The sequence below is a fragment of the Microbacterium sp. 4NA327F11 genome (assembly GCF_005503465.1).
GTDB classification, from domain to species: Bacteria; Actinomycetota; Actinomycetes; order Actinomycetales; family Microbacteriaceae; genus Microbacterium; species Microbacterium ginsengisoli.
Map to the genome: position 1 here is coordinate 1 of NZ_SCOB01000001.1, position 55,772 is coordinate 55,772.

The following is a 55,772-nucleotide window of genomic DNA, read 5'->3' on the forward strand; positions in this document are numbered from 1 at the left end:
TCCAGGGGGTCAGTGGGCGGTGAGTCCGCCGTCGATGGCGTAGACCGCACCGGTCACGAACGAGGCGTCGTCCGAGAGCAGGTAGTCCACGAGGGGGGAGATCTCCTCCGGGCGCGCGCGACGGCCGAGCGGGGTCGCGTCGCTCGTGCCGCCGGCAGGTTCGTCGTCGTTCATCGCGGTGGCGACGCCGCCGGGGCAGATGACGTTGACGCGCACCTCGGGGGCGAGCTCGATCGCGGTGGCCCGAGTGAGTCCGATGAGCGCGGACTTCGTGGTCGCGTAGCCGGCGTAGCCCGCCGAGCCGACGAGCGCGGCCGTCGACGACACATTGACGATCGCGCCGCGGGACTCGCGCAGCAGCGGCGCGAACGCGCGCGTGCCGAGCAGGGGGCCGAGCACGTTGACCCGCTGCTGCAGATCCCAGTCGGCGACGGTGACGTCGGCGAGCGCCGCGTACCGCAGCACGCCCGCGTTGTTGACGAGACCGACGACGGATGCCGCGGCCCCCAGCTCGTCTGCGAGTTGCTGCCAGGACGTCTCGCTGGTGACATCCAGATTGCGGTACTCGGCGTCGAGGCCGTCGGCGCGCAGCTCGGCGGCGGCCGCCTCGCCGGCCTCATCGAGCACGTCGGCGAGGATGACCCGCACCCCGCGCCGCGCAAGGCGGGCCGCGTGGGCGGCGCCCTGGCCGCGCGCGGCGCCGGTGATCACGACCGTCCCGGCGGAGCTCATCGGATCACGTCTCCACCCGAGAGCACCACGGTCTCGCCGGTCATGAACGCGACCGATGCCGGGTCGACGAGGATGCGCACCCACGCGGAGATCTCCTCCGGGCGGGCGACGCGACCCAGCGGGATCGACGCGGCCGCGGCATCCATTCGTCCGGTTGCGGCGTTGCCGGGGGTGGCCACCCAGCCGGGGGCGATGCCGTTGACCCGAATGCCGGCGCCGGCGAGCTCGAGGGCGAGCGACTTGGTGAGCATCGTGACGGCCGCCTTCGAGGCCCCGTACAGCAGCTGGCCGCGGGAGACCTCGTAGGCATCGACCGAGGCGAAGTTCACGATCGCCGAGCCGTCACCGAGGTAGGGCCGAGCGGCGGCGATCACGTTGAGCACACCGAGCACGTTGATGTCGAAGATGCGACGGTAGGTCGCCTCATCGTAGGTGTCGAGGGTCGTGGGCGGGTAGATGCCGGCGATGTTCGCGATCGCGTCGATGCGGGAGCCGGGGGCGAGGGCTGCGGCGAGCGCCGCCTCGAGGGCGTCGCGGTCGCGCACATCGGCGACGAGTGGCACGAGCGCATCGGCGGGTCCGGTTGCAGGCGCGGTGATGTCGACAGCGAGCACGTGCCATCCGTCGGCGAGGAACGCCTCCACGGTGGTCAGCCCCATCCCGCTCGAGGAGCCGGTGATGAGGATGGTGCGGGGCGAGGCGGACATCGGCGGGGGACCTTTCGTCGGGGGTGTGAAGACAGTGCACCAGCAGACGAAAGACAGGGCAAGCCTGACTATCTTTTGATAGATATAGGCAGAGCCTTGAGTAGGAGATCCCATGGGACTGCCCACCGTGCGCCAGCTGGAGTACTTCGTGACCGCCGCGCGCCTCGGCACGTTCGCGGCCGCGGCCGCCGCGCATCACGTCGCACAGCCGAGCCTGTCTGAGCAGATCACCGTGCTCGAAAAGTCGCTTGACCTGGCCCTCTTCACCCGAACCTCACGTCGCCTGCTGCTCACCGACGCCGGCAAACAACTGCTGCCTCTCGCCGAACGCGCGGTCGCGAACGTGACCGAGGTCGCCGACATGAGCCGCCGGGTGAAATCGGTCGACCAGGGCACCGTGTCCTTCGGCACCTTCAACAGCGCACATCTCTATCTGCTGACCGACCTCATCAGGGAGTTCCGCACCCGGTTCCCCGGCGTGCGAATCCGAGTGACCGGTCTCAATTCCGCCGAGGTCGCCGACGCCGTCCGCGACGGCCACCTCGAAGCGGGGCTCGTGCAGCTGCCGATCGACGACCGCGAGCTGACCGTCACCCCGAGCGTCTTCGTCGACCAGGCCGTGTACGTCACCGTCGACCCCGACAACGCCCGCGGGCCGATCGACATCACGACGCTCGCCCAGCGCCGCCTCATCCTCTCTGAAGCACGGTGGTCGAACGACGATCCGCTGCGCGTCTCTCTGCTCGAGCGGGCGCAGAGCGCTGGCGTGACGGTCGAGCCGATCGTCGAGGTCGAGTTCCAGACGCACGCGCTCGAGCTCGCCGCCCAGGGCGTCGGCGACTCGCTGGTGTCGTTCCACGTCGGCCGATCGATGATCGCTCGGCGCGGGATGTTCTGGGCGCCACTCGACCCGCCCGTGGTCGAGCACTACGCGTTCGTGACGCGCCGGTCGGGGGCGATCTCGCCCGCGACCCGGGAGTTCATGCGGCTCGCGCAGCGCATCCTCGCCCGCGTCGAGCAGACGGCGCCATCGGTCGACCCACCCGCCTGAGCGGTGCCCCGGCACGGACATGCCGCCCGAGACGCGGCCTCCTCGCGCGCGGCGACGAGCGCGTCAGGCGACAGGCGCGCCCGCTGCGGCGGCCTCGTCCTCGGCGGTCGCGACAAGCTGCCCGCAGGCGCCGTCGATCTCCTTGCCTCGGGTGTCGCGCAGGGTCGTCGGCACCCCGGCGTCGTTGAGGCGGCGCACGAACTCGTCCTGCACGTCGCGCTCCGACGAGGTCCACACCGAACCGGGGGTGGGATTCAGCGGGATCGGGTTGACGTGCACCCAGCCGCGCCCGCGCTGGTTGAGCTTCTCCGCCAGCAGGTCCGCCCGCCACGCGTGGTCGTTCATGTCCTTGATGAGGGCGTACTCGATCGACACCCGCCGACCGGTCTTCTCGTAGTAGGCGTAGGCGGCGTCGAGCGCCTCGTCGACCTTCCACCGCGAGTTCACCGGGATGAGCTCGTCGCGCAGGTGGTCGTCGGGCGCGTGCAGCGACAGCGCGAACGTGACCGGGATGTTCTCGTCGGCGAGCTTGCGGATCGCGGGGACGAGACCCACCGTCGAGACGGTGATGCCGCGGGCGCTCATACCGAGACCGTGGTCCTTGTCGACCATCACCCGCACGGCCTGCATGAGGCGCGCGTAGTTGGCGAGCGGCTCCCCCATGCCCATGAACACGATGTTCGTCACGCGCTCATCGGGGTGGGCGGCCGTGCCGAAGCCGCCGTCCCGGATGAGCCGGTTCGCCCGCACGACCTGCTCGATAATCTCGGCGGCCGACATGTTGCGGGTGAGGCCCGCCTGCCCGGTCGCGCAGAACGGGCAGTTCATGCCGCACCCGGCCTGACTCGACACGCACAGGGTGATGCGGCCCGGATACCGCATCAGCACCGACTCGACGAGCGCACCGTCGTGCAGCTTCCACAGGAACTTGATCGTGTCGCCGCGGTCGGTCTCGAGGCGTCGCACCTCGGTCAGCAGGGGCGGGAGGAGTCCGGCGACGAGCTCGTCGCGGCCGGTCGCCGGCAGGTCGGTCATCGCCGCGGCATCCGAGGTGTAATGCCCGAAGTAGTGCTTCTCGAGCTGCTTCGCCCGGAACCCCGGAAGACCCAGCTCCACCGCCTTCACGACGCGCTCGGCCGGGGTGAGGTCGGCGAGGTGCACCGGCGGCTTGCCCCGCTTGGGGCTGGCGAACTGCAGCAGGGGGCGACCGGTGGCATCCTTCTTCTGCTGCCAGCCCTCGGTGCGCGGCCGCACCTGGCGCACGCCCGACGTCGCGGCGGGCTCGTTTGCGGCTGCGGGGGTCATGGTTCCAGGGTAGGGCGTCGGGCGGATGCCGCGGCCATTACGCTGTGCGGGTGGTTCCCGCCGACAGCCTCGTGGCGTTCGTCATCGCGGCGGCCGTCATCATCGTGGTGCCGGGCCCCGGGGTGCTGTTCATCATCGGACGCTCGCTCGCGCTCGGTCGCGTCGGCGGCCTCGTGAGCGTGCTCGGCGGCGCGCTCGGCCAGGTTCCTCTCGTCGTCCTCGTCGCGTTCGGCGTGGGAACGATCGTGGCCTCGTCGCCGCCGCTGTTCCTCGCGGTGCGCATCGCGGGCTCCGCCTACCTCGTCTACCTCGGCGTGCAGGCGATCCGTCATCGGCGGCGGCAGGCGTCGACGGATGCCGCGACCCTCCCGCCCGCGTCGCGGTGGCGGCAGCTCGGCGAGGGCTTCGTCGTCGGCGTCACGAACCCCAAGACCATCGCCTTCTTCGTCGCCGTACTGCCGCAGTTCGTCGCGCCGGCGGCGGGATCGGTGCAGCTGCAGCTGCTCGAGCTCGGTCTCGTGTTCGTCGCGATGGCGGTGCTCTCGGATGCCGTCTGGGCGCTGGTGGCCGCCGGGGCGCGCGCCTGGTTCGGACGCTCGCCCCGCCGCATCCAGACGTTGACGGCGACCGGCGGCGCCATCATCATCGTGCTCGGCGTCGCCCTGCTGTTCGTCGGAGGCCACTGACCGCGCCCGTAGGCTGGGAGCACGACCCCCTGGAGCCCCACAGTGACCGCATCGCGCCTCGTCTTCCTCGACATCGACGGGACCATCCTCGATCACGACCAGCGGTTCTCGCCGCGCGTGGCGGAGGCCGTGCACACGGCCCGCGGAAACGGCCACGTCGTGCTCATCTGCTCGGGCCGTTCGCCGGTCGAGATCTCGCATCGCATCCACGCGATCGGCTTCGACGGGGTCATCTCCGCCGGCGGCGGGTTCACCGAGTTCCAGGGCGAGCTGGTGGCCTCCCACACCCTCCCCGAGGACGCCGTGCAGCAGCTCATCGAGTTCTACTCGCGGCACGAGGTCGAGTTCACGCTGCAGGCGTTCGAGAACGTGTACCCGAGCGCGGGGCTGTTCGACCGCATTCGCCCGATCCTGCACGCGCGGGCGGGCGGCGACACCGAGGCCGAGCGCGCCGACCTCGCCCGTCTTGCCGACCGCTTCTCCCGCAGCGGCGCCGCACCCCTCACCGGCATCGCGAAGTCGACGTTCTTCGGCGTCGAGGCGACGACCTACGCGACCGTGCGCGACGGACTCGGTGACCGCTTCCACGTGATCACCGGCACCGTGCCCTACCTCGGCGAGGCCGGCGGCGAGGTCACCTACCCCGGCATCGACAAGGGGGCGAGCATCGTCGAGCTCGCCGAGCGCCTCGGTGTGCCGCTCGAGCGCACGATCGCGATCGGCGACGGGTCGAACGACATCGAGATGCTGGGTGTCGCCGGCGTCGGGATCGCGATGGGCAACGCGGATGCCGCGGTCAAGGCCGCCGCCGATGAGATCACCGCGAGCGTCGACGACGGCGGCGTGTACGCCGCGTTCGCCCGCCACGGGCTCGTCTGAGTCCGCCGGTCAGGCGGCATCCGATCGCCGGCGGCCGCCCCGCGCGGGGGCGACCGTCGGCGGCGATCAGTCGAGGAAGATGTCGGGGAACAGGTCGCTGTCGGGGGTTCCGGGCACCGCAGCGTAGGCCGAGAAGTCGGTGATGCCGGCGTCCTCGAGCACGTCCTCGACGATGAGGGTCTGCCCGGTGTACTCGCGCGACGGCTGCAGCAGCACCTCGTAGGCGGCGTCGGCGTAGATCTCCGGGGTGCGGCTGACCTTCATCATGCGGTCACCGCCGAGCGCGAACTGCACCGCGGCGGTCGCGATCGTCGTGCGGGGCCACAGCGTGTTCGCCGCGATGCCCGACGAGGCGAACTCCGCGGCGAGCCCGAGGGTGACCATCGTCATCCCGTACTTCGCGAGCGTGTACCCGGTGTGCGCGCCGAGCCACTTCGACGAGAGGTTCAGCGGCGGCGACAGCGACAGGATGTGCGGGTTCGGCGCGTCCTTGAGCACGGGAAGCGCGGCCCGCGACAGCAGGAACGTGCCGCGCACGTTCACCCCCTGCATCAGGTCGTACTTCTTGGTCGCGAGGTCGAGCGAGCCCGACAGGTCGATCACGCTCGCATTGTTGACGACGATGTCGATGCCGCCGAACTCACCCTGGGTCTTCAGCACCGCCTCGGTGATGTCGTCCTCGTTGCGCACGTCGCCGACGATCGGCAGGGCGCGTCCGCCCGCCGCCTCGATCGCGGCGGCCGCGGTGTGCACAGTGCCCGCGAGCTTCGGGTGCGGGGTGTCGGTCTTCGCGATCAGCGCGATGTTCGCGCCGTCGCGCGCCGCGCGCAGAGCGATCGCCAGGCCGATGCCGCGGCTGCCGCCGGACATCAGGATGGTCTTGCCTGCAAGGGATGCCTCGGTCATGTCTCTCCTCGTCGAGTGATGGGGCGTCAGCGCCGGGTTGCCGCCGCGGCGAACGCGGCGATGCGCGCCTGCGCCTCGGGGGTGTCGAAGGCGGCGCCGATCGACGCGGCCTCGTCGGCGACGGCATCGGCGAACGGCCGCCGCGTGCCCGCACGCACGAGACGCTTGGCCTGGCCATACGCGCCGGCGGCTCCCGCGATCCACTCGCGGGCCACCTCGACCGCGCGCGCCTGCACGCGGTCGGGCTCGACGACTTCGGCGACGAGCCCCCAGTCGAGGGCTTCCTCGGCGGGCAGCAGCCGCTCCTGCAGCACGAGCTGCAGCGCGCGACGCTCCCCCACGGCGCGGGCGAGCTGCGCCGTGACCGACAGATCGGGGGTGAGGCCCATGCTGGCGTAGCGGCTGCCGATCTTCGAGTTCTGGCCGACGATCGCGTAGTCGCTGGCGAGCAGGATGCCGAGCCCGCCGCCCGCCGTCGTGCCGTGCGCCGCGGCGACCACGGGCACGCTCGACTCGGTGAGTGAGAGGATGCCGCGCGAGATCACGTACGCGAGGTCCTCGAGCGCGCGGGCCGAGCCGATGCCCGACGCCATGGCGAGCACGTCGCCGCCGGCGCAGAACGCCGGACCCGCGGCATCCACCACGATCGCCTTCACATCGGGGCGCGCGGTCGCGTCGGCGGTCGCGTCGGCCCAGGCGTACGCCAGGGCGTCATCGAACGCGTTGAGCCGCTCGGGGCGGTTGAGGGTGAGCCGCGCGAGGCCGTCCTCGACGGTGTAGAGCAACGGGTCGCTCATCGCGGTGCCATCCGGATCGCGCCGTCGAGACGGATCGTCTCGCCGTTGAGGTAGCCGTTGCGCACGATCTCGGCGACGAGCGACGCGTACTCCGCGGGCTTGCCGAGGCGCTGCGGGTACGGCACCTGCTGGCCGAGCGAGTCCTGCGCGGGTTGCGGCAGACCGGCGAGCATCGGGGTCTCCATGATGCCCGGCGCGATCGTCGCCACGCGGATGCCGTAGCGGGCGAGCTCGCGGGCGATCGGGAGGGTCATGGCGTGCACGCCGCCCTTCGACGCCGAATAGGCGGGCTGGCCGATCTGCCCGTCGAAGGCCGCGACGCTCGCCGTGTTGACGATGACGCCGCGGTCGCCGGACTCGGTGGGCTCGCTCGCGGCGATCGCCGCCGACGCCTGTGCGATGACGTTGTACGTGCCGATGAGGTTGACACGGATGATGCGCTCGAACTCCGCCAGCGGGCTCGGGGTGCCGTCGCGCTCGAGCACCTTGGCAGGCGGGGCGATGCCCGCGCAGTTGACGACGACGCGCAGCGGGCCGGCCGCGACGGCCGTCTGCACCGCGGCGGCGACCGCCTCGGGATCGGTGACGTCGGCGGGGGCGAACGACCCGCCGAGCTCCGCGGCGCGCTCCGCGCCCGGGGACGAGGGCAGGTCGACGATCGTGACCGTGGCGCCGAGCTGGGTGAGGCGCTGCGCCGTGGCGAAGCCCAGGCCGCTCGCGCCGCCGGTGACGAGCGCGCTCGCTCCGGTGATGTCCATGTGCTCTCCTTCGAACCGCGCGGGCGAGGGCCCGCGGCATCCGTCGTCAGCCTAGTCGCGGGATCGAGTCTCGACCAGCGTGGGACCGAGTTTCATGCCGGATGCCGCGGGAACGACGAGGGCGCGGGCGGCCGAAGCCGCCCGCGCCCCGCGGTCAGGTGTGCGCTCAGCGCACGTCGGCGTCGACCCAGTCCATCGACTTGGTGACGGCCTTCTTCCACAGACGCAGCTGACGGTCGCGCTCGTCGGCGTCGAGCTTCGGCTCCCAGCGACGGTCCTCCTGCCAGTTGGCGCGCAGGTCGTCGAGGTTCGACCAGAAGCCGACCGCGAGGCCGGCCGCATAGGCGGCACCGAGCGCGGTGGTCTCGGCCACGACCGGACGCACCACCGGCACACCGAGGATGTCGGCCTGGAACTGCATGAGCGTGTTGTTCGCGATCATGCCGCCGTCGACCTTCAGCTCGGTCAGGTCCACACCGGAGTCGGCGTTGACCGCATCGAGCACCTCGCGGGTCTGGAAGGCCGTGGCCTCCAGCGCCGCGCGGGCGATGTGACCCTTGTTGACGTAGCGGGTCAGACCCACCAGCGCACCGCGGGCGTCCGGACGCCAGTACGGCGCGAACAGACCCGAGAATGCCGGCACGAAGTAGACCCCGCCGTTGTCCTCGACCGACTTCGCCAGCTCCTCCACCTCGGGAGCGCTGGAGATGAGGCCCAGGTTGTCGCGCAGCCACTGGATGAGCGACCCGGTGACGGCGATCGATCCCTCGAGCGCGTAGTGCGCGGGCTGGTCGCCGAGCTTGTAGCCGAGGGTCGTGAGCAGGCCGTTCTTCGAGTGGACGATCTCCTCGCCCGTCTGGAAGATGAGGAAGTTGCCCGTGCCGTAGGTGTTCTTGCTCTCACCCGGATCGAACGCCGCCTGGCCGAAGGTCGCGGCCTGCTGGTCGCCGAGGATGCCCGAGACCGGGGTCTCGCGCAGCAGCGACGAGTCCTCGACCGTGCCGTACACCTCGGAGGACGAACGGATCTCCGGCAGCATCGACAGCGGCACGCCGAAGTCGGCGAGGATGTCCTCGCGCCACGACAGCGTCTTCAGGTCCATGAACAGCGTGCGGCTGGCGTTGGTGACGTCGGTCGCGTGCACGCCGCCCTCGGGGCCGCCGGTGATGTTCCAGAGCACCCAGGTGTCGGTCGTGCCGAAGAGGAGGTCGCCCGCCTCGGCGCGCTCGCGTGCACCCTCGACGTTGTCGAGGATCCACTTGATCTTCGTGCCCGAGAAGTAGGTCGCCAGCGGCAGGCCGACGATCTCCTTGTAGCGCTCGGTGTCGCCCTTCGCCAGCTCGTCGACGATCGACTGCGTGCGGGTGTCCTGCCACACGATCGCGTTGTAGACGGGCTCACCGGTGTTCTTGTCCCACACGACGGCGGTCTCGCGCTGGTTGGTGATGCCGACGGCGGCGATGTCGTGACGGGTCAGGTCGGCCTTCGCGAGCGCGATGCCGATGACCTCCTGCACGTTCTGCCAGATCTCGACGGGGTTGTGCTCGACCCATCCCGCCCTGGGGAAGATCTGCTCGTGCTCCTTCTGACCGGTGGCGATGATGCTGCCGGCCTTGTCGAAGATGATCGCGCGCGAGGAGGTGGTCCCCTGGTCGATCGCGATGACGTAGGTGCTCATGTTGTGGTGACTTCCTTGTCTGTTCGAAGGATGGTGTCGGATCAGTGGCCGAGGTGCAGGAGCACGGGGGCCGCGACGGCGGCGATGGCACCACCGATGAGCGGTCCGACGACCGGGACCCACGAGTAGGCCCAGTCGCTCGAGCCCTTGCCCTTGATCGGCAGCAGCGCGTGCGCGATGCGGGGGCCGAGGTCACGGGCGGGGTTGATGGCGTACCCGGTCGGGCCGCCGAGCGAGGCGCCGATGCCGACCACGAGGAGGGCGACCGGAACGGCCGTCAGCGGGCCGAGGCCACCGGGGACGCCGATCTGGATGTCGCCGTAGTCGGCGAAGGCGAAGATCACGAAGACCAGCACGAAGGTGGCGATGATCTCGGTGACCAGGTTCCAGAAGTACGAGCGGATCGCGGGGCCGGTCGAGAAGACTCCGAGCTTCGCCGCCGGGTCGGGCTCGGCATCGAAGTGGTCGCGGTAGGCGAGCCAGGTGAGCACCGCACCGATGAACGCACCGAGGAACTGGCCGCCGACGGCGGTGCCGAACTCTGCACCGTCGATCTTGCCGGCGATGAGCAGACCGAACGAGACGGCCGGGTTCAGCTGCGCACCGGAGTACGCCGAGACGAGCACACCCGCGAACACCGCGAGGCCCCAGCCCCAGTTGATCATGAGCGTGCCGCCACCGAAGCCCTTGTTCTTCGCCAGGATGACGTTGGCGACGACACCGCAACCGAGCAGGATGAGCATCCCCGTGCCCACCACCTCGGAGAGGAAGTACAACCCCAGGTTGACTGATGACATGTCGACGTTGACCTTTCGTTTTCTCCGGCACGACGCCTCTGCCTCGACGGCGCCGGCCCGGCTCTATGAGTGACCTGAGTGATGTGTCCGCCGGTGTCAGGTCGCACCGGAGCTGGTGTCAGGCGGCGTGGAAGGCGACGCCTGATCGGGTGACGTCGATGCGGTGGGCCTCGGAGAGCGTGCGCACGGTCTCGGCGACCTGCGACTGCACCTCCTCGTCGCTCCAGTGCATCGACTCCTGGATGCTGCGGCCGATCTCGTCGAGCGCGGCGAGGGTGAGACCCCCGACGAACGCGATCGAGGTGCGGCGCAGCAGCAGATCGAGAAGGCTGACCACGTCTTCGGATGCCGCGAGGTGCGCGAGCTCGGAAGCGGTGTAGCCGGGAACCTGACCCAGGTCGGCCTCGCCGACCGGAAGTGCCGCGAGCAGCGGCGCGGCCTTGGTGCCGTAGCGCTCGAGCATGCGGTCGACGAAGGCCGCGTCGTGCCCTGCCGCGTGGTCGATGATCCACGAGCGGCGCTGTCCGTCGGAGCGGGGATAGCCCTTGCCGCCGCCGATCTGCAGGGTGGCGGTGGAGGCGGTGCGCGTGACGCCGAGGATGGTGGTGACATCCGTGCTCACGTGCTCGGAGAGCGCACGGAAGGTCGTCCACTTGCCGCCGACGAGGCTGAGCACCGGGGTGCCGCCCAGGGCGCCCCTCTCGATGCGGTAGTCACGGGAGACGAAGCCGGGGGCGAGGTCGTCGTGACGCGGGAGCGGGCGGATGCCCGAGAACGTGTAGACGATCTGCGAGCGGTCGACCGCGATGCCGGGGAAGACGTGACCGACGAGGTCGAAGAAGTAGTCCACCTCGTCGTCGGTGCACACGACGGGCTTGCTCGGGTCTGCGTTGATGTCGGTGGTGCCGACCATCACGCGGTCCTTGAGCGGGTAGATCAGCACGATGCGGCCGTCGGAGTGCTCGAAGAAGATCTCGTTGCCCCGGGTGGCGGCGAGCAGCTCGGGGTTGTCGAGCACGATGTGCGAGCCCTTCGTCCCTCCCATGAAGCGGGTCGGGGTGCCGAGGGCGTCGTTGGTGAGGTCGGTCCAGGGGCCGCTCGTGTTGACGATGACCTTGGCGGTGAAGGAGAAGCGCTCGCCCGAGACGGTGTCGCGCAGCACGACCGACGAGCCGTCGGAGGCGGCGGCTTCGAGATAGTTCGCCGCCCGTGCACGGTCGCCGCCGACCTCACGGCCGTCCTGCAGCACGTCGTACGCCAGACGCTCGGGGTCGTGCATCGAAGCGTCGTAGTAGGTCGCGGTGTAGGCGACGTCGGGGTTCATGTCGGGGAACTCGCGCAGCGACGACGCGCGGCGGGCGAAGCGGTGACGTGGCACCGTACCGCCGTCGCGGGAGAAGGTATCGTAGATCATGAGCCCGACCTTGATCAGCAGGGCGCCGCGCTCGCTGGGCTTGCCGGTGCCGTGCGTGACGAGCAGACGGAAGGGGGCGGAGAGGATGCCCGCGAAGGTGCGGAAGATCGGGATGGTGGTCTGCAGCGGCCGCACGTAGTGGGGCGCGGTCTTCAGCAGGCGGTTGCGCTCGGTGACGGCCTCCTTCACGAGGCGGAACTCGCCGTTCTCGAGGTAACGCACGCCACCGTGCACCATGTGGCTCGATGCGGACGAGGCACCCGAGACGAAGTCGCCACGCTCGACGAGCGCGACATCCACGCCCTGCAGGGCCAGGTCGCGGAACGTGGCGAGACCGTTGATCCCGCCACCGATGATGAGCACGTCTGCCGTAGGGCGCTCGCGAAGGGCGGCGACGGACGAACGTAGGGGGGTCGGCTCTGACACGCTCACGGTGAAACTCCTCATTGACAGACACCCTCAGAGTGGACCCGTTCGCACGTTCGTGCAACCAAAGTGCAAGAATGTGCATCCCGGGGAATCGACTGCACATTCGTGCGAAGAGGATGGTCGCAATGTCAGAGGATGCGAACGCCACGCGCTCGCGCGACGCCCTGCGGGCCGCACAGCTCTATTACCTGCAGGACCGCAACATGGACGCGATCGCGAACGAGATGAAGATCTCGCGCTCCTCCATCTCGCGCCTGCTCGCGTACGCGCGCGAGAGCGGACTCGTCGAGATCACCGTGCACTCCCCACAGGAGGCGGCGAGCCACCTGACCCAGCGGCTCGGCGAGCGCTATGGCGTCACCGTGCACGTCGTGCCCACCCGGCCACGCGTGACCGAGGCCGAGCGGCTCGAACGCACCGCGATGTCGGCGGCGCGGATCCTCGCGATGATGGCCGACTCGAACATGGTCATCGGCGCCGCCTGGGGCGCCACCCTCTCAGCCATCGCCCGCAACCTGCCGCGGAAGGCGCTGCACAACAGCCACGTCGTGCAGATGAACGGGGCGGCGAACGTCGAGACATCCGGCATCGGCTACGCCGGGGAGATCCTGGACCGCTTCGGGCGCGCGTTCGATGCGCGGGTGCACTACTTCCCCGTTCCCGCCCTCTTCGACGACCCCATGACCAAGCAGGCGATGTGGCGGGAGCGCTCGGTGCGCTCCGTGCTCGACGTGCAGGCGCGGGTCGGGCTGTTCGTGTTCGGCCTCGGCTCCCCCAAGGCCGACGTCCCCTCCCACGTCTACGCCGGCGGCTACTTCACCGCCGACGACATGCACACCCTCGCGCGCTACGACGTGGTGGGCGACTGCGCGACGGTGTTCTACCGCGGCGACGGCACCCCCGACGGCATCCCTCTGAACGGTCGCTCGAGCGGCCCCGACTTCGAAGCCGTCAAGCGCATCCCGCATCGCCTGTGCGTCGTGTCGAGCGAGTCGAAGCTCGACGCACTGCGCGGCGCACTGCGCGCCGGGATCATCACCGATCTCGTCGTGGAGGAGACCGTCGCGCGGCGGCTCTCGGCGACCGTCGACGCCCCCTGACGGCTCAGAGGGTCAGAACGAACCGCCACGATCCGGTGGCGAGGGCGATGCCGACGGATGCCGCGGCCACCGCGAGCCCCAGCAGCACCAGCACCGCGTCGCCCGCCGTCAGCCGCGACGTGCGCGCCCACGTGCGGGTGACGGGCGCGTCGAAGCCGCGCGCCTCCATCGCCGTCGCGAGATCGGAACCCCGCCGGATCGCCAGCACGAACACCGCGAACGCCTGACCGAGGAAGCGGCGCACCCGCCCGTTGTCGGCGATCCCTCTCGCGCGACGTGCACGGGCGAGCTCGTTCCAGTCGTCGATGAGCAGGCCCACGAGCCGCATGCCCGCGAGCGCGCCGATGACGAACCGGGCCGGAAACTTCGTGAGCTGGGCGAGCGCGTCGGCGAGATCGGTGGGGTCGGTGGTCGCGAACAGCACGACACTCGGCACCGCGATCGCGAGCACGCGCAATGCGATGGCGGCCGCCAGCAGCAGCGACCCGTCGGAGACGTGCACGAGTCCCCACTGCAGGTAGGTCTCGCCGCCGGCGCGACCGTACAGCACCGTGGCGGCCGCGGCGATCAGGGCCGACACCACGATCGGCCACAGCCGCAGCCACAGGCCGCGCGCCGACAGTCGGGCGAACGGCAGCAGCACGAGCACGGCGGCGAGCGCCACCGCGGCCGACACCGGATCGATCGACAGCAGCAGCGGCACCCCGACGACGGTCGCGGCGACGAGCTTCGCGAGGGCGTTGCGACGGCCGAGCACCCCGGTGCGCTCGTCGAGGGCGGCGAGGCTCATCCGACACCTCCGGGGGCGGATGCCGCGGCCCCGAGCGCCACCACATCGTCGGCGAGCTGCGCGACGAGGGCCTCGTCGTGGGTGACGGTGACGATCGCGGTGCCCGCGGCACGCAGGTCGCCGAGCAGCCGCACGAGCTGCTCCCAGGTGCGGGCGTCCTGCCCGAAGGTCGGCTCGTCGAGGACGAGCACGCGGGGGCGGGTCGCGAGGGCGGCGGCGACCGTGAGCCGCCGCTTCTCGCCGCCGGAGAGGGTGAACGGGTTCACGGCCGCGAGACGCGACATCCCCATCTCCTCCAGCAGCGGGTCCACGCGGGCGGCGACCTCTGCCGGGGGCAGCCGCAGGGCGCGCGGGCCGATCTCGAGCTCACCGCGCACGGTGCGGGCGGCGAGCTGGTGGTCGGGGCTCTGGAAGACGGTGCCGATGCGGGTGAGCAGCTCCCGCGAGCGCCAACGCAGCGGATCGGGGCCGATCGTCGCCCGGCCCGCGGCGCGCAGCTCGTCGGAGGCCACCACGGCACCGGCCGCGGGGGCGAGCAGCCCCGCGACGGTCAGCGCCAGCGTCGACTTGCCGATGCCGTTCGGGCCGGTCACGGCCAGCACGCGTCCGGCCCGGGCGGCGAGCGCGATGCCCGACGCCGCCACGACCGCCTCGCGCGCCCCGAACGGACGCCGACCCACGGCGAGGCCGCGCGTCGACAGCAGCGCGGGGGACGCGGCATCCGCCGCCGCGGTCAGCGCCGGATGGGGATGCCGCCCGGGAACCCACACCCCGGCCTCGGCGAGCACGTCGCCATGGGTGCGGAACACCGTGTCGGGCGCGCCGTCGGCGAGCACGCCACCGCCGGCCGCCAGCACGACGACCCGGTCGACGTGCGCCGCCCACACGTCGACGCGATGCTCGACGACGACCAGGGTCGCCCCCGTCGCGGCGACCGCGGCGATCACCGCCTCGCGCACCTCGACGACGCCGGCGGGATCGAGGTTCGCGGTCGGCTCGTCGAGGAGCAGCAATCCCGGGCGCATCGCGAGCGCCCCCGCCAGCGCGAGACGCTGCTTCTGGCCACCCGAGAGAGCGGATGTCGCGTGCTCGAGCCCCACGCGCAGCCCGACCGCGTCGAGCGCGTCGCCGACGCGCGGCCAGATCTCGTCGGCAGCGACCCCCAGGTTCTCGCAGCCGAACGCGACGTCGTCGCCCACCCGGGCGAGCACGACCTGACTGTCGGGGTCCTGCAGCACGAGACCGGCGACGCCGCGGGCGCGTGATGCCGGCCGGTCGCCGACGGTCAGTTCGCCGCGCTCCTCGCCGTCCTCGTCGCCGCCGAGGACACCCGCGAGGCCGCGCAGCAGCGTGCTCTTGCCGGCGCCGCTCGCGCCCAGCAGCAGCACCCGTTCGCCAGGGGCGATGTCGAGGTCGAGCCCGTCGACGGCGAACCGTCCGCGTCCGGCGTGGCGCCAGCCCCACCCCCGGGCGCGGACGGCCGCAGCGCTCACGCGTCGGAGGCGGTGCCGCGCACCTCGCGTCCGGCGGCGAACCGGTCGAGGGCACCGGTCGCGGCGAGGCCGCGCACGATCAGCCACGACACGAGTCCGGCCAGCACGATGCCCGAGATCACCGCCGAGACGGCGTAGATCGTGCGGGGGCCCAGGTCGTAGGCGGCGACCGACGAGAACGTCGTGTCCATGAACGCGACCGCGACTCCCGCGAGCGCGCCGGAGAAGAGAGCGACCGACAGGTTCCAGCGGCGGTAGCGCACGATCGCGAACGCGAGCTCCGCTCCGATGCCCTGCACGATGCCCCAGATCAGGACGGTGTAGCCCCACTGGGTGCCGACCGCCATCGAGACGACGGCGGCGACGACCTCGGCATAGAGCGCGGCGCCGGGCTTGCGGATCACGAGACCGCCCAGCACGCCGGCGAACAGCCAGCCGCCGGCGAGAAGTCCCTCAAGACCCGGCAGGAACGCCAGTGCGGTGCTCAGCGGGGTCCACGCCTGTCCCCAGGCCCAGAAGACGACGCCCGCCGCGACGCCGATGACGCTGGCCACGACGATGTCGACGACCCGCCAACGCAGACGCACACCGGTGGTGGATGCAATGGTGGAATGCACGAAATACTCCCTTCCTGCGCTGGCATGACCCAGATCAGGTTCGACGGTCGAAGCGCGATCCGCTTCCTCTCAGCCCGGCACACCGGACTCCCGTGGTTGACATCGCGAGTATAGCCACGCGGACGCGCTATTTTCGTGGGATGACCTCGACTCCGCCGCCCGGTTCTCGGCGCGCTCGACGCCAGCAGGGCTCCACCGGCGAGATCGAGGTCGCGACCGCCGAGACCGGCGACATCCCGATCCTTCTCGACGGGCCGCTCGCCCCCGAGGCCACCGCGCTGCCCACCGTCCCGCGCGACGGGCTCGCCGTTCCCAGCATCGTGCCGGTCATCGTCGAGGAACCGCACATCGAGGCGCTCGCCTGGGTCTCGCCGGCGCAGGTGGCTGCACGTACCCGCGGGCGAGAGCTCACCATCGGCTCCGCGCCGGTCACCGAGGCGCCCGTGGGTGACGTCGACCTCATCGCGGCACCCCGCCGACGCCGCCGCCGGCCGAAGGTCGCCGTCATCGCGCCGATCGTGACGGCCGTGGCCGCCGTGGCGGCGTATGTGATCGCCGCGCTCGTCTGGCCCCTCAGCGCGATCCCCCCGACCGTCACTCCGGCGACGCTCACGGGAGCGGCGGCCACGGCCGCGGCGGTCCCGTGGCCCGCGGTCGGCGCCGGAGCGGTGGGCGTGCAGGGCATCGGCTCCGGGCTCGCGTCGACCTCGACCCCGCAGGAGATCGCGAGCATCTCGAAGGTCGTCACCTCGCTCATGATCCTGGAGAAGAGCCCGGTCTCCAGCTCCGACCAGGGCCCCTCCTACACGTTCACGTCAGCCGACCGCCGCACGTATCAGTCGTACCTCGCGAGCGGCGAGTCGGCGCTCGCGGTGCCGGTGGGGAGCTCCCTCACCCAGTACCAGCTCCTGCAGGGCATCCTCATCGGGTCGGCCGGCAACTACGTCGCCAAGCTCGCCTCGCAGTACTGGCCGTCGAACGACGCGTTCGCGACCGCCGCCACGGCGTTCCTCACCGCGCACAGCATCTCCGGCATCACGCTGAAGGAGCCCACCGGCATCAACCCGGCGAACACGGCGACCCCGAGCGCGCTGATCCAGCTCGGCGAGCTGGCGATGGCCAACCCGACCATCGCGGACATCGTGCGCCAGACGTCGGTCACGCTGCCGGGCGCCGGCGTGGTCGAGAACACGAACGACCTCCTCGCCGACGCCGGGGTGGTGGGTATCAAGACCGGCTCGTTGCGCGCGTACAGCCTGCTGGTCGCGAAGGACGTCACGATCGACGGGGTGACGGTGCGCCTGTACGCCGCGGCCCTCGAGCAGACCTCCCACGCGAATCGGGATGCCGCGGCCCGCGCCCTGCTCACAGAGCTCCAGGCCGACGTGGTCGCCTCCCCCGCGCTGACGTCCGGCACGACCGTCGCAACGGTCACCACCGTGTGGGGCGCCACGACCTCGCTCGTCACGTCCGGCGATCTGTCGGTGCTCGGCTGGAACGGCTCGATCCCGTCGGTCGCGGCGCAGTTCGACCTCGGTGCGGCGCGCGATGCCGGTGACACCGTGGGAACGGTGACGGCGAACGGACCGCTGAACACCTCGACGGCGAAAGTCACGCTCAGCGCGCCCCTCGTCGACCCGTCGCCGTGGTGGCGACTCACGCACCCCCTGCAGCTGCTCGGCGCCCGCTGAGCCGGCGCGCCGTCAGACGAACTCGACGCGCTGCTGCAGGCGCGAGCGCACGTCGAACACCTCGGTGCCGCCGATCGGACGGGCACCGGTCACCCCCCGGCGCAGCACCGTCGCGAGCGCGCTGCGGGTCGTGACCACCACGAGCAGTCCGCGCACCTTGCCGAGCTCGGTGATCGCCTGCGCGACCTGATCGTCGGGGACGACCACGATCGCGCCGGTGAAGCGCACCCCCGCCTGCCGCGCGACCGTGCGGATGCGGCCTATCAGCTCGGTGATGGGAGCACCCGCGATGTGCGCCCCGACGATCTCCCCGCGCCGCAGCCCGATCGGGTCGCCGAAGTCCTCGGAGAGCAGCCCGTACAGCCCGCTCGGACCCAGCACGATGTGGTCGAGCTTCGCGTCGGGGTCGACGCCGCGCTTGTCGGCGGCCACGTCGTGCCACACGGTGTAGCCCATGCCGAGGTCGGCGACGATGCGTGCGGTGGCCTCCTCGGCGAGCGCGTCCGCCAGCAGGTGCCGGATGTCGCGGGGCGCCGCCCGCACGAGGTCGGCGGCGTAGGGGTCGGCGATCTCCGCCCCGCGCCCGACCCACTCCCGGATGAGGGTGAGGTACCGCTCCCGTCGCCACCCGCCCGGCTGGCCGAACGCTCGGGCGCGGGGACGCGTGTCGGGGCGCGTCTGCGTGGAACGCGAAGCGGTGGCATCCGTCTCATCGTCGGAGGAGAACGAGCGGCCGCGGTCGAAGACGGCGCGCGCCTCGGGGGTGCCGATCAGCTCCCAGGCGCGCTGCACCCGGATGAACACGGCGGCGTCGCCGCCGGTGTCGGGATGGGTCTCGCGCATCCGGGCGCGGTAGGCGCGCCGCAGCTCGTCGTCGGTGGCGGATGCCGCGACGCCGAGCACCTCGTAGGGAGACGCCCCCAGGGGGCCGGCGAAGGGATCGGTCATCGGCGCTCCGTCCGGCGGGCGTAGGCGGCCGCCGCGCGGGACGACAGGGCGAGCAGGACGAGGATGTCGAGGGCGAGCGTCGTGAGCGAGCCGTCGAGGGTCAGCTGCTGTCCCTGGGCCCACCACGACACGAACGCGGACACGATGGAGATCGTCGAGACGATGAGCACGAGCACCCGCGCCCAGTTGCGCCCGAGATAGATGAACAGGGCGAGCACGAGGTCGACGACGACGAAGAAGCCGCCGCTGACGAGAGCGACCGTCAGAAGCACGCCGCTCTCGGCGGCGAGGCTGCCCGCATCCGACGCGCCTTCGAGGGTGGCGAGCACCACGGGCCAGTCGAGCACGAGCGACACGAGCACCACGATGCCGCCGATGGCGCGCAGCAGCACGAGCAGGGCGCCGGCGACCGTCGCGCCGGGCCGCGGCATCCCGGGGTCGTACGGCGTCGGCTGCGCGAGGCGGGCGGGGGCCTCGAAGGCGGCGCGCTTGTGGGGCGTCTCGCTCATGCCGCCACCCGCGTGACGTCGATGATCGGCAGGTTCCCGTCGGTGCGGATGGTGTCGCCGCCGCCGTTGCGTGAGTGGTAGCCCGTCGAGAAGTCGGCGAGCACATCGACGCGGATCTCGGGATGCGCCCGGGTGAGGGTGGCGACGATGTGATCGCGTTCGATGTCGGTGTCGGCGTCGATCCGGTGGGTGATCTGCAGCGTGAACAGCGAGAGCCCGACCGAGGTGTCGAAGGTGCCTGCGGCGAGCCAGTCGACCCGCGCACCACCGGGCAGCAGCCAGCCGTCGGGGCAGCGCCAGAACCGCACGTGGTGACGCTGGGCGGGGTTGCCGTCGACCTCCTGCTGGTAGGCGAAGTCCTGCTGGCGACCGAAGAGGAACAGGGGACTGACCGGCGCCTCACCGTAGCTGCGTCGCGTGAGGGTCGACGCGACGATGCGCCACGAGGAGCGAAGCGTCACCGGGTCGGCCTTCGTCCATCCGGCCGCGGTCAGGGCTCGTTCGATCGCGTCGCCGTCCCCGCGCAGCGCGAGGTTGACCGGGTCTCCGAGCAGGCCGTCGCTCGTGCGGGTGCGTCCGATGAAGTAGTCGGGCACGTAGATCGTGGTGAGGATGCGGTGCAGCCGCGGCAGCACGAGGTAGGCCAGCAGCGCCCAGAACACGATGCCGCCGGCGATGCCCCACCAGCCGAGTCGCAGCGACTCCTCGGCGCTCAGCACGGCGAGCCACACGGCCGCGACCCCCGCGAAGACGAAGAAGAACCAGTCGAACGCGATGCCGATCGAGTAGGCGCGACGGTGCGGGCGCGTACTCATGACCAGAGCGGCACGGCCGGTTCGTACGAGAATGCGGCGGCGATCGTGTCGGGCGTGACGCCGTCGTGGGTGGCGGGGTTCCAGTGCGGATCGCGGTCCTTGTCGACCAGCTGGGCACGGATGCCCTCGACCATGTCGGGCTGGGTGTGTGCGAACCAGAGCACGAGGCGGTACTCCTGCTCGAGCACGGCGCGCAGCGTCGGCAGCTCCCGCGCCCGGCGCACCGCCTCGAGCGTGACGGCGAGAGCAGTGGGCGCCGCGTGGGTGAGCCGGTCGGCGAGGGCGGATGCCTCGGGCTCTCCGACGGCGCGCAGCTTCGCGATGATGCCGGGCACCGTGTCGGCGTCGAAGGTCGCGTCGATCCAGGGCTGTTTCGCGGCGAGCTCGGATGCCTCGGGCGTCTCGTCGAACAGCAGCACGAGCTCGGCGGGTCCGGAGGGGTCTGCCCGCGTGACGAGGGCGTCGCGGATCGCGTCGAGGTGCGCGGAGGGGACGAAGTGGTCGGCGAAGCCCGCGTGGATCGCATCGGAGGCGCTCATCGTGTCGCCGGTGAGGGCGAGGTATTCGCCGAGCCGGCCGGGTGCGCGGGACAGCAGGTAGCTGCCGCCGACGTCGGGGGTGAATCCGATGCGGGTCTCGGGCATCGCGAGCCGGGATCGCTCGGTGACGATGCGCACGGCGGCGTGGCCGGCGAGACCGATGCCGCCGCCCATGGTGATGCCGTCGGCGAAGGCGACGATGGGGGCGGGGTATTCGTCGATCGCGGCGTTGAGGGCGTACTCCTCCCGGAAGAACACCCCCACCTCGTCGGCCCTGCCCGCGACGATCGAGGCGTAGAGGGCGCGAACGTCGCCGCCCGCGCAGAGGCCGCGATCACCGGCGCCGTCGAGCAGCACGGTGTCGATGTCGGCGTCACCCCGCCAGGCGTCGAGCGCCGCCCGGAGGGCACGGATCATGTGCACGTCGAGCGCGTTGATCGCCGCAGGGCGGTCGAGGGTGAGGCGGCCGAGCGAGTGCTCGGTGCGCACCACGACGCCGGCATCGGTGGGGTGCACGTCGGTCACGGGGCAACGTTACCGCCCGATGACGGCGCAAATCCCGGGTCGATCGGCGGTTGTCCGCCAAGATGGAACCACCACGGACCGAGGAGGAGCCGATGCCGGACGGCCAGGTGCTCGAATTCACCGACCTGCGCAAGAGCTTCGGCCGCGTCGATGCGGTCGCGGGCCTGACCGCGCGCGTCGAGCCCGGCGTGGTGACCGGCTTCCTCGGCCCGAACGGGGCGGGCAAGACCACGACCCTGCGCATGCTGCTCGGTCTCGTACGCCCGACATCGGGCACCGCCCGCATCGGCGGACGCCTCTACGGTGAGCTGACCGATCCGCTGCGCAGCGTCGGCGCGGTGCTCGAGGCATCCTCCTTCCACCCGGGTCGCTCGGGCGCGAACCATCTGAAGGTCTACGCCCAGGCGGCGGGAATCCCCACCTCCCGCGTCGACGAGGTGCTGGCGCTCGTCGGCATGTCGGATGCCGCGGGCCGCAAGGTCGGCGGCTATTCACTGGGCATGCGGCAGCGCCTGGGTCTCGCCTACGCCCTGCTGGGCGACCCCGGAGTGCTGATCCTCGACGAGCCGACGAACGGCCTCGACCCCGAGGGCATCAAGTGGATGCGCACGCTGCTGCAGCATCTGGCCCGCGAGGGTCGTACGGTGCTCATGTCATCGCACCTGCTCTCCGAGGTGCAGCAGACAGCCGACGCCCTGCTCATCGTCGCCAAGGGGCGACTGGTCTACCAGGGTGCCATCGAGGACATCGTCGGCCCCGACGAGGTGTCGACGGTGGTGGATGCCCCCGACCGCGCCGCCCTCGCGGCAGCCCTCACCGCGGGCGGCTTCACCTACGACCTCCTGCGCACGGGCTTCACGGTTCTCCACGCCGATGCCGTCGAGGTCGGCGCAGCCGCCGCGGCGGCCGGTGTCGCCCTGTCGTCGCTCGTGCGCCGCGGGCCGAATATCGAAGAGGCGTTCCTCGAGCTGGTCTCCGGCGACCGCGTGCATGCGTCCGCCGCCGGCATCCTCGCCCCCGCGGCGGACGCCGCCGCACCCGATGAGCCGGCCACCACCGCGTCGGCCGCACCCGATGTGACATCCGCGGCAGGTGTGGCCGACGGCTCGAGCACGACGGAGATCGAGGGCGCGACAGAGGGGGCGGAAGAGGTCGAGCGTCCGGCAGAGGTCGGCGACCTCGCCGACGTCCCGGTCGCCGCCGGGAGCGATGCGACCGGGGAGCACCCGGATGACGCGGAGCCCGCCGCATCCGATACCGACCGCCACGACGAAAGCGAGCAGCGATGAGCCTCGCCCGTGCCACCCGATCCGAGCTGACGAAGCTCTACTCCACCGCGATCTGGTGGATCCTCGCGATCGTGCTCGTCGTCTACGTCGGGTTCGTGTCCACGTTCCTCGGATTCGTCCTGTCCTCATCGAGCACGGGCAGTGCGCTCAGCGAGTCGAGCAGTGAGGTTCCGGCGACGCTGTACAGCCTGGCCTCGTCGATCGGCTACGTCTTCCCGCTGCTGATCGGCACGCTGATCGTCACCGGCGAGTTCCGCCATAAGACGCTCACGCCGACGTTCCTGGCGACCCCCGCGCGCGGCACTGTGCTGTGGGCGAAGCTGCTGGCCTCGACGACCCTCGGACTGCTATACGGCGTGCTCGCGCTTCTCGTGACCGTCGGACCGATCGCGGGTCTGCTCGCCGCCCACGGTCTGCCTACCGGTCTCGGCTCGTCCGACACCTGGGCGCTTGTCGGACGCATCCTGCTCGTGTTCGTGCTGTGGACCTGGGTGGGCCTGGGCCTCGGCACGCTCATCCGCAACCAGGTCGCCGCGATCGTCGTCGTGCTCGCGTTCACCCAGTTCATCGAGCCGCTGCTGCGCCTCGGCACGATGTTCGTCTCGTGGCTGCAGGATGTCGGGCGCTTCCTGCCCGGCGCGGCAGCCGACCAGCTGGTCGGCTCGTCCGTGCTGACGCTCGGTCAGGGCGGAGCGTCTCCCGACCCGCTCACCTGGTACGCGGCGGCCATCGTGCTGGCCGCCTACGCATTCGCGCTGCTCCTGCTCGGCCACATCTTCAGCTGGCGACGCGACGTCGCCTGAGCGGGCGCGTCAGTCGGCGTCGGGCGCGAGCTCGGCGACATCCGTCGGCTCGTCGCCGCCGTCGAGCCGCAGGGCGCGCAGCAGTGCCACGCCGTGCCGCGTGGTGAGGATGATGCGCGAGAACTCCGCCGACTCGTCGAGGTCGATGACCACACCGGGGCGCTTCGCCCGGATGACGGCGAAGTCGTCACCGACGCCGGTGCGCCACGTTCCCGCGGCGGTGACGCCCGGCACGTAGGTCGAGCGCCCGCGGGTGCCCCGCAGCCACGTCCACGGGTCGTCGGTGAGCTGAGCCCGGGTGATCGACGAGCGTTCGACGACGATATTCCGCTTGCGGAATGCCGTGAGCCGCTCGGCGCCCGACAGCACGATCTCGAGCTGAGCCGAGTCGAGCAGCAGGGTCACCATGCGCCTAGTCTGCCAGGGCACCGCGGCGGCCGCGGCGGCGTTTGCTTACATCCCGGCAACGATCCGACAACCCCGACGCCTTCTGCGGGTGGAAGACTGAACCGGTGAGTCTGGCCGATCATCCGGCGCCGGCGTCCGCCGTGCGCATCCCCGAGGCGATCGCCGCCGCCCGCGCGGGCCGCGACCTCGACGTCGCCGACGCCGAAGCGCTGCTGGGTGCCGTCGGCGACGATCTCGAGGCGCTGCTGGCCGCGGCATCCGCTCTGCGCGACGAGGGGCTCACCGCAGCGGGCCGCCCGGGCGTCATCACCTACTCGCGCAAGGTGTTCATCCCGCTCACGACCCTCTGCCGCGACCGCTGCCACTACTGCATCTTCGTCGACACCCCCTCACAGCTGCGACTGCTGCGCAAGCCCGTCTACATGACGCCCGAGCAGGTGCTCACCGTCGCCCGCCAGGGCGCCGCCGTCGGCTGCAAAGAGGCCCTGCTGACCCTCGGCGACCGCCCGGAGGACCGCTGGCCCGAGGCGCGCGCCTGGCTCGACGAGCACGGCTACACCTCGACGCTCGACTACGTCGCCGCGATGGCTCGGCTCATCACCGCCGAGACCGGGCTGCTCGCCCACGCGAACCCCGGCGTGATGTCGGCGGACGAGCTGCGGATGCTGCGCCCCACCGCCCCCTCGATGGGGATGATGCTCGAGACGACCTCGCGCCGGCTGTTCGAGGAGCCCGGGCAGGTGCACTACGGTTCGCCCGACAAGGACCCCGACGTGCGACTGGCGGTGATCGAGGACGCCGGCCGCGAGCGGGTGCCGTTCACGACGGGCATCCTCGTCGGCATCGGTGAGACCGTGCACGATCGGGCGGAGTCGCTCATCGCGCTCCGCGATGCGCACCGCCGCCACGGTCACGTGCAGGAGGTGATCGTGCAGAACTTCCGCGCGAAGCCGCGCACCGCGATGCGGGCCGCGCCCGACGCGTCCCTGCTCGAGTACGTCGCGGCGGTCGCGACCGCGCGCCTCGTGCTCGGGCCGCGCATGCGCGTGCAGGTGCCGCCGAACCTGTCGGACGAGACGGAGTTCGAGCTGCTCGTGCGCGCCGGCGCCGACGACTGGGGCGGGGTGTCGCCGCTCACCGCCGACCACGTCAACCCCGAGCGCCCCTGGCCGCACCTCGACGACCTCGCCCGTCGCACCGCCGAGCTCGGCTTCACCCTGCGCGAGCGGCTCACCGCGCACCCCGAGTTCGTGCGCGATCCCGACGGCTGGATCGACCCCGATCTCCGACCCGCGGTCGCGAGGCTCGCCGACCCCGACTCGGGGCTCGCCGGTGACGCGGCGCCCGCACTCCGCCGCGGCGGCGCCCCGGCGGCATCGCGGCGCAGCGGCGGCGACCTCGCCCGACTCGCGGAGGCCGCGGCGTCCGCCCCCGGAGACCTCGACGACGGCGACTGGGTGCGCCTGCTGACCGCGACCGGGTCCGGCCTCGACACCCTCACCGCGACCGCCGACGACGTGCGGCGCTATACGGTCGGCGAGACGGTCAGCATCGTCGTGAACCGCAATCTCACCTCCACCGGGTTCCGGGCGGTCGCGACCGGCGAGCCCGGCACGTTCACGCTCGACGACGTCGCGGCGATCACCACCGACGCGTGGGACCTCGGCGCGACGGAGATCTGCGTGCAGGGGCGGGTGGCGGCATCCGAAGATCCCCGCGCCTATCTCGACATCGCCCGCACCGTGCACGAGACGGCGCCCCGCCTGCACCTGCACGCCTACCGCCCGCAGGACGTCTGGGATCTCGCCGACCGCGGCGGGCTCGGTCTCGACGGTGCCCTGGCGGCGCTCCGGGACGCGGGCGTGCGCAGCGTGCCCGGCACCGGCGTCAAGGTGCTGAGCGAGCGGGTGCGACGGGCGGCGTTCGACGGCGACCTCGAGATCGACCGGTGGGAGACGGGCATCCGCGCCGCGCACGCGCACGGCTTCCGCTCGACGTCGGTGCTGTTCTACGGCCACGTCGAGACCGCCGGCGAGCGCGTCGCGCATCTGCGTCGCCTGCGTGAGCTGCAGGCGGATGCCGCGGCCGCCGGCAGCGGCGGCGGCTTCACCGAGTTCGTGCCGATCCCGCTTCCCACCCCGCTCGGCGGCGTGCCGCTCGTCGCCGGCCGCGCCCCGATCGACGAGCACCGCGCGATGGTCGCGGTATCGCGCCTGCTGCTGACGGGCAGTATCCCCCACGTACAGGTGCCCTGGACGCGGCTCGGGATCGCGGCGACCGCCGTGCTGCTGCGCTCGGGCGGTGACGACCTCGGCGGCACCCTGCTGGACGGACGCGTGCGCCCCGATGCCGGCGTCGAGCAGGGGCTCGAGCTGCCGATCCCCGAGGCCGCGCGGCTCGCCGCGTCGCTGCTGCGACCGTTCCGGCAGCGAACGACCGACTACCGCGAGCCCGACGCCGAGCGGAAGGCGGCCCGGTGACGGCGACGCGGGTGCTCATCGTCGGCGCGGGCTTCTCGGGGCTCGCCGCCGCGTTCGCGCTGCGCGACGAGGGGCATGACGTCACCGTCATCGAGCGGGCGGCGAGCGCCGGCGGTACGTGGCGGGACAACGTCTATCCCGGCATCGCGTGCGACGTGCCGTCGCGGCTCTACCAGCTGCGCTCGCACCTGAGCGGCGCGTGGACGCGCGAGTTCGCGCCGGGTGAGGAGATCCGCACCTACCTCGAGCGGGTCGCCGCCGAGCTCGGCGACGCCCTGCGCTACGACACCCCGATGACGGCCGCGACCTGGGACGCGGGCGCGTCGCTGTGGCGGGTCTCGACCGGCGGCGCCTCGCCGGCGCAGCTCGAGGCGGACGCCCTCGTGCTCGCGTGCGGCCGGCTGACCGAGCCGCGCATCCCCGAGATCGAGGGACTCGCGAGCTTCCCCGGGCCGATCTTCCACTCGGCCCGCTGGCGCGACGACGTCGACCTCACCGGAGCCCGCGTCGCGGTCATCGGCTCCGGCGCGAGCGCCGTGCAGCTCGCCCCCGAGATCGCGAGACGCGGCGCCCGGGTGACCCTCTTCCAGCGCACGCCCGCATGGATCGTCCCGCGCGGCGGGCGCACCTACGACGCCGACGAGCGGGCGGCCCTCGATGCCGACCCCGACGCGGTGCAGGCCGCGTACGACGCGCTCTACCGCGAAGGGGAGGAACGCTTCGCGTCGCGGTCGGGGGATGCCGCGGCATCCGCGCGCGCCCACGCGACCGCCCTCGACCACCTCGCCGCGCAGGTGCCCGACGAGACGCTGCGGGCGGCGCTGACGCCGGCGTACGCGTTCGGCTGCACCCGTGTGCTGCTCTCGGACGACTTCTACCCGTCGATCGCGTCGGGTCTCGTCGACCTCGAGCCGTCGGCGCTCACCGAGGTCTCGGGCACGACGCTGACCGCCGCGAGCGGACGACGCATGGAGGCCGACGTCATCGTGCTGGCGACCGGTTTCGCCGCCGCCGAGCAGCCCTATGCCGAGCTCGTCACCGGTGAGCACGGCACCCTTGCGGCTCACTGGGCGACCGGCATGACCTCGTTCGCCTCGACGGTGGTCACCGGCTTCCCGAACCTGTTCGTGCTCAACGGCCCGAACGCCTCGCTCGGGCACAACTCCTCGGTGCTCATGGCCGAGCAGCAGGCCCGGTACGCCGCCCGCGCCCTGCGCGAGCACCCTGCCGTGCGGCGGGTGCGCCCCGAGGCCGAGACCGCCTACACCGCCGCGATCGACGCCGCCGCCGCCGCGACGCCGTGGCTGACCGGCGGATGCCGCAACTGGTACGTCGATCCGCGGTCTGGCCGCCTGACGCTGCTGTGGCCGGCGCCCGTCGACGCGTTCCGGCGCGTGCTCGACGGCGCGACCGGCGCCGAGTTCGAGCCGCCGCACGAGCTCGTCGGCGCCGCCGGCGACGGTGCGGCATCCGTCATCGACTCGACCCCCGACTCCGACACGTCCACGATGGGAGCATCATGACCATTCCCCTGCGCCTCGGCTACAAGGCCTCTGCCGAGCAGTTCGGCCCCGGCCAGCTCGCCGACTTCGCCGTGCTCGCCGAAGAGGTCGGCTTCGACTCGGTGTTCATCAGCGACCACTTCCAGCCGTGGATGCACGAGGGCGGCCACGCCCCGGCGGCGATCCCGTGGCTCGGCGCCGTGGGGGCCCGCACCTCGCGGGTGCTGCTGGGCACCTCGGTGCTCACCCCCACGTTCCGCTACCACCCGGCGGTCATCGCGCAGGCGTTCGCGACGCTGGGGCTGCTGAACCCTGGCCGCATCGTGCTCGGCGTCGGCACCGGCGAGGCGCTCAACGAGGTGACCCTCGGCCTCGACTGGCCCGAGCCGCCCGAGCGCTTCCAGCGCCTCAAGGAGTCGATCACGCTCATCCGCGAGCTGTGGTCGGGCGAGCGCGTCACGTTCGACGGGCAGTTCTACTCGGTGACCGAAGCCACCGTCTACGACCGTCCCGACGAGCTCGTGCCGATCTACATCGGCGCCGCCGGTCCCGCCGCCACGAAGCTCGCGGGCCGCATCGCCGACGGCTTCATCACCACGAGCGGCAAGGACCCGGCCCTCTACGTCGACACCCTGCTGCCCGCGCTCGAAGAGGGCATCACGAAGGCCGGCCGCAGCGACGACCACGTCGACACCCTCATCGAGGTGAAGGTGTCGCTCGCCGACGACCGCGAGACCGCGCTCGAGAAGACCCGCTTCTGGGCACCGCTCGCGCTCTCCCCCGAGGAGAAGCGCGACGTGCACGACCCGATCGAGATGCAGCGCCGCGCCGCCGAGCTGCCGATCGAACGGGCCGCCTCGCGCTTCATCGTGTCGACCGACCCCGACGAGCACGTCGAGCAGATCTCCCGCTACGCCGAGCTCGGCTTCCGTCACCTCGTGTTCCACGACCCGGGCTTCGACCAGGAGACCTTCCTGCGCACCTACGGCACCGAGATCCTGCCGCGCCTGCGCGCCCGTTTCGGAGCGTGACCGCCGCCCCGCCGCCGCTGTTCACCGTCGTCGTGCCCGTGAAGCCGACGTCGGTGGGCAAGTCGCGCCTGCGCGTCGCCGACCGCGCCGCCCTCGCCCGCGCGATCGCACTCGACACGATCGCCGCGGCCGCCGCGGCGCACCGGGTCGCCGAGGTGATCGTGGTGACCGACGACGCGGAGCTTCGCGCGTCGGCGGCGTCCGGCCGCGTGCGCGTGATCGATGAGGGCGAGGCACGGGGGTTGGATGCCGCGATCGCACGCGGCGTGGCGGCCGCCGCCACCGCCCACCGCGCGGCGCTCCTCGGCGACCTGCCGGCGCTGCGCTCAGGCGATCTCGACGCGGCGCTGGCGGCCGCGGCATCCGTCGACCGCGCCGTCGTCGCCGACGCGGAGGGCACCGGATCGACGCTCGTCACCGCGGGCGCGGGGGTGCCGTGGGCGAGTGCGTTCGGCGACGGCTCGTTCGCTCGCCATGTGGCCCTCGGGTGCGCGGTGCTGCCGGTTTCGGATGCCTCAACCCTCCGCCGCGACGTCGACACCGCCGCCCAGCTGGCTGTCGCCGCGACCCTCGGAGTCGGTCCCCGCACACACGCCGTCCTGGTCGCCGCCGGCTGAATCTCATGGCACGACGGCGACGTCGTGCACAAGATGCTTGGCGCCGGCCGACGACGCCCCTACTATGGGCCCACCGAGCACCTCCCGCAACGACGCATGGAGACTTCGATGACCGGACCCGTCATTCGCGCCACCATCCCCTACGCCCTGGGCGCCCTCGTGGTCGTCGCGATCATCGCGATGGTCGCCGCCAACCTCCTGTTCGACGGCACCAGCGCAGCGCGTGTCCTGACCTTCGTCGTCTGGAGCTTCCTCGCGTGCGTCGCCGTGGGCTTCGCGTTCCGCGTCGCGACGGCACGGCACCGCAGCATGACGGCGCGGCCGGTGGCACGGCGCGACGACGCGACGCACTGAGATCCCCGCGCCCATGACCTTCGCGCAGCCCGTCGTCGACACCGTCGACGACGGGCTGCGCGCCTACGTCTGGGGCGCGACCGCGACGGGTATCGGCCGACATCCCGAGCGCATCACCGACCTCGAGCTGCGGCGCCGCACCGTCGCGATCGTGACCGAGCTCGACACCGTCGCCCTCGACTCCCCCACGAGGGACGTCCCGGACTGGGTCGCCAGGGAGGTGGACGACGTCGTGGCGCGGCACCCCGAGATCGGTGCCGACGGAGCCGACGCGCTGCGATCACTGCTCGCCTGGATGGTGCGCTGACAGACGCCGACCCGGCCTCGGGCGGCGCCTCGCCCGCCTGTGGACAAGACCCGTCACCCACCCGACCCCGGTCGTAACCTGACGCGCGTGAGTGACTTCTTCTCCGCCGATCTCGATGCGGATCTGGCCATCGCGACGGTCGAGCAGCAGATCGCCGACGCGCAGGAGCGCGCCGAGCGGGCGGCGGAGCTGAGGCGGCAGATCGACGCCGTGCGCGGGGTCGCGACGTCACCGCGACGCGAGGTCACCGTCACGGTGGATGCCTCGGGCCGCCTCGCCGCCGTAGAGCTCACCGACGCGGCATCCCATCTGCCGTCGCGCGACCTCGGCCGGCTCATCGTGCACACCGCGAACGAGGCGCAGCGGCAGGCCGGCGAGAAGGCTCTGGAGCTGGCGAGCGAGGCCTTCGGCGCCGATTCACCCACCGTCGCCCACCTGCGGGGCGAGCTCGACCGCCCGGCGCCGCCGGCCGACACGACGATCGCCATCTGAGGGCGGCACGATGGCTGAACGCATCGCGATCGACGCGGACCTCATCTCCTCGCACGCCGCGCGCGTCGATCAGGTGGCCGCCGACGTGCGGGTGGCCGCCGACGCGAGCCGCGCGACGAACATGGGCGGCGGCGCATTCGGAGTGCTCTGCGCCTTCCTCGTGCCACCGGCCACGCTCGCGGCGACCATGGCCGGTTCCGCGATCGCCGCCGCGGAGGGGATGCTGACCCGGAGCGCCCGGGAGGTGCGCGGGGTGGCCACCGACATGGCCGACTTCGAGGACGACGTGGTGCGTGCGGTGCAGTCGATCGAGAAGGCGCTGGGGTGAGGCATCCATGACCGACAACCCGCTGGTCGCGACGAGGGTCGAGACCGCGACCGCGTTCAGCGGCGCGGGCCTGTTGGACTCGGGGTCGCAGCTCGTCTCGGCGATCGAATCGGGCAACTGGGTCGAGGGGGGAATGGCTGCGTTCTCGACGGCGGTCGACACGGTCGCGACGGTGTCGGATCCGCTCGGGTCGCTCATCGCCGCCGGACTCGGCTGGCTCATCGATCACTTCGAGCCGCTGAAGGGCTGGTTCAACGACCTGACCGGCGACGCCGGAGAGGTGCAGGCGTTCGCGGCGACGTGGACGAACATCCAGTCGCAGCTGCAGCAGTCCGGGGACGAGCTGACCCGAGTGTTGGGCGACCTCGACGAGCTGGCGGGCGAGGCGATGGACGCCTACCGGAGGTTCCAGACGGATGCCGCGCAGCACCTGCACGGCGCGGCGACGTGGGCGGGCGCCATGGCGACGGGGCTGCAGGTCGCCGCCACCATCGTTCAGGTCGTGCACGACATCGTGCGGGACGTGCTGTCGCAGCTCGTCGGCTCCGCGATCTCCTGGGCCGCGGAGGCGGTGGTCACCGTGGGGCTGGCGACCCCGTGGATCGTCGAACAGGTCGCGACGCGCGTCGCCTCGTGGACCGCGAAGATCGGCTCGAAGCTCACCGCGCTGCTCCGCTCGATCAAGACCCTCGCGACGCTGCTGGAGAAGCTTCGGTCGCTGCTCTCCCACGCCGACGAGCTGTTCGCCTCGGTGCTGAAGGGCGGCAGGAGCGCCGTGAGCCGGGTGCTGGGTCGCGAGGGGGACGCGGTGAGCCTGACATCCGTGCGCCGCTTCGCCGACGACGACGAGGCTGTCGCGTACGGTCGGCAGGCCTGGGCCGGTTTGTCCGACGAGCTGACCCCGGCTCAGCGGGAGGCGGTGTTCGATTACACCCGCGAAGCACCCGGACCGAGCGGGATCACCTACGCCGAGATCAACGGCGCGCTGCGCAAGGGCCCGCCGTATCCGGCCGAGCTCGAGGGTCACATCCGCGCGATCGACGAGACGCTCGCCCGCCGACCGCTGACCGAGACGATCGAAGTGACACGCGGAACGGGCGTCTCGCATTGGCCCTTCACACCCAAGGCCGCCGCCGGCAACACGCTGACCGAGGATTCGTTCCTCTCGACCTCCCTCGGCGGACCCGCGCAGAGCTTCGCCGACAAGGACGCGATCCTTCACCTCACCGTGCCCCCGGGCACACCCGCGGGATGGGTCGAGGAGATGTCGCAGTTCGGCGGATCGGAGCGAGAGCTTCTTCTCGGGCGCGGCCTAGAGTGGAGGGCGACCTCATCGGAGCTCGTCAACGGCCAATGGCACGTCTACGCGGAGGTGGTGAAATGAGCTGGAAAGACGACGACGTCCACTTCCGCGTCGTCAGCGGACCACCGACGTACGCGCATCATTCCGACGACCCGGTGATCGCGGCCCCTGTTCGTCGCGGCGACGACCTTCGCGGCTACCTCGTCACGTCGGCCGATCCGGCCGGCGGCGTGCTCGTCCTTCTGGCGGGTTACGACGACGAGGATTACGTCAACATCCACTCCGATCATTGGTGGCGGATCCTCGCTGACGGCGCGGCCAATGGCATCCCGGCACACGAGCTGTTCGACTCGCTCGTGGGTACCGCCGGTCCGGAGCGCTCCGGGGCAGTCGGCACGGATATCGTCACGTTCCCGAATACGGCCGCCGTCTCGGACGCGCTCAACCCCCCTCGGCCCGACCGGAACTCGCGCGGCGGTGCAGCCCGTGGCCGTGCGGCGTCGCCGGAGGTCGCTCGCACCGCCGTCACGCGCGAGCAGATCGACGCCGTGCTGCGCGGGGTCGCCCCGTCGACCCCGGAGATCGACGCCCGTATCGCCGCCCTCGACGGTGCCGTTCGGGTGCGCCCCGCGCCCGAGACGGTCGTGGTCGCCCTTCCCTACGACGCCGACGCACTTCCGGCGGGCGCCGCCCCGGGCGCGCGCGTGCACGAGCCCACGTTCCTGGTCGGGACGTTCCTCACCCGGGAGACCGTCCCGACGGGACCCACGATGCTGCACCTCACCATTCCCGCGGGCACCCCGGCGCTCTACACCCCCCCTGCGCCGGCCGAGGCGGGAGCGGGCACGCTCCTCCTCGCGCGCGGCCTCGACTGGGAGATCACGGAACTCGGTGCCGCCACCGTGTCGGGACGGGTCGTGTCCGTGCCTCCAAGCGGCGACGCCGGCTGAGTCACGGCGCCGCGCCACCCGGGCCGAACGGGAAGCGTCAGCCGTCGACGCGACTGATCAGGTCGACGATCCGGTCGATCACCACGGTCGCCGTCCGCGCTTGCTCGGCCGTCAGAGTGTCGATGGCGGCGACGATCGCGGCATGGTGTCGCGCGATGGCGTGATCAACGTGTGCCATACCGGCAGTGGTCGGCACGATGTAGTGCGCGCGCCGGTCCGAGGGGTGGTCCTCTCGCGCCGTGTACCCCTTTGACACCAGCCTGTCGACGATGTTCGTCACGTTGGCCCCGGACGTACCGAGCATGATCGTGAGATCCTTCGGACTCACCATGCGCTCGTCCCGCGAGGCCTGCACGAGGTATCGAAGTGCCTTGAGGTCCGTGTGCGAGAGCCCGGATGTCTCGAGCGCACGAGCTTCCTGCATCTGCTCCGCTCGGCGGTAGCGAAGAATGGCCGCACTCAGTTCCCGCCCGGCCTGGCTCGATGGCTCGTCAGCGTAGAGATGCTCGCCCTCGTGGCGCACGATCGTTTCAGGCATCGATGTCGTCTCGTACGCGAGCAGCATCGATTGCAGCGACCGCGAGAACGAATGTCGCGTGGTCTCCCAGCGATTGGCCGAACTCACCAGATGCGCGATATCGGCAATCCACGAGTTCGATCGTCCCGAAGAACTCGCCAGAGCGACTGCCTGACCAGAACGATTCATCGACGTGATGCCACGTCGCCTCGTCAACACGGGACTCGGCCATCTCGACGGTGGTCATTCTGTTCCCCTTCGACTCAGCGGGCAATTTTGCTCTGAGTTATTGAACACCATGTTGATGTTACAGGTCAATGGCATTTCACAACTTTGACCACTTACTACGTTACTCATACTCTAGACGCGAAGGAGAACCCCATGACCGCCTACCTCACACGCGCATCCGTCCAGCGCGTCACCCTCGCGCCGCGCATGCGTCTCATCGGTTTCGGCGGATGGAGCGACCTCGCCGCAATGAGACGGCACCAGGCTCGCCTCGCCGATCGTCAGCAACGGTTCGCGGCGTGAGCCCCGTCACCGACCCGGAGTGGACGAGCATCACTCTTGCGCCGACCGAGCCGATCGACATCGAAGCACTCATCGTTCACGAGGCCGGTCGGCGTTCGAGCGCCACCAACTGGTAGGGGAGCATCGGCGGTTCCGTTGCCACGCGTGTGCTCGTTCTGAGCGCACTGCCACGAGCTCGCGTCAGCCCGCCCGTCACCACCTACCGATCGCGTCCGTGTGGGTGACCGTAACTCCGGAAAGTCGGGGCGGCGCGCTGCATCCGAGCCACTCAACAGGCACAACTCCGGACTTATGGCACGCCTGAGCTGCGTGGCACGCGACCTGCCGCGGCCGATCAACTCCGGCGCTCGTCTCGCGGCGAGCGGGGTTCAGCGGGCGGCCGCGGCGAGCGCGGCGTCGGCGATCGCGGCCGAGGCCGCGACATCCGTCATCCACAGCGGCGCGACGACCGGGGTGATCCCGACCGCGGCGACGGCCGGCGCGAGCGCCGCGTCCTCCTCGGCGAGCAGCCACGCGTCGAGCACGCCGCCGGCGGTGCGACTGCCGTAGTGGGCGGCCACCGCGTCGGCCGCGGTGTCGACGCCGATCGCGGTGAGGCACACGTCGGCCATGCCGCGCACGACCGCACCGCCGATGATCGGCGAGATGCCGACGACCCGAGCGGATGTCGCGGCGAGGGCGTCCCGCACCCCGGGAACGGCGAGGATCGGGCCGATCGAGACGACCGGGTTCGACGGCGCGAGCAGCACGACGTCGGCGGCGGCGATCGCCTCGACGACGCCGGGTGCGGGAACGGCGCCGACCAGCCCGGGATTCTCGAATGCGCGGGGGGCGAGGGTCGCGCGGTGCCGGGTCCACCACTCCTGGAAGTGCAGCACCTCGCCCGACTCGAGCCGCACCCACGTGTCGGCCTCGCTGTCTGTCATCGGCAGCAGGGTCACGCCCAGCGGCCAGCGGGCCGACAGACGGGCGACGACCTCGGTGACGGAGAGACCGTCGCGCAGCCATCCGGTGCGCGCGAGGTGGGTGCCGAGATCGAGGTCGCCGAGCGTGAACCACGGCCAGCCCGCGCCCCACGCCTGCAGCTCGGCGTTGACCCGCTCGGTGTCGCCGGCGCGTCCCCACCCGCGGACGGTGTCGTTCTGGCCGCCGAGCGCATAGAGCACCGAGTCGATGTCGGGCTGCAGGCGCACGCCGCTCAGCCACAGATCGTCGCCGGTGTTCACGACGACGGTCGCCGCGGGATCGCCGCGACGGGCGAGCGCCTCGCGCACACCGAGGGTGAACTTCGAGCCGCCGACCCCGCCGGCGAGCACGACGACCCGGGTCACGCGGGGGCCTGCGCGGATGCCGCGGCGCGCGCCGCGCCCGGAAGCGCCGCCGTGATCACGGCGAGCGCGTCGTCGTCGTGCGCCGCGGTGAGGAACCAGGCCTCGTAGACGCTCGGCGGCAGCGCCACCCCGGCGTCGAGCATGGCGTGGAAGAACGCGGGGTAGCGCCACGCCTCCTGGGTGAGGGCGTGGGCGTACGACCGCGGTGCCTCGGGCAGGAACGCGACGCCGAACAGCGATCCCGCGCTCGGCACGGCGTGCACCACGCCCTCGGCGGCGAGAGCGTCGGCGAGGGCGGTCGCGACGACGGATGCCGCGGCATCCACCTTCGCGTAGACGGCGGGCGTCGCAAGGCGCAGGGTCGCGAGCCCCGCGGCCACCGAGAGCGGATTGCCGCTCAGCGTTCCCGCCTGGTAGACGGGGCCGACAGGCGCGAGCGCGTCGAGGACGTCGGCCCGGCCGCCGAGGGCGGCGAGTGGCATGCCGCCGCCGATGACCTTGCCGAACGTGATGATGTCGGGGAGGTAATGCTCGCCGGCGGCCTGCTGCAGGCCCCAGAAGCCGGCGGGGTGCACGCGGAATCCGGTGAGCACCTCGTCGAGGATGAGGAGCGCGCCGTGCGCGTGGGCGATGTCGGCGAGGGCGGCGTTGAAACCGGGCAGGGGCGCGACGACGCCCATGTTCGCGGCCGCCGCCTCGACGATCACGGCGGCGATGCGGTCGCCGTGCACGGCGAACACCTCGCGCACGGCGTCGAGGTCGTTGTAGTCGATCACGAGGGTCTGCGCGGCGATCGGTGCAGGCACGCCCGCGCTCCCCGGCAGCGCGAGCGTCGCGACACCGGACCCGGCGGCGGCGAGCAGGCCGTCGGAGTGGCCGTGGTAGTGCCCCGCGAACTTCACCAGCAGGTCGCGGCCGGTGACCCCGCGGGCGAGCCGGATCGCCGTCATGGTCGCCTCGGTGCCGGTCGACACCAGTCGCACCCGCTCGACGGGAGCCGCCTCGCCGACCCGCACGCGAGCGGCGATGAGCTCGGCGAGCTCGACTTCGGCCTCCGTCGGCGCGCCGAACGAGAGACCCCGGGTCGCGGCCTCCCGCACCGCCTCGACGACCTCGGGATGCGCGTGGCCGAGCAGCGCCGGACCCCACGACGCGACGAGGTCGACATAGGGGGTGGCCGCGGCATCCGTCACCCGCGGCCCCGCCGCCGACGAGACGAACCGGGGCGCACCGCCCACCGAGCCGTAGGCCCGCACCGGAGAGTTCACCCCGCCGGGGATGACGCCGCGGGCGCGCGTGAACAGATCGTCGTTGCGGTCGGACACCGCACCTCCCGGATGGATCAGAGGGACTCGCGCAGCCAGCCGGCCGCCTCGAGCGCCCAGTACGACAGCACCGCGTCGGCACCGGCGCGCCGGATCGACAGCAGCGACTCGGAGATCGCGCCACGACGGTCGATCCAGCCGTGCGCGGCGGCGGCCTCGATCATCGCGTACTCGCCCGACACCTGGTAGGCCCACACCGGCACATCGACCGAGGCACGCACCTCGGCGAGCACGTCGAGGTAGGGCAGCGCGGGCTTGACCATGACGACGTCGGCGCCCTCCTCGGCGTCGACGATCGCCTCCCGCACACCCTCGCGCGCGTTCGCCGGGTCGAGCTGGTAGGTGCGGCGGTCGCCGGTGAGCTGCGAGTCGACCGCCTCGCGGAACGGTCCGTAGAACGCCCCCGCGTACTTGGCCGAGTAGGCCAGCAGCAGGGTGTCGGTGAAGCCCTCCGCGTCGAGCGCAGCGCGCACGTGCGCGACCTGGCCGTCCATCATGCCCGACAGGCCCAGCATCGCCGACCCCGCCCGCGCCTGCGCAAGACCCATCGCCGCGTAGCGCTCGAGGGTCGCATCGTTGTCGACCGACCCGTCTGCGGCGAGCACGCCGCAGTGGCCGTGGTCGGTGAACTCGTCGAGACACAGGTCGGTCTGCACGACGAGCGCATCCCCGACCTCCGCGGCGACCGCGGCGGTCGCGACGTTCAGGATGCCGCGCTCGTCGTCCGCACCCGAGCCGAGCGCATCGCGCACGGCGGGCACGCCGAACAGCATCACGCCACCGAGACCGGCGGCCGCGGCATCCGTCGCCGCCCGCCGCAGTGAGTCGAGCGAGTGCTGCACGACCCCCGGCATCGAGCCGATCGGCTGCGGCTCGGCAATGCCTTCGCGCACGAACAGCGGCAGCACAAGCTGCGACGGCACCAACGTCGTCTCGCGGGCGAGGCGGCGCACGGCGGGCGACTGGCGCAGGCGGCGCAGTCGGTGGGTGGGGAAGCTCACGGCTGGAACTCGTCGGCTGCGTGCGGCAGCACCAGGTGCGACACCGCCTCGATCAGCGCGTCGACGGTCTGGCGGGGGGCGACGACATCGACGTCGAGGCCCACCTTGCGGGCATCGGTCGCGGTGCGCGGACCGATCGCGGCGATGACGGTCGCATCGGGGATGTGCGGGAACTGCTCGTGCACCTGCTCGGCGACCGAGCCGCTCGTCACCAGGATCGCGTTGATGCGCCCGTTCTCGACGTCGCGCAGGATGCGCTCCGTGACCGGCACGCCGACGGTGCGGTACGCGACGACGCTGCGCACGCGGTGCCCCGCCTCGATGAGCTTCGAGGTGAGCACGGGCTTCGCGATCTCGCTGCGGAGGGTGAGGATGTCGCGGGGCTCCGGCTCGAGCCCGATGAGCTGGGCGGCCATTCCGGCGGCCGAGTTGTCGCGGTCGGGCACGAGGTCGACCCGGTAGCCGACGGCCTGGAGCGCGGCGGCGGTCGTCTCACCGACGGCGGCGACCTTGGTGCGGGCGGGGATCTCTGCGCGATAGGCGACGAGCACATCGACCGTGGTGGCGCTCGTCATCGTGAGCCAGTCGAACGCGCCGTCGGCGAGATCGCGCAGCGCCTGCTCAAGGGTCGCCTGATCGTTGGTGGGCGCGAAGTTGATGAGCGGCGCGACGACGGGAACAGCGCCCTGCGATCGCAGCGTGGCAGCGACGCCGTCGCCCCACGGTCCCCCGCGGGGGACGAGAACGCGCCAGCCCGTCAGGGGCTTGGCGGCTTCTGTCCGCGCGGGATCTTCGTGCATGGGGACGCTTTCAGGTGGCGAGGCCGGCGGCCCCGCGATCGAGGAGGTCTCGCGCGATCACGGTACCGGTGCGCTCGGCGCGCGCCACGGGATCCGCGCGATCGGCAGCATCTGCACCATCGCCGCTGCCCTTCTCGCCAGCATACCCGCTGATCAGGGGAATCGCCCGGTCGTCCCCGATGCGGTCGCCCCCGCCGGGGGCGTAGACCACTGTGCGCACTCGCAGTTCATGGCCGTCGAACTCGGCGTGCACGCCGACCGGCGCCTGGCATCCGGAGTCGAGACCGGCGAGCACGGCGCGCTCCGCGGTGATCTCCACGCGGGCCCGACGATCGTCGAGCGCCGCGACGGCATCGGCGAGGTCGGCGGACGCGTCCTCGCGGATCTCAACCGCGAGGACACCCTGCCCGGGCGCGGTCGGCCACTCCGCCAGTCCGAGCGGCTCGAGGTGCAGATCATGGAGCGACCCGCCGAGTCGGGCGAGCCCCGCCGCGGCGAGGATCACGGCATCGAGTTCGCCGAGGCGCACCCGACCGATGCGCGAGTCGATGTTCCCGCGGATGTCGCGAACCTCGACCCACGGGTTGCGGCGGCGCACCTGGGCGATGCGGCGGGGGGAGCCCGTCCCGACGACCGAACCGGGCGCGAGCTCGTGCAGCGGCACTCCCGTGCGGGTGACGACAACGTCGCGGGGATCCTCGCGCGGCGGTGTGGCGGCGATCACGAGGCCGGGGGCGGGCGCGGTCGGGAGGTCCTTCAGCGAGTGCACGAGAACGTCGCACTCGCCGGCCAGCAGCGCCTCCCGCAGCCGGGTCGCGAAGACGCCGCGACCACCGAGCTCCGACAGCGAGGCCCGCGAGACATCCCCTTCGGAGGTGATGAGAACGAGCTCGACGGGCCGGCCGGATGCCGCGGCGAGCGCGTCGGCGACCTGCTGCGACTGTGCGGTCGCCAGGGCGCTGCGGCGCGTGCCGAGGCGGATCGGAGCGTCGCTCACGCGTGCGCCGACATCACGCGAGCACCTCGGGGATGGCCGAGGTCGGGATGCGCCGCCCGGTGTAGAACGGCACCTCTTCTCGCACATGGCGGCGCGCTTCGGTGTAGCGGAGGTCTCGCATCATGTCGGTGAGGTCGCTGAGCACATCGGACTCCATGGGCAGCAGCCACTCGTAGTCGCCGAGAGCGAAGCTGGCGACCGTGTTCGCGGTGACCCCTCGGAACGCGGCGCCCTTGCGGCCGTGCTCGACGAGCATCTCGCGGCGCTCCGCCTCGGGAAGCAGGTACCACTCGTAGCTGCGCACGAAGGGGTAGAGGCACAGCCAGTCCTTCGCGGCGATGCCGCGCAGGAACCCGGGCACGTGGGCCTTGTTGAACTCGGCGTCCCGGTGCACGCCCATCGCGTTCCAGACCGGCACCAGCGGACGCAGCAGCTCGGAGCGGCGGAGGCGCCGCAAGTCGCGCTGCAGGTCCTCGGCCGAGGGGCCGTGCAGCCAGATCATCAGGTCGGCGTCGGCGCGAAGCCCGCTCACGTCGTAGAAGCCGCGCACGGTCGTGCCGCCGGCCTCGATGTGCGAGACGAGCTCCGCGAGCTCGGTGTCGTCCAGCTCGGTGACGGCGTTGTGCGGGTCGCGGGCGAGGACCGCCCACAGGGTGTACTGCGTGTCGGACGCGACGGCGTCGGACTGGTCGATCGTCATGGCTCCAGTCTCCCCCGCCCGGACGCGAGGTCAAACCACGGCGACCGTGCGAAAGCCCGGAGATTCAGCGCACGTACGTCCGGACGGCGAGCCAGACGACGCCGCCGATGGCGGCGGCCGCGGCCACGGTCGCGGCGATCGCACCCGCGGGGTTCTTGCGTGCGAAGTCGCGATAGCGCGAGATGCGCGCCTCCGTCGCCTTCTCGAACCTGCGCGGCACGTTCACCTTGTGCTCGATGGCGGCCAGGGCCGCCTTCAACTCGGCTCGGGCGGCCTCGACCGGGTCGTCGATGCCGAGCGGCACGGCGGTTCGGGGCACGGGAACCTGCTCAGTCATCGGCGGCCTCCTTCACGGCGCGGACGTCTGCGGCGATGGATGACACGGGGTTGCCCTTGCCGATGCGCCGGAATCTCAGGAACCCGAGCAGCGCGAGCACCGCGGTGATCACGAGCATCGCTCCGAACACCACCAGCGCCGAGAGCCACACGGGCCACCACGACGAGAGGCCCGCGATGACGAAGGCGGCGAACACCGGGATCGACCAGAAGAGCACGAAGAGCGCCGCGATCACCCACACGGCGCCGAACCCGGCGTTCTTGGCGAGCGAGCCGAGCCAGGTCTTGACGGCGTTCAGCTCGGCGACGATCAGGTTGCGGATGAGCTGGGGAAGCTCGCCGACGAGCGTGAACAGGCTCTCGTCGTTCAGGTCGCGGAACCCGCGGGGCGTGGTCATCTCACTCCTCGGTGGCGGGCTTCTTGGCGCGCGACGACGTACTGCGGGTCGTCGTGCTCTTCGCCGCGGTCGTCCGCTTGGCCGCCGTGGTCGCGGCCTTCGCCGACGTCTCCGCGGCGTCTGCGACATCCTTCGCGGAGTCCTTGGCCGCCTTCACCGCGGCGTCGAGCTTCTGACCGGGGGTCGACGTGGACGACGAGGTGACGGCCTTCCCGACCTTCACGACCCCGTTCCATGCGGCCTTGGGCAGCGCGGCGAGCGCCGACTTGCCGAACGCCTCGGCACGCGCGACCTGCGCCTGCACGGGATCGAGCTCCCACACCTTGAGAGCCTGTGCCTTGATCTGCTCGTAGCGCTCGCGTCCGGCACGGGTGCCGAGCACGTAGCCCGCGGCCAGTCCGATGACGAGTCCAACCTTGCCCCTCATGGGGATCTCCTCACGCTCGATTCACGGTTCTTGCAGTGCTGGGATGACCCCAGGCTATCGCTGTATTCCGTTTCCGGCATCCACTTGACAGCGCGGGCGCCACACGGGGCCGATCGGCTCTCACGGAGTAGCCGGCGGCTCCCCGGTCGGACCCCACAGCACCTGGCGACGCACCCGGTCCGCCTCGGCCTTGGCGTCGGGAACCACCTGCGCGAGCCCGGTTCCGGCAACCCACGCGCCCACCACACCGAGGCGCGGCACGGCCTGGATCGCCGCCCGGGCCGCGGCCACCCGCTCCGGGCGTCCGAGCACCGAGCCCGGCTGCGCCTGCACGTAGCGCTGCCGGTCCGACCCCCGCAGCGCGTCGGGGGTGAGCGGCACCCCGAGCAGAGCGGATGCCTCGGACAGCGCGAGGGCCGCGGCATCCTCATCGCTGAGGTTCTCGGTCGCGGGTGCCTCATCCTGCGCGCCGAACGACAGCCGGATCACGTGCACGCCGGGGCCCGCCGCGTCGGAGACCCAGGGCCACTTCGCGGTGGAGTGCGTGAGCGCCTTGGCGGCGTGCGACCCGGGGACGGTGAGCACGCCGGTGCCGCGGGGGGCGGCGTCGAGGGCGGGGGCGTCGACGACGAGGGTGATGACTTCGACCACGGGGGCCGAGCCTGACACCTCGGGCGCGAGGGTCGGGACGAGGGGGGCGGCGAGGCGGCGGGACTCGTGCTCGCCGACCGCGAGGATCACGGCGTCCGCGGTGAGCGTCTCGGCGTCGTCGCCGTCGACGACCACCCGGAAGGTGTCTGCGCTCTCACCGTGCTCGATGCTCGCGACGGTCGCGTCGGTGCGCACCTCGACGCCGAGCTCGCGCAGGCGCGCGACGAGCGCGTCGGCGAGACGGCCCATCCCGCCCACCAGGCCGCCGACCGCTGCCCCGGGCGACGTCGTGCGCCCTCCGACGAGCTCCGCGACCGCTCCGCTCAGCGACCCGGTTCGGGTGAGGGCCGTGTTGAGGCCGGGCGCGGCGAGATCCACGTCGATGTCATCGGGATGCGACGAGTAGACGCCGCTCGTCACGGGTGCGACGAGACGATCGAGCACCTTCGCACCCATACGGGTGCGCACGAGGTGCCCGAGGCTGCGGTCGTGGCCGATCGTGAGCGGCGGCCGCAGGCGGTCGAGGTAGGCGCGCCAGGCGCCGCCCCACCCGATCACGCGGCGCACCGACTCGTCCCACGGGTTCGCGGGGATCCCCAGCAGCCCACCCTTCGGGATCGGCGCCGCACCCACTCCGGGGATCCCGGCGATCCACGCGCCGCCGGGACGAGGGTCGACGACCTCTCCCGACAGCCCGAGGTCGTCGATGAGCTGACGTACGTGACCTCCGCGGGTGGCGAAGCTCTCGGCACCGACGTCGAGGGGCAGGCCGGCGACGTCGCGGGTACGCAGCACTCCGCCCGTGTGCGACGACGCCTCGAGCACCGTCACGGCGATGCCGACCTTGGCGCATTCCATGGCGGCGACGAGGCCGCTCGCGCCGCCGCCGACGACGACCACACGGGAGCGCGCCGCGGCATCCGCGATGCCGGCGACGTGCTCCGTCACTCGATCCCGCCGATCTCGTGCGCGAGCTCGACGATGCGGGTCAGCACGGTCGGGTCGGTCTCGGGGGGAACGCCGTGGCCGAGGTTCAGCACGTGGGCGCGCGCCGCTCGACCGCGCGCGACGACCTCGCGCACGTGCGCCTCGACGACCGCCCACGGTGCCTGGAGCAGGGCCGGGTCGATGTTGCCCTGCACCGAGACATCCGTGCCGAGCACCTCGACGGCCTCGTCGAGCGGGGTACGCCAGTCGACACCCACGGTGTCCGCGATGCCGCCGAGCCGCATGTCGGCGAGAAGGTGGCCGGTGCCGACACCGAAGTGGATGCGCGGCACGCCCGCCCCCTCGAGCGCCCGGCGCGAATGAGGGGCGATGAACGTCGTGTAGTCGCTGCGGGAGAGCGACCCGGCCCACGAGTCGAACAGCTGCACGGCCGACGCCCCGGCGGCGATCTGCACGCCGAGGAACGCCGCCGAGACCTCGGCGAGCCACCCGGCCAGCCGATGCCACGAGGTCGGGTCGGCGTGCATCATGGCGCGGGCGCGCAGGTGCTCCTTCGACGGGCCGCCCTCGACGAGGTAGGCGGCGAGCGTGAAGGGGGCGCCCGCGAAGCCGATCAGCGGGGTGTCACCGAGCTCCGTGGTGACGATGCGCACCGCCTCGGCGACCGGAGTGGCGGCTGCCGCGACCGCGGCGGGTTCGATGGCCGTGAGCCGGTCGACGTCGGCGGCGGTGCGTACGGGCGAGGCGAACACGGGGCCGCGACCCGGCTCGATCTCGACGTCCACGCCCGCGAGCTTCAGCGGCACCACGATGTCGCTGAAGAAGATGCCGGCATCGACGCCGTGGCGACGCACCGGCTGCAGGGTGATCTCGGCGGCGAGGTCGGGGGTGAGGCAGGCGTCGAGCATGCGGGTGCCGACGCGCAGCTCGCGGTACTCGGGAAGTGAGCGGCCGGCCTGGCGCATGAACCAGACGGGCAGCCGATCGGTGCGCTCTCCGGTGATCGCGCGGACGAGAGCGGATGCCGCAGGCCCCGCGACAGCGGCGGGATCGGTGGCGGCGGCGGGGCGGGTCATCCTGACAGTTTCCCATCACCGCCCATACCCCGCCTGGGAGCGGTCGTAGACTTGCCGGGTGCTGCTGTGCCTGAGCGCGAGTCACAAGACCGCGTCGTTCGACCTCCTGGAGAGGCTCAGCGTCCACACCGGCAGCGTCGCCCGGTCGATCGCCGAGCACAGCGAGTGCGTGCAGGGGGCTGTGGTCGTCGCCACCTGCAATCGGTTCGAGGCCTACGTCGACATGGACGAGCCGGTGACCGCGGCATCCGCTCTGGGTGTCGAGGCAGCGCTGCTCGCCGTCGAGGCCGCCACGGGCGTCGCCGCGCACGAGCTCGACGGGGCGTATGAGCTCTACACCGGCGACGGCGTCGCCGAGCATCTGTTCTCGGTCGCCTCGGGGCTCGAGTCGGTGGTCGTCGGCGAGGGCGAGATCGCCGGGCAGGTGCGCCGCGCCCTGGCCGACGCGCACCGCGACGGCACCACGTCGACCGAGCTCGAGCGGCTGTTCCAGCGCGCCAGCGAGACACAGCGCGACGTAAAGAACGGCACCGCGATCGGCCGCGCCGGACGCTCCCTCGTGCGGCTCGGACTCGAGCTCGCCGACAGCCGCATCGCCGACTGGTCGGCGCTCGACGTGCTGCTGGTCGGCACGGGCGCCTACGCGGCCGCGACGCTCGCGGCCCTGCGCGATCAAGGCGCCGAGCGCATCACCGTCTTCTCCCCCTCCGGTCGCGCCGAGCGCTTCGCGCTCAAGCACGGCATCGCGCACACGTCCGACCTCGCCGTGCGCGCCCGCAGTGCGGATCTCGTGATCACCTGCACGAGTGCCGAGGGATACGTCGTCACCCCGGCGGTGCTCGGTGCCGAGGTCGTGGATGCCACGGCCCCCGCGTGCCCCGTCGCGCACGAGCGCACCACGCGGCGCATGGTGATCGACCTCGGCTTGCCCCGCAATGTCGACCCGGCCGTCGCGCAGCTGGCCGACACCGACCTGCTCGACCTCGAGACGATCCGGCTGCACGCCCCTCTCGAGGAGCTGCAGGCCACCGACACCGCTCGCGCGCTCGTGCAGGACGCCGCCCGCCGCTTCACGGTGGCCGGCGAACGGCGCAGCGTGACCCCCGCGGTGGTCGCGCTGCGCGCTCACGTGTTCGAGCTGCTCGAGGCCGAGATCGCCCGGGCCCGCGCACGCGGAGATGACGGCCGCGCCGAGCAGTCGTTGCGCCATCTCGTGGGCGTGCTGCTGCACACCCCGACGATCCGCGCCCATGAGCTGGCCGATGCCGGCCACGCCGACGACTACGTCGCCGGACTCGAGGCGCTGTTCGGCATCGTCCCGGCCGCCGAGGCAACCGCGATCGACGACGAGGCGAAGCTCGCGTGAGTCTGCATCTCACCGGCGACGCCGCCGCCGACACCCTCCTCACCGAGCAGCCGCTGGCCCTGCTGATCGGCATGCTCCTCGACCAGCAGATCGCGATGGAGACGGCGTTCGCCGGGCCCCGCAAGATCGTCGACCGGGTCGGCACCCTGGATGCCGCGGCCCTCGCCGGGTACGACCCGGAGGAGTTCCTGGCGGCGTTCCGTCAGGCGCCGGCCGTGCACCGCTTCCCCGGTTCGATGGCGGCCCGCGTGCAGGAGCTGTGCGGCATCGTATCCCGCGACTGGGGCGGCGATGCGTCTGCCCTCTGGACCCGTGACGACCCCGACGGCGCCGAGGTGCTGCGGCGCCTGCGCACCCTCCCCGGGTTCGGCGAGCAGAAGGCGAAGATCTTCCTCGCGCTGCTCGGCAAGCAGTACGGGTTCATGGGCGCGGGGTGGCGTGAGGCATCCACTCCCTACGGCGAGGAGGGGTCGCTGCGCTCCGTCGCCGACATCGTCTCGCCGGAGACGCTCGCGAAGGTGCGCGAGCACAAGAAGGCCATGAAGGCGGCCGCGAAGGGCTGAGCCCCCATGTGAGGCTCGTCTCGCTCGATGCGAACGGCCGACCACCTCCGGCGCCCCGACACGACGAAGGGGGCGGATGCCGCGGCATCCGCCCCCTTCGTGTCGTTCGGTCAGTCGGCGGTCGCCGCGATCTCCGGCGTCGCCGCGATCTCGCCGGCCGCACCCACACCGACCGCAACCTTCTCGCCGCGGGCCTTGTGCTCGAACACGAACTCGCCGTTCGGGGCGTCGACCGTCACGTGATCGCCGGAGACGAGCTCGCCGTGCAGGATCTGCTCGCTGAGGCGGTCCTCGATCTCACGCTGCATCGCACGACGCAGCGGACGGGCGCCCAGCGTCGGGTCGAAGCCGATCTCGATCAGCTTGTCCTTGGCCGCGTCGGTGAGCTCCACCGTCATGTCGCGGTCGAGCAGACGCTCGCCGAGACGCTTGGTGAACAGCCCCACGATCTGGCGCAGCTCGTCCTTGTTGAGCTGCGGGAACACGATGATGTCGTCGACGCGGTTGAGGAACTCGGGCTTGAAGTGCCGCTTGAGCTCCTCGTCGACCTTGCCCTTCATGCGCTCGTAGGTCGTCTGGCTGTTGCCCTCGACCTGGAAGCCCACCGGGCCACCGGCGATCGCCGACGAGCCGAGGTTCGTCGTCATGATGATCACGGTGTTCTTGAAGTCGACCACGCGCCCCTGACCGTCGGTGAGACGACCCTCTTCGAGGATCTGCAGCAGCGAGTTGAAGATGTCGGGGTGCGCCTTCTCGATCTCGTCGAACAGCACCACCGAGAACGGCTTGCGGCGCACCTTCTCGGTGAGCTGGCCGCCCTCCTCGAAGCCGACGAAGCCGGGAGGGGCACCGAACAGCCGCGAGACGGTGTGCTTCTCACCGAACTCGCTCATGTCGAGCGAGATCAGGGCGCCCTCGTCGTCGAACAGGAACTCGGCGAGCGCCTTGGCCAGCTCGGTCTTGCCGACACCGGTGGGCCCGGCGAAGATGAACGATCCCGACGGACGCTTGGGGTCCTTCAGGCCGGCGCGCTGACGACGGATCGTCTTCGCGAGGGCCGCGATCGCCTCCTCCTGGCCGATGACGCGCTGGTGCAGCGCCTTCTCCATGAAGACGAGACGGCTCGACTCCTCCTCGGTCAGCTTGAAGACCGGGATGCCGGTCGCCTGGGCCAGCACCTCGGCGATGAGTCCCTCATCGACGACGGCGGTGGTGGCGACATCCCCGTTCTTCCACTGCTTCTCGAGACGCAGGCGCTCGGCGAGCAGCGACTTCTCCTCGTCGCGGAGGGCCGCGGCGCGCTCGAAGTCCTGGTCCTCGCTGGCCTGCTCCTTGTCCTCACGGACCTTGGCGATCTTGTCGTCGAACTCGCGCAGCTCGGGCGGGCTCGACAGGATCGACAGGCGCAGGCGCGCCCCCGCCTCGTCGATCAGGTCGATCGCCTTGTCGGGCAGGAAGCGGTCGCTGATGTAGCGGTCGGCGAGGTTGGCCGCCGCGACGATCGCGCCGTCGGTGATCTGCACCTTGTGGTGCGCCTCGTAGCGGTCGCGCAGGCCCTTCAGGATGTTGATCGCGTGGGGCAGGCTCGGCTCGGCGACCTGGATCGGCTGGAAGCGGCGCTCGAGCGCGGCATCCTTCTCGAAGTGCTTGCGGTACTCGTCGAGAGTCGTCGCACCGATCGTCTGCAGCTCGCCGCGGGCGAGCAACGGCTTCAGAATGGATGCCGCGTCGATCGCACCCTCGGCGGCTCCCGCTCCGACCAGCGTGTGGATCTCGTCGATGAAGACGATGATGTCGCCGCGGGTGCGGATCTCCTTGGTGACCTTCTTCAGGCGCTCCTCGAAGTCGCCGCGGTATCGGGACCCGGCGATGAGGGAGCCGAGGTCGAGCGAGTAGACCTGCTTGTCCTTCAGCGTCTCGGGCACGACGCCCTTGACGATCGCCTGGGCGAGGCCCTCGACGACAGCGGTCTTGCCGACGCCGGGCTCACCGATCAGCACGGGGTTGTTCTTGGAGCGGCGCGACAGGATCTGCATGACGCGCTCGATCTCCTTCTCGCGCCCGATGACCGGGTCGAGCTTGTTGTCGCGCGCGGCCTGGGTGAGGTTGCGGCCGAACTGGTCGAGCACGGCCGATCCGCCCTGGGCGGCGGCCTGGGACTCGTTGGCGGCGCCCGAGACGGCCGCGGGCTCCTTGCCCTGGTAGCCGCTGAGCAGCTGGATGACCTGCTGGCGCACCTTGTTCAGGTCGGCGCCGAGCTTGACGAGCACCTGCGCGGCGACACCCTCACCCTCGCGGATCAGGCCGAGGAGGATGTGCTCGGTGCCGATGTAGTTGTGGCCGAGCTGCAACGCCTCGCGCAGCGACAGCTCGAGCACCTTCTTGGCGCGCGGCGTGAACGGGATGTGCCCCGTCGGCTGCTGCTGACCCTGGCCGATGATGTCCTGCACCTGCTCGCGCACGGCGTCGAGCGAGATGCCGAGCGACTCGAGGGCCTTGGCGGCGACGCCCTCGCCCTCGTGGATGAGGCCCAGCAGGATGTGCTCTGTGCCGATGTAGTTGTGGTTGAGCATCTTCGCCTCTTCCTGGGCGAGCACAACCACACGACGGGCTCGGTCGGTGAATCTCTCGAACATCGTTGACTCCTCCGGCGCACTTCTGGCGCTGTACAACGAGGGTAACGACGGGGCGGATGCCGCGGCCGTTTGTTCGCTCGCGGCGGAGAGTGCCCGGGAGCTACTGCAGCGCCGAGGTGAGGCGCGCGAGGTTGTCGAGCACGGTGGAGCGCAGGGGCTGCCGCATCCATTCCTCGAGGGTGAGCTCACGGCTGAGATCGCGGTACATGTCCTCGACCGCGCGGAGGTCGGTGACGAACTCCTCGCCCCGCACGAGCAGGGAGATCTCGAGGTTCAGACCGAACGAGCGCATGTCCATGTTGCTCGATCCGATGACCGCGACCTCGTCGTCGATCGTGAGCGACTTGGAGTGGAGGATGAAGGGTTTGCGGTACATCCAGATCTGCACGCCCGCGCGCAGCAGCGCCTCGTAATAGCTGCGCTGCGCGTGGTACACCATCGCCTGGTCGCCCTCTTCGGAGACGAAGAGCTCCACGTGTACGCCGCGCTGACAGGCGGTGGTGATGGCCAGCAGCAACGACTCGTCGGGCACGAAGTAGGGGCTGACGATGATGATGCGCTCGCGCGCCGCGAACAGCAGTGCGAGGAACATCTTGAGGTTGTTCTGGAACTCGAACCCCGGCCCCGACGGCACCACCTGGCAGTCGAGGGTGCCGGCGTCGCTGAGGGTGAGCCCGTCGAGCTCGAGGTAGTCGGCGAGCACCTCGTCGGTCTCGGAGTACCAGTCGCTGAGGAACACGGCGTCGATGGATGCCACGGCCGGCCCCTCGACCCGCACCATCAGGTCGACCCAGTGGAGGCCCCGACGGATGTTCTTGCGCAGGTTGTAGGTCGAGTCGGTCACGTTCTGCGATCCCGTGTAGGCGACCCGCCCGTCGACGACGAGGAGCTTGCGGTGGTTGCGCAGATCGGGCCGCTGGTACTTGCCCTTCAGCGGCTTGACCTCGAGCATCAGATGCCAGATCGCACCCATCTCGGTGAGGCGGCGCAGGGTGCGGCGGTAGTAGGGCTTGCCGCGGTTGGCCCAGTGGTCCAGCAGCGCCCGCACGACCACGCCCCGGGAGCGCGCCTCTTCGAGCGCCGCGAAGAAGTTCTCGGTCGAGGCATCCGACTGGAAGATGTAGAACTCGACGTGCACGAACTTCTCGGCCGTGCGGATCTCCGCCGCCATCTCGTCGAGGCTCGTCTGGTAGTCGGAGGTGAGGCGGGCCGCGTTGCCGCCCGAGATCGGCAGGGCGCCGAGGTTGCGGTTGAGCCGCACGACCGCGCGCATCCACTCGGGCGGGTCGGGTCGGGTGCGGCCGAAGTCGAGACCGGTGCTCTGCTCGCGGATGTAGTCGTTGATCGCCTGCTGCTTGCGGCGGCGCTTGCGCGGCAGGCGCGGGTTGCCGATGAGCAGGAACAGCAGCACGCCGACGATCGGGATGAAGTAGATCGCGAGCAGCCACGCCATGGCCGCGGTGGGGCGGCGGTTGCGCGGGACGACGATGATCGCGGTGACGCGCACGGTGAGGTCGACGAGGAACGTCAGCACGACCCACCATGTCGGGTCGAAGATGAACGTCATCAGGCCCTCCCAGTGGCACCAGCGTAGTGGGCGGCGGCGACAGCTCCGCCGTCATGACGCGGCGGCGAGCCGGCTACCCGGCGGGACGGGAGCTCAGCTGTCGGCGGGGGTGACCGGCGGCAGGCCGCGCTTCGCGCGCTCCTCCGCCTCGATGCGCGCGTAGACCTTGCGCTCGGTGCGGTCCATGCGCACGATCCCCCGCAGGATGACGAAGAAGATGAAGGACACCACGATGGTCGGGCCGATCGACCAGACGATGGCGAGCCAGTAGTTGTCCACGGGGTCATCGTACGCGCGCCGGTTGGGAGAACGCCGCCTCCTCCCGAACCGGCCGGATGCCGCGGCATCCGGCCCGCTCTGCACAATCCGCGCCCGCGGCGCCCGCCCCTCGGCGCACCCCGCGAGGGTCGGGAGATGACCGAGATCGTGCGGGCCGCGGGTGCGGCGCAGTTCCTCTCCTTCGTGCCGCGACTGGCCGGCATCATGCCCGCGCGGAGCGTGGTCGCGGTGCCGTTCACCGGGCGGCGCACGATGGGTCTGATGCGGCTCGACCTGCCCGGCGCGGGACGCGCCGGTGAACGGGCGTTCGCCGCGACCCTCGTCGGGCTGCTGTGCCGCATCGAGGGGGCGACGGCCGCGGCGATCGTGATCTACGCGGACGAGGCGACGCGGGACGCGCCGCGCCGCCCGCTCGTGCGGGCGATCGAGCAGCGCATGGATGCCGCGGGCCTGCCCGTGCACGACGCGCTGTGGGTCGGTGCCCGGCGCTGGGGCCGCTACGGCGACCCGTCTGTCGGCGGAGCGCGCGCCGAGGTGATGACGGGTGCGTACGAGGGCGGCCTCGCCGCCGACGCAGTTCCGCCCGACCTCGAACCGCCATTCGTCGACGCCGTGCGACACGAGCTCGGCCGACCGATGGCCGTTCCCGTTGCGCTGCGCGACGATGTGCCCGCCTTCTTCGAGCGGATGCTCGCCGACGACGACCAGGATGCCACGGCCACCGCAGCGCTCGTGTGGGCGCTGGATCGTCCGGCGCTGCGAGACGTGGGCCTGCTGACCTGGTGCGACGGCGTCGACCGCGGCGACCAGGCCGTGCGCGCGCAGCTCGACTGGGAGGCGGACGTGGCCTATCCGATGTCGCTCGCCCGGCGCATGTGGGGTGAGGGACCGCGCCCCGATCCGCCGCGGCTGCTGCGGGCGCTGGCGGTGGCCCGCCGGGCGGCGGCCGCCGCGCCGCCCGCGCACCGCGCCGGCGCGCTCGCGACCTGCGCGTGGCTGTCGTGGGCGCTCGGGCGCTCGAGCCACGCCGACAGCTACGTGCGCGCGGCGCGGGAGCACGAGGCATCCCACGGACTCGCCGACATCGTCGGGCGCTTCGTGGCCGCCGGGCACCTGCCCGACTGGGCGTTCCGCGGGCGCGCCGAACGCGCCCTCGCGGCCCAGGAGCCGGTTACTTGACGAGCGGGAAGAGGATCGTCTCGCGGATGCCGAGACCGGTGATCGCCATCAGCAGACGGTCGATGCCCATGCCCATGCCGCCCATCGGGGGCATGCCGTGCTCCATCGCCCGCAGGAACTCCTCGTCGATGCGCATCGCCTCATCGTCGCCGCGGGCGGCGAGCTTCGCCTGCTCGACGAACCGCTCCCGCTGGATGACCGGGTCGATGAGCTCGGAGTATCCCGTCGCGAGCTCGAAGCCGCGCACGTACAGATCCCACTTCTCGACGACCCCGGCGATCGACCGGTGCTCGCGCACGAGGGGGCTGGTGTCGAGCGGGAAGTCCATCACGAAGGTCGGCCGGGTGAGCCCGCCCTTCACGAAGTGCTCCCACAGCTCCTCGACCCATTTGCCGTGCGTCTCGTGCGCGGGAGCGTCGACACCGGTGGCGGCACCGATCGCGCGCAGGTCGTCGAGCGACGTCGCGGGGGTGACCTCGCGACCCGCGGCGGCCGACAGCGAGTCGTACATCGAGATGCGGTCCCACTCGCCGCCGAGGTCGTAGACGGTGCCGTCGGCCCAGGTGACCGTGGTGGAGCCCGCCACGGCGACGGCCGCGTTCTGGATGAGCTCCTGGGTGAGGTCGGCGATGCCGTTGTAGTCGGTGTAGGACTGGTAGGCCTCGAGCATCGCGAACTCGGGGCTGTGGGTCGAGTCGGCGCCCTCGTTGCGGAAGTTGCGGTTGATCTCGAACACCCGGTCGAGCCCGCCGACGACGGCGCGCTTGAGGAAGAGCTCGGGCGCGATGCGCAGGTAGAGCTCGGTGTCGAACGCGTTCGAGTGCGTCACGAACGGGCGGGCGCTCGCGCCGCCGTGCTGCACCTGCAGCATCGGGGTCTCGACCTCGATGAACTCGTGCGCCGAGAAGGTCTGCCGCAGGCTGGCATTCACTGTCGAGCGGGCGCGCACGGTGTGGCGGGCCTGGTCGCGCACGATGAGGTCGAGGAAGCGCGACCGCACGCGGGTCTCCTCGCTCAGCTCGGAGTGCAGGTTCGGCAGCGGCAGCAGCGCCTTCGCGGCGATCGCCCAGTCGGCGACCATGATCGACAGTTCACCGCGGCGGCTGGAGATGATCTCGCCCGAGACGAAGACGTGATCGCCGAGATCGACGAGCTCCTTCCAGCGCTGCAGCGCATCCTCGCCGACCGAGGCCAGCGACACCATCGCCTGGATGCGGCTACCGTCGCCCGACTGCAGCGACGCGAAGCAGAGCTTGCCGGTGTTGCGGCTGAAGACCACGCGGCCCGCGACACCCGCGACCACGCCCGTCTGCGTGTCGGGCTCGAGCTCGCCGAAGCGGGCGCGCAGCGCGGGGATGGTGTCGGTCACCGGAACCGTGACGGGATAGGCGCCGCCCGCGGCATCCGCTCGTTCGGCGATGAGCCGCTCACGCTTGGCGAGACGCACCGCCTTCTGCTCGAAGACATCGTCGTCGAACTCATCGGCGGGCGCGGGCTGAGCGTGCTGCTCGGTCATGACGGGGGCTCCTCGGAAAGTCGCCGCCAAGTCTATCGGCGGCGGCCGCGCCCCTCGGGGGCGGGCCCCGGGCCCCGCGCCGCACGGAACCCGACATCGTCGAACGCCGCGCTCGCGCGGGCGCCGCGACGCACGTCCGCGCGCACGTTCAGCGCCCCGTCGGTGAACCCGCCACCGCGGAACACGCGCCCCGCGCTCGGGTCCTCCGGGTCGAACGGATCCCAGCACCACTCCCACACGTTGCCGAGGGTGTCGAACAGCCCGTGGAGATTCGGATGCCTCCCGCCGACGTCCGCGGGGGCGCGCAAGCCGTCGGCGGCGGTGTACGCGACCTCGGCGAGCGGGCCGTACTGCGCCGCCGGAGACCCCGCACGGCACGCGTACTCCCACTCGGTCTCGGTCGGAAGCCGGTAGCCGTCGGCGGTGCCGTCCCACCGCACCTCGTCGCCGTCGATCCGGTAGGCGGGGTCGAGCCCCTCCCACTCCGACGCCGCATTGCACCAGCGCACCGCCCGCTGCCAGCTCACCTCGACCGCGGGCCGGCGCGGATGCCGGGAAGGGATCCCGAGAAGCTCGGCGAGCTCCTCCTCGGTGACGGCGAACACCCCGATCTCGAACGGGGCCACCTCGACCGTCTCGCGGGCACGGCCCACCCGGCGTATCAGGGTGCCACCCTCGATCGCGGCGAGCTCGATGTCGCGCACGGGTCAGTCGCGATCGGCGTCGACCGGGGCGTCGTTGTGCTCGTCACCGGCGTCGCCTCGCACCTCGAGGGTCGGGGTGCGGTCGATCAGCGCCTGGTCGATGGTCGAGCGGACGAGTGCCGACAGGTATCGACCCGGGCTCTCGACGCCGACGGCGCTGAGCAGCCCGGTCGCCTGCCGCACGATCGAATCGGAGAACGCGGTCGCGGTGGCGATGGCCTCCGCGTAGGCGGGCCGGTCGGCCTCCGAGACGACCACGGGTTCGCAGCCGATCTCGACGGCGAGCGCCTGGGCGATCGGCAGCACGGCCGCCGGCGCCGTCACCGCCGCGTACGCGGCCGCGAGCTGCTTCAGGTCTATCGAGGTGCCGCTGAACGAGATCGCCGGGTGCACAGCCAGCGGGATCGCCCCCGACCGCGCCGCGGGAGTGAGCACCTCGATGCCGTAGGCGGGGTCCGTGTGCAGCACGAGCTGGCCGGGCTGCCAGGCGCCGACCTCGGCGAGTCCCGCGACGAGGCCGGGCAGCTCCTCGTGCGGCACCGCGATCACCACGAGCTCGGCCCGGCGCACCACGTCCTGCGTCTCAAGCACGGGAACCCCGGGCAGCACCGCGTCGACCCGGTCGGGGTCGGAGCCCGCCGTGATGCCGATCACCGCGTGACCCGCCCCACCGAGCGCCGCACCGATCACGGGGCCGACCCGGCCCGCGCCGATGATCCCGACGCCCAGGCGTCCGTCCCGTGCCGTGCTCATGCGTGCGACTCCTCCCGCTCTGTCGCGGCCGCCACCGTATCAGGTGCCGCCGCGCGGGCGGCGACGTCACCGGCGAGGGATGCCGCGGCATCCGCGTCGATCGCGCCGAGCCGCGTGCGCACGTGCCCGCGCACCGTCACCACCCGCACCCGCGCGACACCGAACGCGCGGTCGATCGGCCCCTGTGCGAGCTCGACCCCCTGCGCACGACCGAGCGGGAACAGCGCCGCCGAGCGGGCGAGGAAACCGCGGCGGAAGGTCACCACGCGGGAACCGAGCGCGAACCCGTTGCGCCGCCACGCGAGCGGGCGCAGCAGTCGGGCGCGCCGAGGGGTCGTCGTGAAGCCGCCGGCGGCGCGGGCGTGCGCGGCATCCGTCATCGTGTCGAGCTCGTGCGCGCTCAGCCACGGCAGCAGCAGGGCGACCACGCGCTTCGCATCGTCGAGGGTGCCCACCGGCATCACCCGCGCGAACTCCTCGGCGCGCTGCTCGCCGTGGCGGGTGCCCGAGATGCGGGTAACGGTGACCGTCCACCAGCCCGTTCCGCGCCACAGCACCGACTGCGAGATCGCGACCGCGTGCACGCGCCCCGGTGGAATCGTCTCGGTCACGGTGGTCAGGACGCCGTACGTCACCCGCACGCCGTGGGGCGTCGGCACGATCGCGTAGCGCAGCGCCCGCACCACGTGCCGCGCGGCATATCCGCCGTAGCCGAGGATGAACGGCAGTGCGAGGAACAGCCCCGGCGGGAACCACAGCGCGCCCGCCACGATCACCGCTGTCGACCCGATCAGCCACCACACCGTGTCGTCGCTGAGCACCTGCGCCCCGATGAGGCGCAGCGGTGTGACGTGCACGACCGACTCGCTGCGGTCGGGCGCGGGCTCCGCCCCGAAGACCAGACCCGTCAGACCGTCGCCCACGGCCGCGCGCGCCGAGGCCAGGCGGCCGGCGTGCGGGCCGGGGCCCGCAGCATCCGTCTCGGCCCGCACGCCCGAGGCGAGGCGCAGGATGTCGCGGCGCACCGCCTCGGCCGACCGCGTCGACAGGTACGACAGCTCCACGTTCGAGTCGAGGCCGGCGCCCATCACCTCGAGCTTCGCCATGCCGACCAGGCGCGCGACGAGCGGGCGGGTGAGGT

57 protein-coding genes and 1 riboswitch (1 of these 58 running past the window's edge) are annotated in these 55,772 nt (G+C 71.8%); of the genes, 21 read left to right on the forward strand and 36 right to left on the reverse strand.

The genetic code is table 11. The features are described 5' to 3' along the window. Positions 1-9: 9 nt before the first annotated feature. Both FFS51_RS00005 and FFS51_RS00010 read right to left on the reverse strand, forming a co-directional pair. Complete coding sequence (locus FFS51_RS00005; RefSeq protein ID WP_137877119.1) at positions 10-732, reverse strand: SDR family NAD(P)-dependent oxidoreductase; 723 nt, start codon at positions 730-732, stop codon at positions 10-12. Next, positions 729-1,439 (reverse strand): SDR family NAD(P)-dependent oxidoreductase, encoded by a 711-nt coding sequence (locus FFS51_RS00010; protein ID WP_045247451.1) that lies wholly within the window; start codon positions 1,437-1,439, stop codon positions 729-731. The genes FFS51_RS00005 and FFS51_RS00010 overlap by 4 nt, the downstream gene beginning before the upstream one ends. 112 nt (positions 1,440-1,551) lie before the next feature. On the opposite strand from FFS51_RS00010, the gene FFS51_RS00015 reads away from it, so the two are divergent. Continuing rightward, positions 1,552-2,490, forward strand: a complete 939-nt coding sequence (locus tag FFS51_RS00015) for a LysR family transcriptional regulator (protein WP_045247452.1) — start codon at positions 1,552-1,554, stop codon at positions 2,488-2,490. A 63-nt stretch (positions 2,491-2,553) separates the two neighbouring features. On the opposite strand, the gene rlmN is transcribed toward FFS51_RS00015, so the two are convergent. Next, positions 2,554-3,795: a dual-specificity RNA methyltransferase RlmN gene (rlmN, locus tag FFS51_RS00020; protein WP_045247453.1), complete on the reverse strand. Its 1,242-nt coding sequence runs from the start codon at positions 3,793-3,795 to the stop codon at positions 2,554-2,556. A 50-nt stretch (positions 3,796-3,845) separates the two neighbouring features. Here rlmN and FFS51_RS00025 point away from each other — a divergent pair, with 50 nt between their 5' ends. Beyond that, positions 3,846-4,481: a LysE family translocator gene (locus FFS51_RS00025; protein ID WP_045247454.1), complete on the forward strand. Its 636-nt coding sequence runs from the start codon at positions 3,846-3,848 to the stop codon at positions 4,479-4,481. 42 nt (positions 4,482-4,523) lie between these two features. Then, the gene (locus FFS51_RS00030; protein ID WP_045247455.1) at positions 4,524-5,360 is read left to right on the forward strand and encodes a Cof-type HAD-IIB family hydrolase; all 837 of its coding nucleotides are present in this window, start codon (positions 4,524-4,526) and stop codon (positions 5,358-5,360) included. A gap of 66 nt (positions 5,361-5,426) precedes the next feature. On the opposite strand, the gene FFS51_RS00035 is transcribed toward FFS51_RS00030, so the two are convergent. The 6 genes from FFS51_RS00035 to FFS51_RS00060 form a co-directional block, all read right to left on the reverse strand. After that, positions 5,427-6,266: an SDR family oxidoreductase gene (locus FFS51_RS00035; protein ID WP_045247456.1), complete on the reverse strand. Its 840-nt coding sequence runs from the start codon at positions 6,264-6,266 to the stop codon at positions 5,427-5,429. Positions 6,267-6,292: 26 nt separating this feature from the next. Next, positions 6,293-7,063, reverse strand: coding sequence for an enoyl-CoA hydratase/isomerase family protein (locus FFS51_RS00040; RefSeq protein WP_137877120.1), 771 nt, complete (start codon positions 7,061-7,063; stop codon positions 6,293-6,295). Further along, positions 7,060-7,821 carry an SDR family NAD(P)-dependent oxidoreductase gene (locus FFS51_RS00045; protein WP_137877121.1) on the reverse strand — a complete coding sequence of 254 codons (762 nt, stop codon included), beginning with the start codon at positions 7,819-7,821 and terminating at the stop codon, positions 7,060-7,062. The genes FFS51_RS00040 and FFS51_RS00045 overlap by 4 nt, the downstream gene beginning before the upstream one ends. Before the next feature lie 166 nt (positions 7,822-7,987). Further along, the gene (gene glpK / locus FFS51_RS00050) at positions 7,988-9,499 is read right to left on the reverse strand and encodes a glycerol kinase GlpK (protein WP_056209758.1); all 1,512 of its coding nucleotides are present in this window, start codon (positions 9,497-9,499) and stop codon (positions 7,988-7,990) included. A gap of 41 nt (positions 9,500-9,540) precedes the next feature. Further along, positions 9,541-10,296, reverse strand: coding sequence for an MIP/aquaporin family protein (locus FFS51_RS00055; RefSeq protein ID WP_056209756.1), 756 nt, complete (start codon positions 10,294-10,296; stop codon positions 9,541-9,543). Positions 10,297-10,414: 118 nt separating this feature from the next. Continuing rightward, positions 10,415-12,136: a glycerol-3-phosphate dehydrogenase/oxidase gene (locus FFS51_RS00060; RefSeq protein WP_431463254.1), complete on the reverse strand. Its 1,722-nt coding sequence runs from the start codon at positions 12,134-12,136 to the stop codon at positions 10,415-10,417. 128 nt (positions 12,137-12,264) lie between these two features. Here FFS51_RS00060 and FFS51_RS00065 point away from each other — a divergent pair, with 128 nt between their 5' ends. After that, positions 12,265-13,239, forward strand: a complete 975-nt coding sequence (locus FFS51_RS00065; protein ID WP_048809066.1) for a sugar-binding transcriptional regulator — start codon at positions 12,265-12,267, stop codon at positions 13,237-13,239. Between the two features lie 4 nt (positions 13,240-13,243). Here FFS51_RS00065 and FFS51_RS00070 read toward each other — a convergent pair whose 3' ends face one another. The 3 genes from FFS51_RS00070 to FFS51_RS00080 form a co-directional block, all read right to left on the reverse strand. Then, a complete protein-coding gene (locus tag FFS51_RS00070; RefSeq protein ID WP_137877123.1) occupies positions 13,244-14,029 on the reverse strand; it encodes an energy-coupling factor transporter transmembrane component T family protein in 786 nt (261 codons plus the stop codon). Next, positions 14,026-15,522, reverse strand: a complete 1,497-nt coding sequence (locus tag FFS51_RS00075; protein ID WP_137877124.1) for an ABC transporter ATP-binding protein — start codon at positions 15,520-15,522, stop codon at positions 14,026-14,028. The genes FFS51_RS00070 and FFS51_RS00075 overlap by 4 nt, the downstream gene beginning before the upstream one ends. Then, complete coding sequence (locus FFS51_RS00080; RefSeq protein ID WP_137877125.1) at positions 15,519-16,139, reverse strand: ECF transporter S component; 621 nt, start codon at positions 16,137-16,139, stop codon at positions 15,519-15,521. Before FFS51_RS00080 ends, FFS51_RS00075 begins: the two co-directional genes overlap by 4 nt. Next, positions 16,134-16,243, reverse strand: a riboswitch (TPP riboswitch). It overlaps the preceding gene by 6 nt. 36 nt (positions 16,244-16,279) lie before the next feature. Between FFS51_RS00080 and FFS51_RS00085 the strand changes: the two genes are divergently transcribed. Next, the gene (locus tag FFS51_RS00085; protein ID WP_137877126.1) at positions 16,280-17,830 is read left to right on the forward strand and encodes a D-alanyl-D-alanine carboxypeptidase; all 1,551 of its coding nucleotides are present in this window, start codon (positions 16,280-16,282) and stop codon (positions 17,828-17,830) included. 12 nt (positions 17,831-17,842) lie between these two features. Here FFS51_RS00085 and FFS51_RS00090 read toward each other — a convergent pair whose 3' ends face one another. Genes FFS51_RS00090 through FFS51_RS00105 form a run of 4 tightly spaced genes read right to left on the reverse strand, consistent with a single transcriptional unit; the run spans position 17,843 to position 21,166 of the window. Beyond that, positions 17,843-18,778: a J domain-containing protein gene (locus FFS51_RS00090; RefSeq protein WP_045247465.1), complete on the reverse strand. Its 936-nt coding sequence runs from the start codon at positions 18,776-18,778 to the stop codon at positions 17,843-17,845. After that, positions 18,775-19,287: a hypothetical protein gene (locus tag FFS51_RS00095; protein WP_137877127.1), complete on the reverse strand. Its 513-nt coding sequence runs from the start codon at positions 19,285-19,287 to the stop codon at positions 18,775-18,777. The genes FFS51_RS00090 and FFS51_RS00095 overlap by 4 nt, the downstream gene beginning before the upstream one ends. Beyond that, positions 19,284-20,102 carry an LssY C-terminal domain-containing protein gene (locus FFS51_RS00100; protein WP_056209729.1) on the reverse strand — a complete coding sequence of 273 codons (819 nt, stop codon included), beginning with the start codon at positions 20,100-20,102 and terminating at the stop codon, positions 19,284-19,286. The genes FFS51_RS00095 and FFS51_RS00100 overlap by 4 nt, the downstream gene beginning before the upstream one ends. Continuing rightward, a complete protein-coding gene (locus FFS51_RS00105; RefSeq protein WP_137877128.1) occupies positions 20,099-21,166 on the reverse strand; it encodes an enoyl-CoA hydratase/isomerase family protein in 1,068 nt (355 codons plus the stop codon). The genes FFS51_RS00100 and FFS51_RS00105 overlap by 4 nt, the downstream gene beginning before the upstream one ends. Positions 21,167-21,258: 92 nt before the next feature. Between FFS51_RS00105 and FFS51_RS00110 the strand changes: the two genes are divergently transcribed. Both FFS51_RS00110 and FFS51_RS00115 read left to right on the forward strand, forming a co-directional pair. After that, positions 21,259-22,455, forward strand: coding sequence for an ABC transporter ATP-binding protein (locus FFS51_RS00110; protein ID WP_212742755.1), 1,197 nt, complete (start codon positions 21,259-21,261; stop codon positions 22,453-22,455). Then, the gene (locus FFS51_RS00115; protein WP_045247468.1) at positions 22,452-23,258 is read left to right on the forward strand and encodes an ABC transporter permease; all 807 of its coding nucleotides are present in this window, start codon (positions 22,452-22,454) and stop codon (positions 23,256-23,258) included. The genes FFS51_RS00110 and FFS51_RS00115 overlap by 4 nt, the downstream gene beginning before the upstream one ends. A 9-nt stretch (positions 23,259-23,267) precedes the next feature. Here FFS51_RS00115 and FFS51_RS00120 read toward each other — a convergent pair whose 3' ends face one another. After that, positions 23,268-23,666, reverse strand: a complete 399-nt coding sequence (locus FFS51_RS00120; RefSeq protein WP_056209723.1) for a hypothetical protein — start codon at positions 23,664-23,666, stop codon at positions 23,268-23,270. Between the two features lie 104 nt (positions 23,667-23,770). On the opposite strand from FFS51_RS00120, the gene cofG reads away from it, so the two are divergent. The 10 genes from cofG (at position 23,771) to FFS51_RS00170 (ending at position 33,030) form a co-directional block, all read left to right on the forward strand. Next, positions 23,771-26,146 (forward strand): 7,8-didemethyl-8-hydroxy-5-deazariboflavin synthase CofG, encoded by a 2,376-nt coding sequence (cofG, locus tag FFS51_RS00125; protein WP_212742756.1) that lies wholly within the window; start codon positions 23,771-23,773, stop codon positions 26,144-26,146. Further along, a complete protein-coding gene (locus tag FFS51_RS00130; RefSeq protein ID WP_249352605.1) occupies positions 26,143-27,669 on the forward strand; it encodes a flavin-containing monooxygenase in 1,527 nt (508 codons plus the stop codon). Before cofG ends, FFS51_RS00130 begins: the two co-directional genes overlap by 4 nt. Continuing rightward, positions 27,666-28,679, forward strand: coding sequence for a glucose-6-phosphate dehydrogenase (coenzyme-F420) (gene fgd / locus FFS51_RS00135; protein WP_137877129.1), 1,014 nt, complete (start codon positions 27,666-27,668; stop codon positions 28,677-28,679). Before FFS51_RS00130 ends, fgd begins: the two co-directional genes overlap by 4 nt. After that, complete coding sequence (cofC, locus tag FFS51_RS00140; protein WP_056209720.1) at positions 28,676-29,296, forward strand: 2-phospho-L-lactate guanylyltransferase; 621 nt, start codon at positions 28,676-28,678, stop codon at positions 29,294-29,296. Before fgd ends, cofC begins: the two co-directional genes overlap by 4 nt. Positions 29,297-29,404: 108 nt before the next feature. Beyond that, positions 29,405-29,650, forward strand: a complete 246-nt coding sequence (locus FFS51_RS00145; protein WP_056209717.1) for a hypothetical protein — start codon at positions 29,405-29,407, stop codon at positions 29,648-29,650. 13 nt (positions 29,651-29,663) lie between these two features. Further along, the gene (locus FFS51_RS00150) at positions 29,664-29,957 is read left to right on the forward strand and encodes a hypothetical protein (RefSeq protein WP_045247472.1); all 294 of its coding nucleotides are present in this window, start codon (positions 29,664-29,666) and stop codon (positions 29,955-29,957) included. An 87-nt stretch (positions 29,958-30,044) separates the two neighbouring features. Next, entirely contained in the window at positions 30,045-30,449 is a 405-nt protein-coding gene (locus tag FFS51_RS00155) for a YbaB/EbfC family nucleoid-associated protein (RefSeq protein WP_171006058.1), read from the forward strand. A gap of 10 nt (positions 30,450-30,459) precedes the next feature. Next, complete coding sequence (locus FFS51_RS00160) at positions 30,460-30,777, forward strand: hypothetical protein (protein WP_137877131.1); 318 nt, start codon at positions 30,460-30,462, stop codon at positions 30,775-30,777. A gap of 7 nt (positions 30,778-30,784) precedes the next feature. Continuing rightward, positions 30,785-32,161 carry an ADP-ribosyltransferase gene (locus FFS51_RS00165; RefSeq protein WP_137877132.1) on the forward strand — a complete coding sequence of 459 codons (1,377 nt, stop codon included), beginning with the start codon at positions 30,785-30,787 and terminating at the stop codon, positions 32,159-32,161. After that, positions 32,158-33,030, forward strand: a complete 873-nt coding sequence (locus FFS51_RS00170) for an ADP-ribosyltransferase family protein (protein ID WP_137877133.1) — start codon at positions 32,158-32,160, stop codon at positions 33,028-33,030. The genes FFS51_RS00165 and FFS51_RS00170 overlap by 4 nt, the downstream gene beginning before the upstream one ends. A gap of 37 nt (positions 33,031-33,067) precedes the next feature. Here the strand turns inward: FFS51_RS00170 and FFS51_RS00175 are convergent, their stop codons facing one another. Further along, the gene (locus FFS51_RS00175) at positions 33,068-33,736 is read right to left on the reverse strand and encodes a MarR family winged helix-turn-helix transcriptional regulator (protein ID WP_249352606.1); all 669 of its coding nucleotides are present in this window, start codon (positions 33,734-33,736) and stop codon (positions 33,068-33,070) included. 192 nt (positions 33,737-33,928) lie between these two features. Here FFS51_RS00175 and FFS51_RS14595 point away from each other — a divergent pair, with 192 nt between their 5' ends. Further along, the gene (locus tag FFS51_RS14595) at positions 33,929-34,078 is read left to right on the forward strand and encodes a hypothetical protein (RefSeq protein WP_048809076.1); all 150 of its coding nucleotides are present in this window, start codon (positions 33,929-33,931) and stop codon (positions 34,076-34,078) included. A 368-nt stretch (positions 34,079-34,446) separates the two neighbouring features. On the opposite strand, the gene cofD is transcribed toward FFS51_RS14595, so the two are convergent. From cofD to hemE, 11 genes are all read right to left on the reverse strand, one after another. Continuing rightward, on the reverse strand, positions 34,447-35,409 hold the full coding sequence (cofD, locus tag FFS51_RS00180) for a 2-phospho-L-lactate transferase (RefSeq protein ID WP_137877134.1): 963 nt from the start codon (positions 35,407-35,409) through the stop codon (positions 34,447-34,449). Then, positions 35,406-36,734 (reverse strand): glutamate-1-semialdehyde 2,1-aminomutase, encoded by a 1,329-nt coding sequence (locus FFS51_RS00185; RefSeq protein WP_137877135.1) that lies wholly within the window; start codon positions 36,732-36,734, stop codon positions 35,406-35,408. Before FFS51_RS00185 ends, cofD begins: the two co-directional genes overlap by 4 nt. A gap of 17 nt (positions 36,735-36,751) precedes the next feature. After that, positions 36,752-37,735 (reverse strand): porphobilinogen synthase, encoded by a 984-nt coding sequence (gene hemB / locus FFS51_RS00190; protein ID WP_045247478.1) that lies wholly within the window; start codon positions 37,733-37,735, stop codon positions 36,752-36,754. Continuing rightward, complete coding sequence (locus FFS51_RS00195) at positions 37,732-38,535, reverse strand: uroporphyrinogen-III synthase (protein ID WP_056209701.1); 804 nt, start codon at positions 38,533-38,535, stop codon at positions 37,732-37,734. The genes hemB and FFS51_RS00195 overlap by 4 nt, the downstream gene beginning before the upstream one ends. Positions 38,536-38,545: 10 nt before the next feature. Further along, positions 38,546-39,532 (reverse strand): hydroxymethylbilane synthase, encoded by a 987-nt coding sequence (hemC, locus tag FFS51_RS00200; protein ID WP_045247480.1) that lies wholly within the window; start codon positions 39,530-39,532, stop codon positions 38,546-38,548. Positions 39,533-39,545: 13 nt separating this feature from the next. Beyond that, entirely contained in the window at positions 39,546-40,232 is a 687-nt protein-coding gene (gene hemQ, locus FFS51_RS00205; RefSeq protein ID WP_137877137.1) for a hydrogen peroxide-dependent heme synthase, read from the reverse strand. A gap of 64 nt (positions 40,233-40,296) precedes the next feature. Then, positions 40,297-40,569: a hypothetical protein gene (locus tag FFS51_RS00210; RefSeq protein WP_045247482.1), complete on the reverse strand. Its 273-nt coding sequence runs from the start codon at positions 40,567-40,569 to the stop codon at positions 40,297-40,299. Then, a complete protein-coding gene (locus tag FFS51_RS00215; protein WP_045247483.1) occupies positions 40,562-40,966 on the reverse strand; it encodes a phage holin family protein in 405 nt (134 codons plus the stop codon). The genes FFS51_RS00210 and FFS51_RS00215 overlap by 8 nt, the downstream gene beginning before the upstream one ends. 1 nt (position 40,967) lies before the next feature. Further along, positions 40,968-41,393, reverse strand: a complete 426-nt coding sequence (locus FFS51_RS00220; RefSeq protein ID WP_045247484.1) for a hypothetical protein — start codon at positions 41,391-41,393, stop codon at positions 40,968-40,970. 120 nt (positions 41,394-41,513) lie between these two features. Further along, a complete protein-coding gene (hemG, locus tag FFS51_RS00225) occupies positions 41,514-42,992 on the reverse strand; it encodes a protoporphyrinogen oxidase (RefSeq protein ID WP_137877138.1) in 1,479 nt (492 codons plus the stop codon). Beyond that, positions 42,989-44,068: a uroporphyrinogen decarboxylase gene (hemE, locus tag FFS51_RS00230; RefSeq protein ID WP_137877139.1), complete on the reverse strand. Its 1,080-nt coding sequence runs from the start codon at positions 44,066-44,068 to the stop codon at positions 42,989-42,991. The genes hemG and hemE overlap by 4 nt, the downstream gene beginning before the upstream one ends. Before the next feature lie 58 nt (positions 44,069-44,126). Between hemE and FFS51_RS00235 the strand changes: the two genes are divergently transcribed. Together FFS51_RS00235 and FFS51_RS00240 are read left to right on the forward strand one after the other, a co-directional pair. Then, positions 44,127-45,434, forward strand: a complete 1,308-nt coding sequence (locus FFS51_RS00235) for a glutamyl-tRNA reductase (protein WP_137877140.1) — start codon at positions 44,127-44,129, stop codon at positions 45,432-45,434. Beyond that, complete coding sequence (locus FFS51_RS00240; RefSeq protein WP_137877141.1) at positions 45,431-45,997, forward strand: HhH-GPD-type base excision DNA repair protein; 567 nt, start codon at positions 45,431-45,433, stop codon at positions 45,995-45,997. Before FFS51_RS00235 ends, FFS51_RS00240 begins: the two co-directional genes overlap by 4 nt. Before the next feature lie 110 nt (positions 45,998-46,107). Here the strand turns inward: FFS51_RS00240 and FFS51_RS00250 are convergent, their stop codons facing one another. The 3 genes from FFS51_RS00250 to FFS51_RS00260 all read right to left on the reverse strand — a co-directional run bounded on the left by FFS51_RS00250 (position 46,108) and on the right by FFS51_RS00260 (position 50,479). Beyond that, positions 46,108-48,633, reverse strand: a complete 2,526-nt coding sequence (locus tag FFS51_RS00250; RefSeq protein ID WP_045247489.1) for an ATP-dependent Clp protease ATP-binding subunit — start codon at positions 48,631-48,633, stop codon at positions 46,108-46,110. A gap of 100 nt (positions 48,634-48,733) precedes the next feature. Beyond that, positions 48,734-50,200: a cardiolipin synthase gene (gene cls / locus FFS51_RS00255; RefSeq protein WP_137877142.1), complete on the reverse strand. Its 1,467-nt coding sequence runs from the start codon at positions 50,198-50,200 to the stop codon at positions 48,734-48,736. A gap of 93 nt (positions 50,201-50,293) precedes the next feature. Beyond that, positions 50,294-50,479, reverse strand: a complete 186-nt coding sequence (locus tag FFS51_RS00260; protein ID WP_045247491.1) for a hypothetical protein — start codon at positions 50,477-50,479, stop codon at positions 50,294-50,296. 135 nt (positions 50,480-50,614) lie between these two features. Here FFS51_RS00260 and FFS51_RS00265 point away from each other — a divergent pair, with 135 nt between their 5' ends. Further along, on the forward strand, positions 50,615-51,658 hold the full coding sequence (locus FFS51_RS00265) for a DUF4192 family protein (RefSeq protein WP_137877143.1): 1,044 nt from the start codon (positions 50,615-50,617) through the stop codon (positions 51,656-51,658). On the opposite strand, the gene lysS is transcribed toward FFS51_RS00265, so the two are convergent. The 4 genes in view from lysS to FFS51_RS00285 are tightly spaced (at most 32 nt apart) and all read right to left on the reverse strand, a layout consistent with a single transcriptional unit that may run on beyond the window. Then, on the reverse strand, positions 51,651-53,174 hold the full coding sequence (gene lysS, locus FFS51_RS00270; RefSeq protein WP_137877144.1) for a lysine--tRNA ligase: 1,524 nt from the start codon (positions 53,172-53,174) through the stop codon (positions 51,651-51,653). The genes FFS51_RS00265 and lysS overlap by 8 nt on opposite strands. A 32-nt stretch (positions 53,175-53,206) precedes the next feature. Further along, complete coding sequence (locus FFS51_RS00275) at positions 53,207-53,878, reverse strand: formylglycine-generating enzyme family protein (RefSeq protein ID WP_137877145.1); 672 nt, start codon at positions 53,876-53,878, stop codon at positions 53,207-53,209. Positions 53,879-53,881: 3 nt separating this feature from the next. Next, positions 53,882-54,631, reverse strand: a complete 750-nt coding sequence (locus tag FFS51_RS00280) for a DUF2520 domain-containing protein (RefSeq protein WP_137877146.1) — start codon at positions 54,629-54,631, stop codon at positions 53,882-53,884. After that, positions 54,628-55,772 carry the 3' portion of a PH domain-containing protein gene (locus tag FFS51_RS00285; protein ID WP_137877147.1) on the reverse strand. Its footprint extends 487 nt past the window's final position, so only the last 1,145 of its 1,632 coding nucleotides appear in the window; the start codon falls outside the window, past its right edge; it ends in the stop codon at positions 54,628-54,630. Before FFS51_RS00285 ends, FFS51_RS00280 begins: the two co-directional genes overlap by 4 nt.

Coding starts and splice junctions, on each gene's coding strand:
- FFS51_RS00005 (WP_137877119.1), bottom strand. CDS start 732: ATGAGCTCCGCCGGGACGGTCGTGATCACCGGCGCCGCGCGCGGCCAG.
- FFS51_RS00010 (WP_045247451.1), bottom strand. CDS start 1,439: ATGTCCGCCTCGCCCCGCACCATCCTCATCACCGGCTCCTCGAGCGGG.
- FFS51_RS00015 (WP_045247452.1), top strand. CDS start 1,552: ATGGGACTGCCCACCGTGCGCCAGCTGGAGTACTTCGTGACCGCCGCG.
- rlmN (WP_045247453.1), bottom strand. CDS start 3,795: ATGACCCCCGCAGCCGCAAACGAGCCCGCCGCGACGTCGGGCGTGCGC.
- FFS51_RS00035 (WP_045247456.1), bottom strand. CDS start 6,266: ATGACCGAGGCATCCCTTGCAGGCAAGACCATCCTGATGTCCGGCGGC.
- FFS51_RS00040 (WP_137877120.1), bottom strand. CDS start 7,063: ATGAGCGACCCGTTGCTCTACACCGTCGAGGACGGCCTCGCGCGGCTC.
- FFS51_RS00045 (WP_137877121.1), bottom strand. CDS start 7,821: ATGGACATCACCGGAGCGAGCGCGCTCGTCACCGGCGGCGCGAGCGGC.
- glpK (WP_056209758.1), bottom strand. CDS start 9,499: ATGAGCACCTACGTCATCGCGATCGACCAGGGGACCACCTCCTCGCGC.
- FFS51_RS00055 (WP_056209756.1), bottom strand. CDS start 10,296: ATGTCATCAGTCAACCTGGGGTTGTACTTCCTCTCCGAGGTGGTGGGC.
- FFS51_RS00065 (WP_048809066.1), top strand. CDS start 12,265: ATGTCAGAGGATGCGAACGCCACGCGCTCGCGCGACGCCCTGCGGGCC.
- FFS51_RS00070 (WP_137877123.1), bottom strand. CDS start 14,029: ATGAGCCTCGCCGCCCTCGACGAGCGCACCGGGGTGCTCGGCCGTCGC.
- FFS51_RS00085 (WP_137877126.1), top strand. CDS start 16,280: ATGACCTCGACTCCGCCGCCCGGTTCTCGGCGCGCTCGACGCCAGCAG.
- FFS51_RS00090 (WP_045247465.1), bottom strand. CDS start 18,778: ATGACCGATCCCTTCGCCGGCCCCCTGGGGGCGTCTCCCTACGAGGTG.
- FFS51_RS00095 (WP_137877127.1), bottom strand. CDS start 19,287: ATGAGCGAGACGCCCCACAAGCGCGCCGCCTTCGAGGCCCCCGCCCGC.
- FFS51_RS00100 (WP_056209729.1), bottom strand. CDS start 20,102: ATGAGTACGCGCCCGCACCGTCGCGCCTACTCGATCGGCATCGCGTTC.
- FFS51_RS00110 (WP_212742755.1), top strand. CDS start 21,259: ATGCCGGACGGCCAGGTGCTCGAATTCACCGACCTGCGCAAGAGCTTC.
- FFS51_RS00115 (WP_045247468.1), top strand. CDS start 22,452: ATGAGCCTCGCCCGTGCCACCCGATCCGAGCTGACGAAGCTCTACTCC.
- FFS51_RS00120 (WP_056209723.1), bottom strand. CDS start 23,666: ATGGTGACCCTGCTGCTCGACTCGGCTCAGCTCGAGATCGTGCTGTCG.
- fgd (WP_137877129.1), top strand. CDS start 27,666: ATGACCATTCCCCTGCGCCTCGGCTACAAGGCCTCTGCCGAGCAGTTC.
- FFS51_RS00145 (WP_056209717.1), top strand. CDS start 29,405: ATGACCGGACCCGTCATTCGCGCCACCATCCCCTACGCCCTGGGCGCC.
- FFS51_RS00150 (WP_045247472.1), top strand. CDS start 29,664: ATGACCTTCGCGCAGCCCGTCGTCGACACCGTCGACGACGGGCTGCGC.
- FFS51_RS00160 (WP_137877131.1), top strand. CDS start 30,460: ATGGCTGAACGCATCGCGATCGACGCGGACCTCATCTCCTCGCACGCC.
- FFS51_RS00165 (WP_137877132.1), top strand. CDS start 30,785: ATGACCGACAACCCGCTGGTCGCGACGAGGGTCGAGACCGCGACCGCG.
- FFS51_RS00170 (WP_137877133.1), top strand. CDS start 32,158: ATGAGCTGGAAAGACGACGACGTCCACTTCCGCGTCGTCAGCGGACCA.
- FFS51_RS00175 (WP_249352606.1), bottom strand. CDS start 33,736: ATGAATCGTTCTGGTCAGGCAGTCGCTCTGGCGAGTTCTTCGGGACGA.
- FFS51_RS14595 (WP_048809076.1), top strand. CDS start 33,929: ATGACCGCCTACCTCACACGCGCATCCGTCCAGCGCGTCACCCTCGCG.
- FFS51_RS00195 (WP_056209701.1), bottom strand. CDS start 38,535: ATGCACGAAGATCCCGCGCGGACAGAAGCCGCCAAGCCCCTGACGGGC.
- hemQ (WP_137877137.1), bottom strand. CDS start 40,232: ATGACGATCGACCAGTCCGACGCCGTCGCGTCCGACACGCAGTACACC.
- FFS51_RS00210 (WP_045247482.1), bottom strand. CDS start 40,569: ATGACTGAGCAGGTTCCCGTGCCCCGAACCGCCGTGCCGCTCGGCATC.
- FFS51_RS00215 (WP_045247483.1), bottom strand. CDS start 40,966: ATGACCACGCCCCGCGGGTTCCGCGACCTGAACGACGAGAGCCTGTTC.
- FFS51_RS00220 (WP_045247484.1), bottom strand. CDS start 41,393: ATGAGGGGCAAGGTTGGACTCGTCATCGGACTGGCCGCGGGCTACGTG.
- hemE (WP_137877139.1), bottom strand. CDS start 44,068: ATGACCCGCCCCGCCGCCGCCACCGATCCCGCCGCTGTCGCGGGGCCT.
- FFS51_RS00250 (WP_045247489.1), bottom strand. CDS start 48,633: ATGTTCGAGAGATTCACCGACCGAGCCCGTCGTGTGGTTGTGCTCGCC.
- cls (WP_137877142.1), bottom strand. CDS start 50,200: ATGACGTTCATCTTCGACCCGACATGGTGGGTCGTGCTGACGTTCCTC.
- FFS51_RS00265 (WP_137877143.1), top strand. CDS start 50,615: ATGACCGAGATCGTGCGGGCCGCGGGTGCGGCGCAGTTCCTCTCCTTC.
- lysS (WP_137877144.1), bottom strand. CDS start 53,174: ATGACCGAGCAGCACGCTCAGCCCGCGCCCGCCGATGAGTTCGACGAC.
- FFS51_RS00280 (WP_137877146.1), bottom strand. CDS start 54,631: ATGAGCACGGCACGGGACGGACGCCTGGGCGTCGGGATCATCGGCGCG.